This window comes from Gluconobacter albidus, assembly GCF_002005485.1.
Lineage (GTDB): Bacteria > Pseudomonadota > Alphaproteobacteria > Acetobacterales > Acetobacteraceae > Gluconobacter > Gluconobacter albidus.
Map to the genome: position 1 here is coordinate 1,312,983 of NZ_CP014689.1, position 57,507 is coordinate 1,370,489.

The window sequence follows — 57,507 nt, forward strand, 5'->3', positions numbered from 1 at the left end:
CCGGGATTGGTAAAGAGCAGTGTAAAACTGTCGCTCGGCCTCGGTTGGGGTTATATTGTCGATCAGTTCGAGGATACGATCCAGTCCAGCCATTCGTTGAGCGTATGCGCCGAAGAGCCGATCTGTTCAGAAACTATCGCGGCCTATCGTGATGGATGCTCTCTCATGTTCCGGGAGCAGTCGAACTGCCCTGGCAGGAATTTTAAGGGAAAACTTCTTCGCTGAATTGTTTATCAGACCTGCTTCTCAGGAGAAATAGTCTCCACCAATCCCGGTGCGGTTCAGTCAGTACCGCACATCCTATTATATTATTTTGGTACCAAAAAAAAGCGCGATCATCGTCCAGTAGAGTTCAAGAGAGGGGCGCGTTGTTTTTTTCTGAACCTTCTGTTTCTTTGGAAGAGCTGTAATCCAATCCACATTAGAGTACAGCATGTAGCCTGAAACCAAAAGCGCTGATGGATTTTTTGTTTTTTTGCAGATTAGGTCGAATAATTAGCTGATAATCGGGCTGGATGGAAATTCCGTCCCAGACATGAATACTGTAAGAGACCTCTAGCATTGTCAGGTGGCTCTGCGGAGATGTTGCATTTCCAGGAAATGGTTGATGAGCGGCATATCTTATTTTTTGGGTCGCAACGAGACTAGGGCTGGCTGTAGCACGGGTCATGATAATACCAAGCATGTCCTTAGGCCTTGAATTAAGGAATCCTCGATTCACGGCGCCAACATAATATTGGTAGAGATAGGGGGCCGTTTCTGGATCGTTACGGATAAGTCCTGCCATGATATAGAAACCATGAAGCGGACCATCGCCATTGCGGACGATCATCTGATCGCCTTCCAGCCAGACTTGCGTTTTTCCGTTTCTCTGTTGAGCCTTTTTCCCGGTTATTGCTAGGGCGTTTCCATTGATGTCTAGGAAGTTATCCGAATAATTGGCCGTGTCGTAAGCAACGCCAAATTTGTAATGACCTACAAGATTATGCTTTCCGAAAGATGGGATGAGACCGAGTTCTGCCGCAATATAAATACCCGTATAGCGATTAGTGCTGAAGTTGTATCCGGCCCGGTCATAAGCGTTACTTGCGAGATCGGGGTTCGTTCCATAAACGCCGGCCTGAAAATAGATGCCATGTAGCGGCCATACCCGGACACGGGTAGCGTATGTAGAGCCCGGATAAGTACCAAAACCCGGATCCCCTCGGGTAAGAGATTTGGGATTTCCACAAATTGATTTATTCATGAACGTGCAGAAAAGAGGAGACGTCGAAAAGTCTATATTGACTGGCATTTTCCCGACAGCGATCTGCAAGCGATCGTGCCATAAATCCTGCGTGCCATAGAGAAAGACTAGTTTGACGCCGACGTTTCCACCGCCGCCGTATATTTCCTGAAAACCGTTGAGGGATCGGTCACCAAAATCGGCCGCCAGATTATGGCCCGCCCGGTTGATGACAACTGTATGTGTTTTGAACCCCGTCCAACCAAGCAGTTTTTCCCAGTCCAGATCCAGTTCTGCTCCGATCTGATGAGCATACCCCGCACTGCCTCCGTGTCCTCCATTCAGGGCCATGGCGCTCTCGCTTGTGTAATCAATCACAATGCCAACACCGTACCTGTTCCACTTTTTCTGGAGCGCCTCCCATCTTGATACGACATGTTCAACAGGGGGCGTAAAAGGTGTGTTTTCGTAGGACGTGGGGGTATCAAGAGAAAAAGACGGCGCATTCTGCGAGATAGGGCCTCGGTACTGGGCGAATGCATATTGGGAAGGTGTTAGAAAAAAAAGGAGAATCATCCAGAAGACACGGCCTCTGATGCCGAAGTACTGGCACATCATCTTCACCATAAAAGGAAGGAGAAGAGGAATATTCTCTTCTCCTGAACGATATTTTAGGAAATGTGAGGGTATTCATTGCACAGGAAGTAACGACGTTCCTCGTCTTCCTCTATTTCTGGAAAACGGGCAGATGGCTCAAGGAAGAAATTGTCTTCATGGTCATCGCAAAGAGAAGAAACCTCACCGCTGGCAGTAAGGCCGGTTCCGTCTTCTCCCCAGAACTGGTGGATGGTTCGGGGGGGAATACAGACACTTTGGCCCGGTTCCACCCGGATGATGTCTCCTGGGTTGAGTTGACGTGCAATGCCGTCGACATGGATAGGAAAACTTTCCTGTGCAGGCTTGTTGTCTGCGCCAGCTTTTGTGAGCTGCACCAGAATGACGCCACCCGCTCGATTGATGATGTCTTCCATCTTTGTCCGATGAAAATGTGCTGGAGATCGCTGTCCTTCTGGGTCGAGAATAAGTTTCTCGGCATAGCTTTTTGTATAACCCGGACGACGAAGCGACCCATTTCTAAGGGTAAACAAAGTACGTCCGATCCGTGTAAAATCGCCTTGTCCGAAGTCCGTTACGTCCCAGCCAAGCATGCAGTCCCGGATTTCGTTCGTTTCCTGGCCTTTCGTCGTCCAGTCTTTTGCAGACCAGTAGGCAAACTCAGGAAGGCTGATGCCATATTTGCGAAAGGTATCAATTGCCAGATCGATGCTGGAATTAATCTGTGAGCGTTTGAGCAGCATGGTTTTTTCCTTGTAAGGAAGATGAAATGATGAGGTTTAGGAGGGGGAAATACCCGGATGTGCTCCAGAAAACTCTGGTGAACCCTGATTTTTCGGGGTGGGATGGCTTTTGAAAAATGCCATCAGAATGGCCGCTGCCAGAATGAACGCAGACATGAAGGCGAAGCTGAGGCTGACGCTATGGGTTCGTGCCTGGATATAACCAATGATCCAGGAGCCGAGAAAACCGCCCAGAGCCCCCGCGCTGTTAATGACGCCCATCGCAATTCCTGCAGCTTCACGGGGCAGAATATCTGGAGCAATGGCAAAAAATGGTCCCAAGGGGGCCTGCATTGTCGCACATCCAAACACCATGCAGAAATAGGCTAGCGTGAAACTATATTCGGCCAGCCAGTAGCTGCCAAAGAAGCAAAGTGCTGAAACGGCAAGAAGCGGCCAAACAATGTTCTTGCGGATCTGATAACGGTCTGAAACGTACGAGACGATAATCATCAAAACTACTGATGCAGCATAGGGACCGGCTGCGAGCAGCCCTGTACTTCCCATACTCGAGCCGCCGCTGTGGATGATATCGGGCAACCACATGATGAAACCGTAAGCTGTCACGCTCCATAAAAGAAGTTGAGCGCTCAAGTTGAGAACACGTCTATCGGTAAGGACTGACCATGTGCTTGCGTGACGATCTGGAATCTCCAGTTGCTCTTTTGCGAGTTGCTGTTCGAGAGCCTCCCGTTCTTCTACCTTCAGCCATTTGGCCTGCGCCGGATGATCCGACATTGTTGCGATCCAGACAAAAGCCCAGATGACAGAGGGCAAGCCTTCAATGATGAAGACATTTCGCCAGCCGTATTGTGAAATCAGATATCCAGTAATGGCTGACATCCACAACACCGTAACTGGATTGCCAAGGATGAGGTAGGTGTTAGCCCTTGAACGTTCGTTTCGGGTGAACCATTCGGTCAGCAGAATCAGCATGGCTGGAATAATCAGGCTTTCCATGCTGCCAAGCAGAAACCGGTCCAGCGCCAGCAGCCAGAAGTTGTTGATCAAGCCGGTTAATGAGGCCAGCACACCCCAACCGAGAATACAGAAAAAGATCATTCTCGTCGGGCTATGCCGACGCGCATAGGCGGCGGCAGGAATCTGAAACGAGAAATATCCCAAGAAGAAGAGCGATGCGAGCCAGGCCGCGCGGTTAGGCGAAATCTGCAAGGCTTCATTGAGGCCTGCTGCTGCTCCAAAGCCGTAATTTGTTCGATCAAGGTAAGCAAGACTGTAAGTCACGAACACGATCGGCATGATGCGCAACCAACGCCCGGATGCACGTGTCCTGGAAAGAGCAATGGACATGAGAAAACCTCGTCATACTTTTCTTTCCGGCTCGACTGAGCGGGTGATCACGAAGTTCTTTCTTGTCCGAGGGCAAACTTCCAATTCTATTTCGCGATGAAGCTGATCATAGGGCGTGATCAGGAACTCATACCGTGGAACTCAAACACCTTCGTTCGTTCTCTACACTTGGTGAAACGCTGCATTTTGGGCGTGCCGCCGCCAGGCTGAATATCGTCCAGCCTGCTTTAAGTGGTCACATCAAGCATCTGGAAGAAGAAATTGGCGTTCAACTCGTAGATCGATCACGGAATCACGTTTTTATTACTCTTGCCGGGCAGAATTTTTTATTGGAGGCTAGACGGGTCCTTTCAATTCTTGATGACGCACGGAAATCGACCAGACACATTTCGGCCGGAACTGTGGGAAGTATCCGTCTTGGCTTCGTATCATCTATCATTCCTATGTTTGGTGGAAAACTGTTCCAACATTTTGCAGAGCGGTACCCCTTTATCCAGTTTGATCTGATGGAAATGAATTCCGTACGTCAGGTTGAGGCGATTGCGGAGCATCGACTGGATATTGGTTTTGTGCGTTTGCCTCTACAGCATCCTGATGTCGATATTCGTCCCATTGGGAAAGAACCATTTTTTGCTGTTTTGCCCTCTCATCATCCTTTGGCGACGCATGCCTCTTTGCGGGCGTCTGACCTGAGCGCAGAGACACTTTTGATGCTCGAACGGGAAAATGCACCGGGTTTTCATGATGCACTGCTGAGCTGTTTTTACCAGAATGGTCTTGTACCACTGAGGATTAGGTATTTCCGAGAGTTTACGACGGCTATTCACCTAGCGTCTCTGGCGGGACTGGGTGTTGCAGTTGTCCCAGCCCACGCCACCTATGCTGCACCGTCTGGCATCGTCCGGATTCCATTGGACTTGGGAGATATATTCTCGGCAATTGGCATGGCAAGTCATGAGAAACAGAGCCCGTTAGCTCGAAATGTCTGTCTTCTCATTGAGCGGTTTGTGTTTGAGGTCATGTCCTGAGATCAAGCAGGGAAAGAATACCCAGCACATAATATCGTAATAATTATTGTTAATATCATACATGATACGTTTTTATATAATCATTGTGTGGGTCCAATCGCAGACATTGACATGGCGCGGTCGAAGAGCAGTTGTTTGTTGATTGATGGTTCCTTAGCCTGATTTCCGCATTCCGTCTGTCGCAGAGCGTTGGGCATTGGTTCTGGGTTGCTACGCGGTCGGGCTGATCCTCTCGATGAACGGAAAGCGGCGCATAATAATGTTAAGCGCTGTATCTCACCTCATGAAGGACTCTGGCCAAGGCCGTTCATGAACAGTCTGGAAACACCTAGAACCCAATAGTCGATGCATCAGATGATTCATCGACGGAACGGGTTGGACAAACTTCCCTTGGCCACTGCAAATTCTACGAGGACGGTTGGGGAGTGCCACAGGATATGCGTCGTACACGCGCTTATTGCCTAAAGTCTTCTCGGTGTAGCAACTTTTGTGGTTACTTTAATTTTGCGGATTTTCCTATAATGGTATGTGATCTAAAAAAAACCAAACGCCTTTTTCTGAACTGTATATTTTTGGTATATTCAGATCAAAAATTGAAAACTGGTGATTTATTTTATAATAGTATATATCATCATTTACTTTGATTTTTCCGCTCACCATCATTTTAATATAAATGTTGAACAATCATTTGAAATGAATTTAATCAACGATCGTCGTCCTCTATGCGCCGTCGCAGCCATGGGGGTAGCGAGGCACCTCCTTACGGAAAAAGGGCGCGGCTCTTTCATGGCGATTTGACGGATTGGGAATGGGCGATACTTGGTTCGCTTTTGTCGCCTGAGCGCGAACGTTGAGTTCGACTAGCCAGATATAACCGCCCGTTTCTCAATGGCATGCTACATTTAGTGTGCATGGAATACCGCTTAGCGGGACATACATGAGCGCTATGGCAAGTGGAACTCGGTTTATGTCGGGTTTTGCCGGATGGGCTGAACAGTGTGTCTGGGATCCTCTGCTGCAAACGCTGACAGATCTGGGGCTAATTGATAACTTGTTGCATTGAGCGACAGCGCCGTGGTTCGTGCCCATTCACAGGCTACGGGCGCAGAAGGGGGCTCATTCGGAGGCTTGTGATCGACCACGTAGCGGCTTTACGATCGAAATCCATGCTTAATGTTACAGTCAGGGACGCCCTGATGGGGGCCATGACTGTAACAGCTTCCGCCTGGATCTGATGATCCGTGGGATCCTGCCGGTTATTCCCTCCCGAAAAGGCCGAAGCCTTCCACAGAAAACAGGCTGGAGGAGTTACGGAGACTGCAACCGTATCGAGCGGATGTTCAACCACCTCAAGCAGATGCGCCGCATCGTAACCCGTTAAGACCAAAACACTTCATCTTTCGTTGGATCAAATCTTTTGTCAACGTGATCTAAGTCAATTGAGCATGATGAACGTGTGATCTCGCTTTTGCAGGCAGTCAGGAAGCTGTGCCTTTATAACAAGGCTTAAGATCGAAAGGGCTTTAGTGACTCTTCATTTTTTAACGCTGGAGTTCCAAATCGAGGCTCATTTTTTTCTGTGCCTGGGCGAGTCGCAATCATTGTGTTTTCCTCCTGGTCACCCGGCACTGCCAATCAGCTTTGCGTCGTGCAAGTTGATCATGGTGATCCAGCATTTCGTGCCCATGACTGCATCCCCATTGATATTGTCAGCCATGTGCAGAGCGTTGAGGGTGGTCAGCTTGATCCCCTTCCTTCGACATCCGCACCGGCGTCATAGAATTATCTTCTACCCAGATTGGAATGAATGCCGTTTTGGATCGTCTTCCGCGTCGAAAATTGGCGGATCGTCTCGCCGATTCCGGCAGAGGATTTTAGCGCTAATGGCATGCGTGAATCTTAGAACAGAAAGAGGGGACGGTACAAAGAGATGACCGCTATGCGCTCACATTCATGCCTGAAGAATACATCGCATTAAGAATCCTTTTCTCTCTCAAAAAATGCGTCCTGAGCCCAAGAGAAAAAGAAGCACATTTCCTATCAGGTGCGGTGCCTGTAAAAGTACGTTTCGTTTCGAACATATTGTTCAGAGATTGCCGATCTGAAAGTTTATGACCTTATCATTGTCTTCTGATATTTTACCCGCACCACGCCGAACGCAGGCCGATCGTAGTGCGGTGACGCGGAGCAAGGTCGTGCATGCGACCGTGATGCTGTTGCAGACGCAGGGCTACACCGCGACGACCATCCAGCGCATTGCCAAGACAGCAGGGGTCAGTCTGGGAGCGTTGCAGCACCAGTTCCCGACCAAGGCGCAGGTCATGGCGATGGTGCTGCGGCATTATGCCGTCAAGCGTGCGCGGCTTTACCGGCGGGCACTGAGCATGAAAGGTAGCCCCGAGGACCGGGTGGATGCCATGCTGGACACGATGTGGCGGCTGGTAACGGACGGACCGGAATTTCTGGCGACCGTGGAAATCGAACTGGCGCGGCGGAGCGATCCGGATCTGGAGGCGGCGACAGCGCCGGTTCTGAAGAGGATCGACCAGTTCATGACCCGTTGGCTTTCCGGGCGCAGGATGGCCCCACCGGACCCGTATTTCGTCGAGTTGCGACTGCTGAATTCGGCACTTCTGCGGGGGTTGGCGGTCGAGCGCGCGCGGGGCGTGCCGCTGGAGGATCTGGAGCGCTCTTTTGAAACATGGCGGCGCTTCTCGCGGGCGGAACTTCTCAGGATTGCGGATCGGCCCGCCTGATAAGGGTGCAACCTGCGGCGGCAAAGGCGAGGCAACCGGATCATTGCTATTTTAGAATAATTTTCTTGACGCCTATAAAACAAGTAGGTTGTATTGCTTTTATATTGGATTCACGAACGGTCTGCCTCCGGAGCGGGAAAGGCCTGTTCCGGACAGATAAAGGTCAAACATGACGATGCCCCCTCTGACTGCCGCACAGGTTTCCGCGCCCGAGATTGCCGAACGTCACCGCAGGGTTCGTGAGAAAATGGAGAAGGCCGGTCTGAGCGCCTATATCTCCTTTGATCCGAGCAATGTCTATTATCTGACGAATTTTGCGAATTTCGTGCATGAGCGGCCGTTTGTGCTCGTGCTGACGATGACCGAGACGTTCTTTGTCGTGCCGGTGCTTGAGGTGCCGCATGTGCTGCGTCACAAGGTCGGGGACTTCAAACTTCTGAGCTATGCGGAGTTCCCGGCGCTGGTGGGGTCGCGCTGGTCTGACCGGTTTGCCGATGCGCTGCCAAAGCAGGGAACGATCGGGATCGAGGGGGCCTGCCCGGCGTATCTGCAGACGCAGATTTCCAATCCGGTGAAGGTGCTGGACATCATTGACGAGGTTCGGGAAATCAAGTCGGCGCATGAGATTTCGCGGATCGCCTGGACCAGCGATGTGATGACGAAAGCGTTGCAGATGATGCTGGGCAAGGTGAAGCCCAGTGTGATGGTGGCGCACACCATTGGCGATGTGACGCCATATTTTTATCAGCGCTGTCTGACGGAATCCCCGCACTACAACGTCATGTCCACCCATGCGGCCGGGTTGATTCAGCCGCCGGCCTATACGGACGATCCGCATAATTTTTCGTGCCTGACCGCGACCTGTGAGCCGGGTGGTCCTTTCCTTGGGTTGATTGCCGGCAAGATCAACGGTTACGGCGCGGAAATCGAGCGTACGTTTTTTCTGGAGACTATTCCCGAAGAAGCGAAGCGGCCTTTCGATACGATGATGGAGATGCGTTACAAGGCATATGACATGCTCAAACCGGGCGCGATCGGTTCGGAGATTGATGCGGCATGTCAGGCGATTGCGCATGGAGCCGGGTATGAGACACCGCTGCACCGGACGGGACACAGCTTTGGCGTGACCAGCCATGAGGCGCCGTTCCTGGCGCTGGGCGAGGACAATGTCATCCAGCCGGGCATGATCTTCAGCATTGAGCCGGGGATCTACATCAAGGGCAAGGGCGGATACCGCCATTCCGACACGGTTCTGGTGACGGAGATCGGATATGAGATCCTCACGAAATATCCCGACAGGAAAGAAGATCTGATCGTCGGGTAAAGCCCTTCCCAAGACGAGGAAATCCGTAACCGCAGTTCTTCCGGACCGTGCCTCTCGCCGTGACTGTTCCGGGGTGAGAGGGCACGGAGAAGAAACTGCCTCTCTTTACTGCATGTCGTTCCGGGATAAAAACTTATGTCCATTGCAGATCGGCTGGAGCGTCTTCCGTTCTCCGCTTTTCACTACCAGCTCCTGTTCCTCGGGGGGGCGGGATACTGTTTCGATGGGCTTGATGGCGCCATTCTGGCGTTTGTGATGCCTGCCTTGCAGCATCTGTGGGGACTGTCGATGACCCAGCTTGGGCTGCTGGGAAGTGGGGCATTTTTCGGATATTTCATCGGAGCGCTTGGGGCGGGTCTGGTGGCGGATCGCTGGGGGCGGCGTTCGGTCATGATGTGGGCGCTTGCGTGTTACTGCATCGGCTCTTTCGTTTCGGCGCTGTGTGTGAGCTGGCATGGTTTTGTGTTGGCGCGCGTGGTGGCCGGAATTGGCACGGGCGCTGAGTCCGCGATTATTGCGCCGTATCTGTCAGAATTCGTGCCGCGACGGTATCGCGGGGTTTTTACAGGCGCGCTGGCGGGGTTCTTCTCGTTCGGGTTCGTGGGGGCGTCGCTGCTGGGTTACGCGCTGGTTCCGGGGTCGGAAAATGGCTGGCGCTGGGCGATCGGTCTGACGGCGTGTCCCGTGGTCATGCTGCTGTGGTGGCGTCGGGCGCTGCCGGAATCGCCGCGCTGGCTGGTGGGTTCGGGGCAGGGTGAGGCCGCTCATGCCGTTCTGTGCAAAATCGAAAAGAGCATGGGTGTGGCATCTCCCGCTTATGAAGCCGAGGCTGTTTCCGTCGCGTCCGTGCCGATGCGGGGGCAGTTCCTGCGGCTCTGGGGTGCGGGGCTGCGGCGGGTCACGGCGATGAGCTGGCTTCTGTGGCTGTCCGTCACCTTCAGCTATTACGCGTTCTTCTCCTGGTTGCCGACGCTTCTGATTGCGCGGGGATTTACCATCACGCACAGTTTCGGGTTTTCGATCGCCATCTGTGTGGCGCAGATTCCGGGTTATTTCAGCGCGGGTCTCTGTAACGAATATTTCGGCCGTAAGGCGACTATCGTGACGTATCTGGCGGCTGCCGTACTCAGTGCAGCCGGCATGGCGGGTGTGTCGTCATCCGGGGGAATTCTGGCGGCGGGGATGCTGCTGTCGTTCTTCATGAATGGCACGTTTGCCGGGGTTTATGCCTACACGCCCGAAATTTTTCCGACGGTTCTGCGAGCGACGGGCATGGGAAGTTCCTCGGCTATCGGGCGCACCGGAGCCATTGCGGCGCCGCTTCTGATCGGGGCGCTTTATCCGAAAGCCGGGTTTGCGGGAGTGTTTGGAATGACGGCGCTGATCCTTCTGGTCGGCGCGCTGTGCATTCTGATCCTGGGGCCGTCGACCGTGAACCGTTCCCTGGAAGAGATCGAACGCGCGTCCTGAGTTTTGCCGGCCCCTCCGGGCTTTGAGGCCCGGTTCCGGTCGTGAAATCCGTCATCTGTTTTGCATGGTTGCCACATCTTCTGAAAACCGGAGCTGCTCCGGGGAGGCCTTAAATGTTCCGATTCAACAATATTCTCCTGTGCACAACGGCGTTGTTCGTGACATTCCCTGCCGTTGCAGCGACACAGTCCGGCAAGGCGGTGCATGGGGCGAAGAACCATTCTGCGGTTGTGCGTCCGGTGGCATCCCACGATGGGGCTGCGCCTGCGGCCGTACGGGTTCGGCATGTGGCGCCGTCTTCCGATCCTGAATCGATCAGGGTTTACCGGACGAAAAACGCGCTGGGGCCAATGGCGACGCAGCGTCAGGGCATTTCTGTCACACATATCGATGCGACGGAACTGTCACGGCATCAGGTCACGGATGTGAAGGGGCTGATGAACCTTGCGCCCAATCTGACGGTTCAGCCGCAGGGCTCGAGTTCAGCGGTGAACTTTACGCTGCGTGGGGTGGGGCTGAATGATTTTACCGCGAACAACACGCCATCGGTCATGACCTATGTGGACGGCGTGGCGCTGCCGATCGGGTATATGGCAGGTGCGGCGATGTTCGATATGGCCGGGGTGGATGTGAACACCGGGCCGTCGGGCTTTACGCATGGCCAGACGGTTACGGCAGGCGAGATCAACATCAGGACTGCCGATCCAACGAAGGCGTTCCATTACGGGGCGTCGGAAGACATTGCGTCCTATGCCCGGAGCATTACGAACCTGTATGTGTCGGGGCCGCTGTCGTCGAACGTGCAGTACCGGATTGCTGGCTTTACGCAGCAGGGCGGGGGGTTTCAGAAGAACATCAATACCGGGCAGTCTCTGGGCAATGCCAACAAGGGCGGCCTTCGGGCCAAGGTGGCCTGGCAGCCGGATGACAAGACCAATATCGTGTTCAGCGGCAACTGGATGCAGGATGATTCCCAGGCGATGGGGGCCTACAACATCCAGGATCTGGCGCGGAACACGCCGGCCTATCAGAACAACCGCAACACGGGATGGGGCTTTACGCCGGAATTCCTGAAACTGACGGGAAATTCTGCCGGAACGAAGCCGTCTTATAACAACACGTTCTGGGGGGCGGGCATCAATTTCACGCGGAATCTGGGCTTTGCGGATCTGACCACAATCAGTGCGTTCCAGCAGATGTATGTGCACAATCTGATGGATCTGGATGGCACGCATTATGCGATTTATGACGATGACGTCAGCACGGATGCGAACATGTTCTCGCAGGAAGTGAAGCTCGCATCACGCAATCCGCATGACCGGCTGCAGTGGAATGTCGGCATATATTATGACCGCACGCAGATGCATTCGGTGATTTTCAACGATTATACCGGCTCCGGGACGCGGCCTTATATCCAGCGGACGAGCTATAATCAGGACCAGCAGGCGTTCAGCCAGTATGGGCATCTGCGTCTGACGGTCACGAAGCGGCTGCATCTGCTGGCGGGGATCACGCATGAATCCGATGACCGCGACCTCTATAATATGCAGACGATGCGCTATAATACGCCCATCTATCCGACGCCCTACAACAACCATTACAGCCGTCGCGGGGCGCTGACGAACCAGTTTTCCGGGATGGGTGGGATCGAGTATCAGGCGCTGGATAATCTGATGTTCTATGGCTCCATCCGCAAAGGCTTCAAGCCGGGAGGCTTTACGGCGAACAATACCGTTGTGGCGTCCCAGCTTACGCCGACCAAGCCGGAATCCCTGCTGGCCTATGAGGTGGGTTTCAAGTCCGACTACTGGAACCACAAGCTGCGCCTGAACGGTGGGGCGTTCTGGTATGAGTATCATGGCCAGCAGGTTGCCGGTCTGGCGGTCGTGCCGAATTATGGTGTGGTCGGGCAGTACGTCAACATTCCCAAGAGCCGGATCTGGGGTGTGGAAATGGGAATTGATGCCAACCCCATTCCCGGCCTGCTGCTGCATCAGCACTTCGGGTATGAGCGCGGAAATTACCAGGATTACAGTGCGATCGACACGACAGCGGTGGCCGCAACTTACATCAAGACCGGAAAGCTGATGGCGCTGTACCGGAGTTATGCCGGGGTTGATATGGGGATTCCGAAGCTGACGCTTGAGGGATCGGCTTCCTATAAGGCAAAGCTTGGGACGCAGTGGGCTCTTACGCCGTATATTGATTACAGCTATCGCGGATCGCAGCTCGATACTCCGGGGAACAACCTGTACCGGATGCCGGCGTATTTCCTGATGGATGTGGGTCTGACGTTTGCGCCCAAAAGCGGGAAATGGTCGGTTTCGGCTTATGCCAACAATGTTCTGGATCGTCGTTATGACGTGACACGCCAAACGGGACTGAACGGAATTTTCGGAATTCCGGGAACGCCACGGATGGTGGGCGGGCGGTTCCGGGTGGATCTGTAAGGCAGCTCCACATTAGGCTCAGGACTTATTCTTTGAGAGAGAAAATGAAGCTTGCCGCGATGGGGATTGCAGGCAGCAGCACGTCGGTAGTCCTTCAGTTTTGCGAACATGTTTTCGATCAGATAGCGCTTTTTATACAGGCTCCAGTCGCAAGATGCAGGCGAACAAGCCGACCTTGGCTATCACACACGCATGGGGTTTTTGAATTCAGGCCGCCTTTTGTCCTTCCGATAAGGCGTGGAAAAGCTCCTTTTTGAGCACAAACGCCACGTCCGGGGCGCCTTGAGATTGTATTGCATCGATCATCAGGGCTCTCTGAACGGCCTGATCCGTTCCATCTGGCTCTCAGATAGTAAAAACAGGTCATTCACAGGCTCACCCTCATCGCTAAGCCTGTGAGTCACCACACTCAACTCAGTTCAATTAATTAAAAAACATTAATTTTAGAGGAACTAAGACAGAAAAACTGCCCATAAAGAGCGGCTCTCTCGCTGAATGTAGAGGTAAAAATCTTAGCTTTGGCTGGAGGACGAGGCGGAGTGAGGGTGCCCGGATCCATAAACTACCTCGCACGTTTCGGGACACACATAAGAATAAGGCAGGATACGATCTATTCGGAGGGTTGAGAATATCGTTTGCATATGCATTTATCTGTACAGATATACCCGTCGTCGCCAGAGCAATAAAAACATCAGGAATGGAGTATATTTATTCGTAATTTCATAAAAATTATACTATAATGCGAATATTTATGATCATATGATAATTAATAATCAATTGTTTTCAAGAAATAATTTCTGGAGTTGAATGATCTTTCTTTTGCGACGCTCGTGCACTTTCAGGGCCGCCTTAGAGAACTTGATTCCCTGTTTAGATCACAGCTTCTTACCCCGGCATGCTTCAGAGCAATACCGCACCTGATTCCAGTCTTTCGCCCACTTCTTGCGCCAGGTAAAGGGTCGACCGCAGACGGGGCAGACCTTCGAGGGGAGATCCTGCTTGGCGGGCTTAGGAGTGGTCTTGCCGTTGCCGCGCGCCATTACGCCTCGTAAAGCTCCAACGGGAGATCGTCCGGATCTGAGAAGAATGTAAACAGACGCCCAGTATATGGATCCGTGCGAATAGGCTCACATTCGATGCCATGCCGGGCCAAGCGCTGCACCGTTGCTCTGATATCTTTCACGCAAAACGCCAGATGCCGCAAACCGCATGCTTCTGGCCTCGAAGTTCGAGCAGGTGCATTCAAAAAAGAGAATAACTCGATCTGAGAATTTCCAACGCGAAGGTCGCATTTCCACGAGTTACGCTCGGCACGAAAATTTTCAGCGATAACAACGAAACCCAGCACATCGACATAAAAGTGCATGGAGCGCTGATAATCGGACGCTATTATGGCGACGTGATGAACGCCTGTAATGTCGTCTGCGGCCTGCTCCATGTAGCTTTCTTTCCTGAACTCTAGTTCCAATGATGATAGTATCCAGCAGCGGCGGAGAATTACAAGCTGATCCCGGAAATGGACTTGTGACGGTTTTGTGCCGGTATGTTATCCTGTTAGGCGGCTTTAGCCTCGAAAGCGAGTGGGCTGATGCTGCCGAGATATGAATGGCGCCGTCGCGGGTTGTAGAAGCCGTTGACGTACTGGAAGATGGCGGCAGTTGCCTGCTGCCGTGTGGGCCATGTCTGTCGCCAGAGCATTTCGGCCTTCAGGCTCTTGAAGAAGGTCTCTACGGCTGCATTGTCGAAGCAGTTTCCCCTGCCGGACATGGATGGCATCATCCTGTATTCCGTCAGTTTCTTGTGGAAATCGTGTGAGCAATATTGACTTCCACGATCAGAGTGGAAAATACAGCCAGGCGATGGATCGCGCAGTCGCACAGCCATATCGAGCGCTTTGATTGCAAGGTCCTTCTTCATCCGGTCGCTCACGGCCCAGCCAATGACGCGTCGGCTGAACAGATCGATGACGACAGCCAGGTAAAGCCACCCCTCGTTTGTCCAGATGTAGCTAATATCGCCTGCCCATTTCCGGTTGGGAGCGTTGGCCACGAAATCGCCGTTTAGAACATTGGCTGCAACACCAAGGGAATGACGGCTGTCGGTTGTGACTTTGTGACGACGGGTGCGCACTGGACGGATCCCATTGAGTTTCATCAGACGCCCTACACGACGTTCGCCGATATCGAGCCCGGCCTCCTTGAGTTCCTTTGTCATCCGAGGGCGACCATAGGTGGAGTTACTCAGGACAAAATGCTCCCGGATATGCGCCAGGGCCTTCAAGTCGATGCGTTGGCGCAGGCACACCGGCCTTACCTTCCACGCCCGATAGCCACGCGTTGAGACCTGCAAAACCTGGCACAATCTTTCGATGGACCAGTCATGGCGGTGCTCACGGATAAAGGTGAACCTCACGTCTTTTGGCTCGCGAAGAACTGCGTAGCTTTTTTAGGATCTCCCTCTCCTCCCGAAGAACGCGGTTTTCCAGGCGAAGACGCTCGTTCTCCCGAGCCAGATCCGTCTGCAGTTCAGGCACTGGCAGTTCGACCGTCCGATACTGCGAAATCCAGTGTCCCAATGTCGATTTGCCAATCCCCAGATCCGCCGCCACGCGGGTCCGTGACAAACCGCTGTTCAAGGCAATCCTTACCGCCTCACGGCGAAATTCTTCTGTGTGCGTTACAGCCATGGTTCCGTGCCTCTCTTGATGCGAGCATAAAATGCTCAGTGCACCGGCACAAAACCGTCACAAGTCCAAGAAGGCCTTTTCAGGGACTGGACGCTTCCGTAAATCATCTCGGATCGTACTTGGTTCGGTTTTTGCAGGCCTAGCGGCAAGGTTGGTGTTTGCTGGTGAACGATAGAGGCAGCTTTAGCCACATTTAGTTCAAATGCCGACCTGCTATTTCCCCCTACGAGCTGTTTGTCTGCTCAGCGACACAAGAGCAGACAAACAGCAGTCGCCTCATGTCGGTCATAAACGGAGCCTTGTTGGTTTCTGGAAAGCAGACGGTCGACAATACTTCTCGTTATCCGTCGATATCGTGCGCCGCGCGATCGAACTGCGTGTTGGTCGCCCATATATTGCGGCGCTGGAAGCGTATCGGCGACGTCGGTTCGCGGCGCAATTTACCAAGGCGGCGAACGATGCGGAGAGGCTGGCTCCCTGGTCGGATCAGGACGCAGCGCCACTTCGCCATGGGCGCGGCAGCCGAAGTGGTGCCCCACATTCTGATAGTCGACCCCTGAATGATGTTGACGCGCCGCAACTGATTGCCGCTCTGGCGAAAAAGGGCGGCAGTGGCCTCATGCCTCTATCGTGATGAATGCGTGGCTGTTAATTTCCCGGTCCAGCAAAGGGGAGCAGGCCAGCGTAATGCAATCCAATATCGAAGCACTTGAAAAACGCCTGTGGACGGCGGCGGATCAACTGCGCGCCAACAGTGATTTTGCCAGTAACGAGTATTTCTTGCCCGTCATGGGCCTGATCTTCCTGCGGCACGCCTACAGCCGCTATCTGGCAGTGAAGCCGGAGATCGAGGCGGGCTTGCCGAGCCGTGGCGGCGTGACCCGGCCGCTGACCAAGGAAGACTTCACCAGCCAGGGCGCGATCTTCCTGCAACCCGAAGCGCAGTTCGATCATCTAGCCAGCCTGCCGGACGGTGCGGATCGCGCAAAGGCGATCATTGCTGCCATGGAGGCGGTGGAAGGTGACTATGCCGCGCTGGCGGGCGTGCTGCCCAAAAATGAATATCAGCAACTGGAAAACGACGTTCTGGGCGATGTACTGCGCATCTTCAACGATCCGGCGCTTCAGAATGCCAAGGGTGATGTGTTCGGCCGCATCTACGAATATTTCCTGACGCAGTTTGCCGATCAGAGCGCGCATGACGGCGGCGAGTTCTTCACGCCCCCATCCATTGTGCAGATGATCGTCAACGCGATCGAGCCGGATCATGGCAGCGTGCTGGACCCCGCCTGCGGTTCGGGCGGCATGTTTGTCCAGAGCGCGCATTTCATCGAGAAGATGCAGAAAGACCCGACCAAGGTCGCAACCTTCTACGGTCAAGAAAAGAACGCAACGACCATCCGGCTCGCCAAGATGAACCTCGCCGTCCACGGGCTGGAGGGGCGGATTGAACCCGGCATCACCTATTATACCGATGCGCATGAACTGGTGGGAAAAGCCGATTTCGTGATGGCCAATCCCCCGTTTAACGTGGACGAGGTGGACGCGGAGAAGATCAAGAAAGACCCCCGTCTGCCTTTCGGCCTGCCCGGCGTGAACAAGAGCAAGAAGGTTTCCAACGGCAATTATCTGTGGATCAGCTACTTCTACAGCTATTTGACGGAAACGGGGCGCGCGGGCTTTGTCATGTCGAGCCAGGCGTCGAGCGCAGGCGGCGAGGAAGCCAAGGTTCGGCAAAAGCTGATCGAAACTGGCCATGTCGATGCGATGATCGCGATCCGGGGCAATTTCTTTTACACCCGCACCGTTCCCTGCGAATTGTGGATGTTCGACAAGGCGAAGGCGGCGGAGCATGCCGACAAGGTTCTGATGCTCGATGCGCGGCAGGTGTTCCGCAAGGTGACGCGCAAGGTTTTCGACTTCTCCCCCGAACAATCGCAGAATTTGACGGCGATCTTCTGGCTCTATCGTGGGCAGGAGGAGCGGTTCCGGGAACTGGTCGCCGCCTATCTGAACCGGGCGATGGCAGAGGCGCTGGCGGGCGACGCGGCGATGGAGCCGTTTCTGGATGCGCTTGACGGACTGATCGAGACGCTGGACGAAAGCGCGCCCGACGAATTGACCAACGCCCGCGCGGTTTTTCAGGCGGATTGGGACGCCTATGTCGCAGCAACCAAATCACTGGGCGACGAATGGGCTGACGGCACGGCTGCCATTGCCGAACTACATGAAGGCCATGACGATCTGGAGCCACTGGCGGAGACCAGCCGAGATCTGATGAAGCAGGTCGACCAGTTGTTCAAGCTGGCAGAGAAGGCGCATCGCGATACGGGCGGCAAACGGGGCAAAACCAGCCCGATCAAGGTGCTGGAGGAGGCGCGGGCCGAGGCCGTCGATCAGTTGAAACTGGTGCGCTACTTCCACCGGCAGGCACACTGGCTGCTGAGCCGCTTTCCCGATGGGCGGCTGGTCGCGGTGCCGGGGTTGGTTAAGCTGGTGGAGCGTGAGGAACTGGCGGCGAACGACTGGTCGCTGACACCGGGGCGCTATGTCGGCGTGGCCCCGGAAGAAGAGGATGAAGATTTCGATTTTGAAGGGGTGATGCGCGATATTCATATCGAACTGGCCAGGTTAAATGAGGAAGCGGGGGTGCTGGCAGCGCAGATTCAGGGAAATTTCGAAGGGTTGGGGCTTTGAGTTGGGATTGGGTCGCTTTTGCAGACGCGCCTCTGCAAATCATTGATGGTGATCGTGGGAAGCAGTATCCAAAACAGAGCGATTTTTTGAGCGAAGGACCGTGCCTATTCCTGAACACAGGCAATGTCACCACAAACGGTTTCGCGTTTGCGGATACTATGTTCGTGAGCGAGCAAAAGGATGCTGCGCTACGCAAAGGAAAGCTAACACGCGACGATATTGTGATGACCACAAGAGGGACAATCGGGAACTGCGCATATTACCATGCGCAGGTGCCTTATGAATCTGTTCGTATCAATTCTGGCATGGTGATCTTTCGGGCGCAGCCGGAAAGGCTGGTGCCTGCATTTTTATATCACTATCTGCGTTCAGATGTTTTTGGAAGTAAGGCTCAAGCCATTCGAAGTGGGGCTGCACAGCCTCAACTACCTATCCGCGACATCAAGACAATAGATCTACCGTTACCCCCACTCCCCAATCAGAAACGCATCGCCGCCATCCTGTCCGCCTATGATGATCTGATCGAGAATAATCGCCGACGGATTGCCTTGTTAGAGGAGGCCGCGCGGCAGCTTTACAAGGAATGGTTCGTTCGTTTCCGCTTCCCCGGCCATGAACATGTCAAAATCATCGACGGTGTGCCTGATGGATGGGAACGAAAATTACTGGGTGAAATTGCGCGTGTGGTAATGGGGCAAAGTCCGCAATCGAAGTTTTATAACGATGCCGGTATTGGCCTTCCTTTTCACCAAGGGGTCACAAACTACGGTTTTCGGTTTGTGAGCCATCACACATATTCGAGTGCGGTCACCAAACTGGCTGAAGCTAACGACATTCTTGTTAGCGTGCGTGCACCCGTCGGTAGGATCAACATTACACTTGATCGGATTGTTCTCGGAAGAGGGCTTTCTGCCATTCGTTCAAAATCTGGTCACCAATCGTTTTTACTGTACGCGCTGAAAGAGCATTTCTACGCGGAAGACATAATTGGAACGGGTGCGATCTATGCGGCAACCAACAAGAAAGAGCTTGAGGCTCAACAGATGTTGATACCGGTAGGGCCATTGGTCACAGCGTTTGAGGACGCATCCTTGCCAATTGATCGACAAATCACAAATCTAACCAAATCGGTCGAGTATTTAACGAAAGCCCGCGACCTACTCCTTCCCAAACTGATGAGCGGAGCGATAGCCGTATGAAGCCGTTGAATGAAGACACGCTGGTTCAGGCGACCATGGCCGACTATCTGGCCGATGCGCTGGGCTGGGACAGCGTGTATGCGTTCAACACCGAAACACTAGGTGCGGAAGGCACGCTGGGCCGCGCGTCCGAACAAGATGTCATCCTCACCCGCCATTTGGGCGAAGCGCTTATTCGGTTGAATCCCGGCCTGCCGGACTCCGCCTATGCCGACGCGCTTCGCCAGATTACCGATGCGCCACTTGGGTCGAGCCTGATGGCGATCAACCGGGATGCCTATGCGCTAATCAAGGATGGCGTGCAGGCCATTTTCCGCAATGCGAAGGGCGAACTGGTCAAACAGCGGCTGCGTCTGATCGATTTCGACACGCCCGAGAACAACCATTTCCTGTGCGTGCGGGAATTGTGGGTCAAGGGTGACTTGTATCGCCGCCGCGCCGACATTGTCGGCTTCGTCAACGGCCTGCCGTTGCTGTTTGTCGAGTGCAAGGCGGTCCACAAGGACATCCGCCACGCCTATGAGCAAAATCTGTCCGACTATAAGGACACGATCCCGCACCTGTTCCACCACAACGCCTTCATCATCCTGACCAACGGTCATGCGGCGAAGATTGGCTCGCTCTCCAGCCGTTATGAGCATTTCAACGACTGGAAGCGGCTGGAAGAGGATGAGCCGGGCGTTGTCGATCTGGAGACGATGCTGAAGGGCGTCTGCGCGAAAGACAATTTCATCGACATCCTGGAAAACTTCATCCTGTTCGATGACGGCGGCGAACGTCTGGTTAAGATCGTGGCGCGTAATCACCAGTTTCTAGGCGTCAACCGGGCCATCGCGGCGGTGAAGGATCGCAAGGCGCGCGAGGGTAAGCTGGGCGTGTTCTGGCACACGCAGGGATCAGGCAAGAGCTATTCCATCGCCTTCCTGACGCAGAAAGTCCATCGGAAGATCGGGGCGAACTTCACCTTTCTGGTGTGCACCGACCGCATCGACCTGGACAGCCAGATTTACGGCACCTTTGCCGGATGCGGGCTGGTCAACAACGACAAGGCGCAGGTGCGGGCCGGAACGGGTGCGGAGCTGAAATCGCTGTTGGCGGTGCAGAAACCCTATGTCTTCACGCTGATCCATCGCTTCAATCAGGATGTAAATCCCAACAATCCCTATTCGGATCGCGACGACATCATTGTCATCACCGACGAAGCGCATCGGACGCAGAACGGCCTGCTATCGCTCAACATGCGCAACGCCTTACCCAATGCCAGCTTTCTGGGCTTTACCGGTACGCCGTTGATGACAGGCGACGAGACGACGAAGCAGACGTTCGGCGACTATATTTCCACCTATGATTTTCAGCGCGCGGTGGAGGATAATGCCACCGTGCCGCTTTATTATGACGCACGCGGGGACAAACTGGGCGTCGCCACCAACGACCTGAACGAGAGGATCGCAGCCAAGCTGGAAGAGCTGGAACTTGACGATCCCAATGTGACCGAACGGCTCGAAAATGAGCTGAAACGCGAATATCACATCATCACCGCCGAGACCCGGCTGGACACCGTCGCGGCGGATTTTGTGGAACATTACACGACCGGCTGGGAAAGTGGCAAAGCGATGCTGGTCTGCATCGACAAAGTGACGTGCGTCCGCATGCACGCGCTGATTGCGAAGCATTGGGATTTGCGGATCGCCAGCCTTGAAAAGGCACTGGCGCAAGCGACCGACGAACAAGATCTGGCCGACCGGCAGCGCCAACTTGCATGGGTCAAGGCCACCAGGACGGCGGTCGTGGTTTCGGAGGAACAGGGCGAAGTCGACAAATTCCGGAAATGGGATTTGGACATCGTGCCGCACCGGGCGCTGATCAAGAATGGCTTTGAAACGGACGACGGCAAGCGCATCGATCTGGAAACGGCCTTCAAGAAACAGGACCATCCATTCCGTATCGCCATCGTCTGCGCCATGTGGCTGACCGGTTTCGATGTGCCGAGCCTCTCGACCCTGTATCTGGATAAACCGCTGAAGGCGCACACGCTGATGCAGGCCATAGCGCGCGCCAACCGGGTAAGTGCTGGGAAGAACAACGGCCTGATTGTCGATTATTGCGGAATATTGAAGAACCTCCGCAAGGCGCTGGCCACCTATGCCGGGACGCCTGGGGGTGGGGTGGGCAATCCGGGCGATCCACCGCCAGAAATCGATCCGGTCCGACCACCCGAAGAACTGCTGGCTGATTTGGAGGAGGCGATCGAAGCGGCGGAAGGCTTCCTGTCCGCACGTGAGTTCCGGTTGCTCGACATATTGGAGAAGGTCGGATTTGATCGGAACAGGGCGATTATCGATGCCAAGGAAGCTGTCAACGAAAATGACGAAAGCCGCAAACGCTTCCAGATCATGGCGCGCGAGGTGTTCAAGAAATTCAAGGCATGCGTGAACTTCCGCGCCGTGAATACCTATCGCAAACGGTTTGCGGCGATCAAGGTCATCTACAACAGCCTGGATGAGGATGTGAAGAAGGCCGACATATCTGACATCATGCGTGAACTGCATGCTGTTGTGAATGCGAGCATCGAAACGCAGGTCGATCCCAACGATCAGGATGATCGGCTGTATGACATTAGCCGGATCGATTTCGAGAAGCTGAAGAAAGAATTTGAACGCAGCCCCCGCAAAAATACGACGGTGCAAAGCCTGAAGGATGCCATCCAGAAAAAGCTGGAAATGATGCTGCGCCAAAATCCACTACGCACGGATTTCCAGAAACATTATGAGCAACTGGTCTCGGAGTATAACAGCGAGAAGGATGCCGTGAACATCGAGCGGACCTTCGCCGCCCTGCTGGTGCTGGCGGAGGAACTGGATGGCGAACAGCGTCGTGCAGTGCGCGAGGGATTGGACGAAGAAACCTTGGCCCTATTCGATTTGCTGATGAAGCCTGACTTGGAAAAGAGCGATATTGCCAAGCTGAAAAAGGTCGCAGTCGGGCTATATGAAGTTCTGAAACAGCAATTGGATGCCGTGCAGGATTTTGCTGGGAAGCAGGCGACGCGGGATGCGGTTCGCGTGGCGATAACGAACTTCCTCTACGATGATCGAACCGGCCTTCCCCAAAGCTATAAGCTGAACGAAGTGGATTTAAAGGCGCAAGCGGTCTTTGCCCACCTGCTGACCAGGCGCAGTCTGGATCTTCATGCCGCGTGATGCTTCGACGTTGGAGGTAATTTGAAGGGGCACGCGGGCTCTGTCTAAATGGATCGACCAGTTCCGGTGAGAACTGATATTCGCAGCCCCTTGCTGGAACGGCTCATATTGGTCGGTAGGCGTCATGAGCATGGGCACAGGCGACGTCCGCTTTCGGTTATCGCTTGCCGATAACCGACATTCCGCTTCCCCCCCAAAGCGGTCAAAGCGCATTATTTTTGTAAAATCAGTTCCGCCATATCGTCCAGTCGTGCCTTATGGCGCCCCCAGTCCGGCATTACGCGTTCCAGAAGGGACCAGAACGCGGGACCATGATTGTGTTCCTCCAAATGACAAAGCTCATGCAGGATCACATAATCAATGCAGTCACGCGGGGCTTTCACCAAATGCGGGTTCAGCGTGATGGTGCCCCCTGGTGAGCAATTGCCCCATTGTGTCTGCATCACCTGAAGCTTCAGGGCAGGAGGTGTTCTGACCCACAACGTTGTGGGGAGGAGGGCAGACAGGCGATGGCGGAACACGTTCTGTGCCCGCGTAAAATACCAGAGTTCCAGAAGTTTCTGAATCCGTAAGGCGCTGCGTTCCTGAATGGACACTTCTAGTCGTCCCCGCAACATGCGAACGGTTTCAGGCGCATCAGGCTGATGATGCACCTTCAAAAGATGCCGCCGCCCCAGATAGCAATAACTTTCCCCACTGACATAGTCTCGCAGTGTGGCGTGTTCCTGCACCGCTTTGAAATCCCGCCGCTTCTGCCAGATCCAGCGGGTTCTCTGCTGAAGCGCCTTGTCCAGATCGGCGTCGGACGTCCCTTCGGGGACCACGGCCTGGACGGTCAGATCGGGATGAACCTTGATACGCAAAGTCGTGCCGGGGCGCGTCCGTGCTACGAGCTCTACGGTGATCTGCTCGCCGCCATAGGTAAGAAGCCGTTTGTCCGTCTCGGACATGCTTAACGCCCCGAGTGATCAGCCGGACCAGCCCGCATGATTTGAATGACCTGTTCGATGACCTCCTGAGCTTTGTCGATCCCAAAACCGACCTGTTTGCCGACATTGAACAGCAGCCCCAGAAGCTGTTGGCGAACGGCTTTTTCCATGTCCGGGCGACTGAGTGAGTTCTCCCGCACCGCCTTGTCCACGATTGTGTCAATCTGGAACGCGAGATCAATCCAGCGCTGGTTTTCCTCATCCGTCTGCTTATGGTTGAAAATGGCCGCGAGTGTTTTCAGGAATACGCCGTAATAGGCCTGTGCATGGCGGTGTCCGTCAAAAACAGACGGGATATTGTCCAGCTTGCGTTGGGCCACCTGTTCCTCAAACTCTTGAAACAGCATGAACTGCTTGAGCGGATGGTCGAACAGGCTCTCTGCCTCTTCAATCACCTTGCGTAGCAGGGCCGAGAAGGCTTCCTTCGCATAGGGATCATCCTGCATCTCGTGGTCGATCATTTTCGTCACACGGGTGCGGATCAGATCCGTCTCGTTGCGGGTTTTCTCCTCGCTCCAGGTCTCCGGCTGACCATTTTCCGGCTTCTGGCCCATCTTGCCGACCGCATACAGCCCCTGGGAGTCATGAACCTTCACCCCGGCCACATGCCGGTCCAGCAGCTTTTTCACCTGCTCGGCATACTGGTCGAAATCGACTTTTTCACCCGTATCCTGCAGCACCATTTGCCGCAGACTGGTCAGCTGCTTCAGCGTTTCCTTGTGGGTGGCGCGGTCCTTTTCCGTAAAGCTGGTGTCTTCAAAGAACGCCACGGATTGCAGCGCCACCTTCAGGCAGGCGGCAAACTTTGTCAGCGCCTCATAAAAATCATCCCGGCGCTTGAGGTTCACATCCACCATCTGACCGTGCTCTTCCACCATGCGCGGCATCAGCACGGCACGAAGCTGCTGGATGTCGCTTTTGTTCTTCACCCCATCAAAGATGGCCCACAGGGCTTTGTGCAGGGCAGGGAGTTCACGGTATTCCGTGCTCATCTGGCTATAGAGGCCAGCAATATCCTTCGGGTCATACCCGCCGACATTTTCGGCCGCCAGTTCATCATATTTGGCCAGTGTGGTGTCCAGCTCTGCCAGGATGCCGCGATAATCAATCAGCAGCCCATGCTTCTTCTGGTCATGCAGGCGGTTCACGCGGGCAATGGCCTGAAGTAGATTGTGCTGCTTGAGGGGTTTGTCGATATACAGCACCGCGTTCTTCGGTTCGTCAAAGCCGGTCAGCAGCTTGTCGACCACGATGATGAGCTTGAGATTGGGATCGTTCTCAAAGCGGTCAATCACATCTCGCGTGTAGTCTTCCTCGCTCTGGCTGTCGACATTTTCCTTCCACCAGCTCTGGATTTCCGGCTGCTTGCGCTCATCGACTTCCGTATGGCCTTCACGCGTATCGGGCGGGCTCATGACGATGGCACTTTCAAACAGACCGACCTCGTCCAGATACTGCTTGTAGCGGATGGCGGAGAGCTTGCTATCACAGGCCAGCATGCCCTTTAGGCCGCTGTCGATGTTGCTGTCGAAATGTGTGGCCAGATCCATGGCGATCAGCCGGATGCGGTCATCGGCCTTGTAGACCTGATTGGCGCGGGCAAAGCGCCTTTTGAGGTCGGTGACCTGTTCCTCGGTCAGCCCCTGTGTGATAGGTTCGAACCAGGCATCAATGGCCTCATCATTAACATTAAGATCAGGCTTGCGTTCTTCATAGAGCAGGGGCGTGACCGTCCCGTCCGAAACAGCCTGCTGCATGGTATAGGAGTGGATGATCCTGCCGAACCGGCTGGTGGTTTCGCTGCCCTTGAGCAGCGGGGTACCTGTAAAGGCAATGAAGGCGGCATTGGGGAGCGCGTGCTTCATGCGGGCATGGTTTTCACCGCCCTGACTGCGATGGCCTTCATCCACCAGCACGATGATGTCCGCACTGTCATTATGACATTCGGGCAGGGTGGTGGCGGTGTGAAACTTGTTGATGAGCGAGAAGATGATCCGTTCCTGCCCATGCCCGATCTGCTGCGCCAGACGGCGGCCAGAGGTCGCCAGCGCATCTTCCTTGTCCTTCTTGTCTGCCAGTTCGCCGCCGGTGGAGAAGGTGGTGCTCAACTGGCGTTCCAGATCCTTGCGGTCTGTGACCACCAGAATACGGCACTGTTTGAGGTCATCATCCAGAATGAGGGCGCGGCTGAGGAACACCATGGTGAAGGACTTTCCCGACCCTGTGGTGTGCCAGACCACGCCGCCTTCACGCCCGCCATCGCTGCGGCGGGACTTGATGCGTTCCAGCAGGCGCTTGATGCCGAAAACCTGCTGATAGCGGGCGACGATTTTGCCCGCCTTGCGGTCAACCAGCGTGAAGAACCGCGCCATGTCCAACAGGCGTTGGGGCGAGAGCAGGCCGATCAGCAGCCGGTCCTGATCCGTGACATGCAGCGGGCGGGAGGCCCAGTCCTCGAACCACGCGCGGTCTGACGGTTTTCGCTCGGCAAACAGCGCGTCTTTCTGGGCCGACGAGAGTGGCGTGTTCTTGAGCGCCTCCATCCGGCTTTCGGGAATGTCTTCTTCCTTCCAGCTTGCCCAGAATTTTTTGGGCGTGCCGCAGGTGCCATAGCGCCCCTCATGGCCGGTGATGGAGAGCAGAAGCTGGCTGTAGGCAAAAAGCTGCGGAATTTCGTCCTTGTTCTGGTTGCGGATGCTCTGGGAAATCCCGGCCTCCACGGTCGGGCCTTTGCCCGGCTGACCATCGGGGCGCTTGGCCTCGATCACCGCCAATGGAATACCGTTGACGAAGCACACGATGTCCGGCCTGCGGGTCTGCGTCAGATCCGTACGCAGAACGTTGTATTCCTCGGTAAAGGTGAAACTGTTGTTCTCCGGGTTTTGCCAGTCGATCAGCGCGATGGTCGGGGTGGCTTTGCGCCCGTTGATGAACTCGGTAATGGCGATGCCGAACAGCAGATGCGTCGTCATCTTTTCATTGGCGTCACGCAGGCCGGAGACAAAGTCCGGGTGCATGACGATGGAGACAAGCCGCTCAATGGCCTGATCGGACAGGGCGTGCTCCTGTCCTTCAAACGTAAAGTGCCGTTTTTTCAGTTCCGCCCGCAGGATTGTGTCCAGCACCACGGCACTCTGCTTGCCGCCCCGCAAGGCGAGTGCTTCGGATGTGGGCAGGAACCGCCAGCCGAGTGTGCTGAGCAGCGCCAGCGCCGGAAGCTTGGCGCTGAATTCTTCCTGAAATTTCGGGGCGGGAGCCATGGTGTCAAATATCCTGCGAACTGAAATGAGTTAATCGACCGTCACGCGGCGCTTGCCGGTCAGAAGCTGCTGCATCAGGGCTTTTTTCTCCTGACGCAGGCGTGCGAGGTCGGATTCAAGGGCGGTGATTTCTTCGTCCGCTGTGGTCAGGACAGTGGCGATGGCTTCCTGTTCGGGGATGGGGGGAGTTACAACAGAAAAGTCCTTTAATGTTCCAAGTTTGATATATGGCATTGCCCCATGTTGTTTTTCCTTTGAAATATCTAAAGGTAAGAAGAACTCTATGAAATGTAGAAGGAAAAATACTGATATATTCATGAAATCACTCAATATATAAGTTCTCTGATAAGCCTCGAATTTTCCGTTGTAATAATGTGTTTTGCCAACTTCTCCATTTCCTGCGATGAGTATGGCTTCACAGTCGTAAGAATAATTCTCGCTAAATGTATGTTGTTTCGCACAGGTGAAAAACGGATATTCCCCATTTTCACATCCTTCATTTACATCTTTTTTTCCTGTTTTTATCTGACAGACATTAGACAGTGTCTTTTTCTTCCACTCCCCCGTGAACCCCGGCAGGCGTTTTTTGCCTGTGAGGAGTTGCTGCATGAGGGCTTTTTTCTGCTGCTGGCTGTTGGCCAGAAGCTTTTCAGTTCCCTAAATCGCACGATCCCACGTCGAGAGGATCGCCGCGATCTTCTTCTGTTCGGGGAGAGGGGGGAAACTGCAATTCAAACACAAAACATTATTTCTATTTAAAGTAGGAACAGAAGATGCCTCGTCAAATTTTTTTAAGTTCACATAATCAAGAAAATATTTAATATAATTTATATTGTTTGATTTAAAGTCTGACACCCATAAAGCAGTGTCATGGGGCCAGAAGTTTTCATTAATAATATGTACGTCCCCGATATTGCCTTTTCTACCAGTTACAATTCCGGGGCCAATTACCTTATAGGTATCATGATAATACGAGACACCTGACGAGGAAATTACTGGGACATTCCCCGAACGAGCTTGCGCTTTGGTTAAATCAAAACCACGTTGCAACATGAAAAAATCTTTAATTTTTCCACTTTTCCACCCATCAGGAAGCATAACCCAGCTCCTTCAGATAAACGTCCATCTGGGCTTCCAGCTTCGCCAGCTCCGCCTTGATCTCCGCCCGCTCTTTGCGCACGGCGTTGATGTCAATCTCTTCTTCTTCCTCAAACGTATCAACATAACGCGGAATGTTCAGGTTGTAGTCGTTCTCCCTGATCTCGTCCGGCGTGGCGAGGTGGGCGTATTTGTCCACGTCCCTGCGGGCGCGGTAGGTGTCCACAATCTTGGTGATGTTCTCTTCGGTCAGCGCGTTCTGGTTCTTGCCCGCCCTGAACTCTCGGCTGGCATCAATGAACAGCACGTCCTTCGTCTTGCGGTCCTTACGGAAGATCAGAATGGCCGCCGGAATCCCCGTGCCGAAGAACAGCTTTTCCGGCAGGCCGATCACCGCGTCCAGCAGGTTTTCCTCAATCAGCTTCTGGCGGATCTTCCCTTCCGAACTGCCCCGGAACAGCACCCCATGCGGCACGACCACGCCCATGCGGCCCGTACGGTCTTTCAGGGTGCTGATCATGTGCAGAATAAAGGCGTAATCGCCCTTGGTCTTGGGCGGCACACCGCGGGCAAAGCGGTGATGCACGTCCTGCTCCGCCTCGTCATGCCCCCATTTGTCGAGGCTGAAGGGCGGATTGGCCGTCACCACGTCAAAGCGCATCAGGTGGTTCTTGTCATCCAGCAGCTTGGGGTTGCGGATGGTGTCACCCCATTCAATGCGATGGTTGTCCTCGCCATGCAGGAACATGTTCATCTTGGCAAAGGACCAAGTGGAGCCAATAGCCTCCTGTCCATACAGGGCGTAGTCCTTGCTGCCGTTGTGGTTCTGCGTCACCTGCCGCCCGCATTTCATCAGTAGGGACGCCGAGCCGCAGGCCGGATCACAGATGGTCTCACCCGGCTGGGGGCTCAGAATACGGGCCAGCAGTTCACTGACTTCCGGCGGGGTGTAGAACTCTCCGGCTTTCTGTCCACCGCTGGCGGCGAAGTTCTTGATCAGGAACTCGTAGCCATTGCCGATCACGTCCAGATTGCCGACGCGGGAAGGACGGAGATTCAGGTCCGGCTTGTGAAAATCTTCCAGCAGATGGCGCAGAATGGTGTTCTTCTGCTTCTCATCACCCAGCCTGTCAGAGTTGAAACTGATGTCCTGGAAGACGCTCTTGCCTGCGTCCTTGAGCTTGGTGCCGTTGGCTTCTTCAATGGCATGCAGCGCCTTGTCGATCCGCTCGCCATTACCGGGGGCATTGCGCTCTTTATAGAGCGTATAGAAATCCGAGCCCCTGGGCAGAACGAAGCGCTCCTGCTGGAGCATGGCTTCGATCAGCTCCGGATTATCGCCATATTGCTTCTTGTAGCCGTCATAATGGTCCTGCCACACATCGGAGATGTATTTCAGGAACAGCATGGTCAGCACGTAATCGCGGTAAGTGTCAGGGCTGACAGTGCCGCGAAAGGTGTCACAGGCGTTCCAGAGCGCCTTGTTGATGGTGTCTTGTGAAATTTGCTCGGTCACGAACTTAAATCCTGTTTCAAAACGTAAAGGGAGTGTCAGCCCGCCAGAATATCTCTGGCAAGTCCGGTCATGATCTGCTGGTTGGTCCGGCGCAGGCGGTGAAGCAACTCTTCCTCGCGCTGCATGGCATTTGCCAGGCCCACAATCTGTTCCTGTCGAGGCAGGGGAGGCAGCACAACAGGTGTGGCTTCCAGCACCGGTCGGGCGATGTTGCGCACAAGGGTGGAACTCTGGGCCTGCTGCTCCAGATGACGTTGCGCTGGCTCCTGATTGAGCCACCAGGCCAGATAAGCGGGCAGCGCGCCGGAACGTGTCACACGCAGAAGAAAGAAGTGCGGAGCGGCGACGGCCTGAAGGCTACCAATACGCTCATCGATCAGAACAGCCAGTGACACATTGCCTCTCGCGGGGAAGAGAATATCACCCGGACGCAGCCAGTCGGGCTCGCGACGTCCGGAAACTTCAGACCGCAGGCAGGACGGCCAATTCACGCCAGAAGGTGAGGTGTCCCGCATCTGCACGACAACCGTCTTCGCCCCTTCGATTGGCGCGATTTTTCCTCGGAATGGATGACCCGCCACGATTGAGGTGATGTTCGAAAGGGTTTCTTTTTGTGCGCGAAAGAAGTTCATGCGTCTTTATAAAAATAGGAGCGGTCGCTTGTGAATGATAATATGCACGAAAGACATTCACGCATACAGGGAGAGGAGGTAATTTAGAGGCCTCCCGGATTATGGTAAAAGGGTGATCGCGCCACATGTTACGCAAAGGGAGGGGGTCATGTGGGACGAAATCGGGATCGCTGGCTTGAGGGAATAGCCGCATCTGTTGCGGCGATTGACGTTGCACCCTGCGGCGATTAGATGGCACATTCTCTGCAAAGGACGCGGGGAATATGGTGCGATATATCTATCAGCGCCCGGAATGGCCGGATTTTCAATGGGACAAGGAGATCATTTCCCATGAACTGGCGGCGGTGCGTCACCGGCAGAGTCGGCTTCTGGGACGCATGGAAAGTCTGGGGTTCGATTTCAGATCGGAAGCCCTGCTCCAGATCCTGACGGAAGATGTCCTTAAATCGAGCGAGATAGAGGGGGAAAACCTCGATCGCGAGCAGGTGCGCTCGTCCATCGCCCGACGGCTGGGCATGGATATTGGGGCATTGGCACCGGTGGATCGGGACGTTGAAGGTGTTGTGGAGATGATGCTGGACGCGACCCGGCATTATGCCGATCCATTGACCGCAGAGAGGCTGTTCGCATGGCATGCGGCTTTGTTTCCGACTGGCCGAAACGGCATGTCGCGCATTCTGGTTGGAGAATGGCATGATGACAGAACCGGTCCGATGCAGGTCGTGTCAGGGCCTGTCGGACGCGAGAAAGTCCACTATGAAGCTCCGTCCGCCAGCAGCGTGCCCGCGGAGATGCAGGTCTTCCTCGACTGGTGCAATGCCGGGCATGCGCTGGACCCTGTGCTCAAGGCGGCCATTGCACATCTGTGGTTTGTTACCCTTCATCCATTCGAGGACGGGAACGGGCGCATGGCTCGGGCCATCGGTGATCTCATGCTGGCGCGTTCGGAGCAGACAGACCAGCGTTTCTACAGCCTGTCAGCCCAGATCCGTCAGGAGCGGAAAGAGTATTACGCCGTTCTTGAGGCCACTCAAAAAGGGGATAGGGACATCACGGTCTGGCTGCACTGGTTTCTGGCGGTTCTGGATCGTGCTTTTGATCGTGCCGAGCAGGTTCTGGGAAAGGTCATTCAGAAGGCCCGCTTCTGGGATACTCTGGCCGGTCAGTCAATCAATGACCGGCAGCGCCTCATGCTGAACCGTCTGCTGGACGGGTTTGAGGGTAAGCTGACCTCATCCAAATGGGCGAAGCTGGCAAAGACGTCACCGGATACCGCCCTAAGGGATATCAATGATCTCGTAGAGCGCAGTATCCTGAATAAGGAGGCGGCGGGTGGCAGGAGTACGAGTTATGTTCTGGTTCTTCCCGAGATGTAAAATGCCTGTCGAAGATGATGATCATGGCAGTGGAATTTATCGGAATAGCCCCTTCGACGAATATATTGATTTATCAATGTGTTGAGGGAACTTTAGAGGCGATCAATCAATCCGCTTGTCAGTAGCAGTTTTCTTGGGTTGTGGGCCCCTGCAACTACTTCCATCATAATTCCCTACAAATCGACGTCTGATCGCCATGAAATACTGGCTTATCAGACAGTTACACACGCTTCGACCTTCGAAAGAGGGCCGGGCGATAACGTGCGTCTACGCATCGCCATGGCCTACAGGGCCGCCTCAAACGGTTTTCTCCGATCGTTTAACATTCATCGAAGGAAATCAGACAATGTCTGAAGATCAGGAAATGCGGGACGTCATCCGTGCCCGAATGAAAGGCCGGATCCGGTTCAATTTCGTCATCGATAGGATCGAGATGATCGTCGGGGAGCCAGACGAACTTCTTCGGTGGGAGCAGATTAACAGGCTCACCATGCTCCAGCATCTTCCACCATCGGTGGTAGAGAGGCTTTAGGACATGTTTACCGATGCGGCAGGGTCAGGCTTCTATGCCGAAGATCGGTTGGCCGGGGTGAAATTTATCGGACTACACAAGGTTGCGGGGTACCTTGAGGAAGAGGAAGGCACCCGGATCGACGAAATCCCACGGCTTTCGTTCTCAGCACTGCCACCAGCTGTGAGTCTCAATACCTATCTTGCTGGGCGATACCGGACAACAATCGCCGAAGTCCTGAGGGCCGTTCGAGGCACATCGGAAAAAGACCTTCCGAACAGGCTTAGGCTTAGGGCCATTGATTTGATTATGGAAATTTGATTCAGGCTCTGTGAGGAGACTGGAGATGAGCGACTTGTTTTGGCTGACGGACGAACAAATGAAGCGTTTGCAGCCCTTTTTCCCAAAGAGCCATGGTAGAGCCCGCGTTGATGACCGCCGCGTGCTGAGCGGCATTATTTTTGTCAATCGGAACGGCTTGCGCTGGCGCGATGCGCTCCGGGAATACGGTCTACACAAGACGCTCTACAACCGCTGGAAACGCTGGGGCGCCAAGGGCATTTTCATGAGGATGATGGATGGTCTGTCTGCCGCGAAGGCTGAGCCGCGGACCATCATGATTGATGCAACCTATCTCAAGGCACACCGCACGGCTTCAGGCCTGCGGTTAAAAAAGGGGATCCAGGCCGCCTGATCGGTCATACCAAAGGCGGTATGAATACCAGGTTGCATGCGGTTGCCGATCAGAACGGACGACCGCTGAGCTTTTTCATGACTGCAGGGCAGATCAGTGATTACACCGGAGCCTCTGCTCTGCTGGACAGCCTGCCCATGGCACAATGGATGCTGGCGGACCGGGGTTATGATGCTGACTGGTTCAGGGATGCCCCGGAGGAAAAAGGAATCAGGCCCTGCATTCCGGGACGGAGAAACCGCGGAAAACCCGTCAAATACGACAGGCGGAAATACAAACGTCGCAACCGCATCAAGATCATGTTCGGACGGCTCAAGGACTGGCGGGGGGTCGCAACACGCTATGACAGATGCCCGAATGTCTTCTTCTCAGCCATCCGCCTCGCCGCAACCATCACGTTCTGGCTATGAGTCCTGAGCCTAGCTCATAAATCTGCCATCTAGATAAACCTTTGGAAGACCTCGATTTTCCGACACCTGTTAGAAAAACTAACGCGATTTCAGAGGGTTTTGGCCCATTTCAGAGCCAAGATCGAAAAACCAGACCATTCAAATCGCTGTCTATCAACAAAAACGCAAAATTTCAAACAGTGAACTCAAAAACAAACGCGAGTTTTCTGCCGCTTGCAGAAAAATGGGGTATGGTTTCGAGGCGAAACCCGTAGCGTATTTTTCGGCCCTAACCCTAGAGCGTCCACGATTCTAGGATAAGCAAATCGTATTGCTTATCGAGTTTTCTGCGGCTCGCAGAAAAATGGGGTATGGTTTCGAGGCGAAATCCGTAGCGTATTTTTCGGCCCTAGCCTTAGAGCGTCCACGATTCGCACTTCGGATCCGTGTAGACAAAACCTCATGGACGGCGAAAAACCCGCGCCAATAAGACCTTTCGATCCACTTCCGAACGGATGAAGGCTCAGGAGCCTCATATTTACCCGCTGGGCACGGTCTGGGATGTCCGGGCTCGGATGCCCGGACCTATAGGAAGACCCTTATCAGCACTCCTAGAGAGCCTTGTGAGATGCGAAAGGGGAAACAATCACACCCCACAGAATATAAGGAGAGACCTAAATCGTTCTCCGCAAGAAATTAAGGCACGATACTGCATTTTGGTATGCGGGGCATACGCAAAATGCGAAAAAAATAGCGGATAACCGCCATTTTTTATGAGATGGATGTGATGGCCTCGATCGGTTGAACGATGCGCGCTGAGCAGCGCGATTTTGACAGGGCAAAATCTGCATCGTTCAAAACAGAGGGTCCAAAAGAGATAGGGCAGGGCGGGTCAGGGTGCCGATGCTTTCATGGGTTCTGATGAGGGCAATTCTCCCCTCAATCCCACTGAGTAAAGAGACAGTTTTTCTATCACGCATTTTCCTCTCTTTAGCTTGGTCTTTTCAGGACAGGCATCATGACATTGCTTTCTTCCGTATCTCAGGCCGAACGGCTTGAGCGTTTTCGTGCGCGCACTGGCTTTATGCAGGTGTCGTCACTTCGGATCCGGCTCGTGAGCTGGCGCCCCCACAAACCGATCCTGGCTTTCGGGGATGGCAGCATTTTTGATTTCATCATTCAGGACTTCCGCTGGACGCCGTTGACCCTCTCCGCGATCCAGACCCGCTATCGGACCCTGGATCTCCATCACAGCGGTTCGGGACGACTTTGCTTTGAGGAGCCTCTGGTGTTTCCCCAAGAGGGCATGGACGCCCCTCAGGCGGTTGCGGGCTTCAACCTGCACTTTCTGCGTCACTGGCTCATACCGGGCGATACAGCCCTCGCTTTGCCGAGCCTGTGTCTTTACCGCAGCGCAAAAGAAGTCTGGCCTGATCTGATGTTCCATACACCGATGAGCCTCGTGCTGCATGCGGCTCTGAAGAACTTGTACAGAGGACTGGAACCCGAGGATCTCGTCGGCCTGTCGGCTTCGGCTCAGGACCGGATGCTGCTTGACGCATTGCTGCAGATCCTCAACCCGGTCGATCTTCTGGGTCTGTCCTCTTCGACCGATGTCGAGCCTGCGCCTGTCATCAATGGTCTGGCCGTCGACCCTCACTGGTTCGCGACCGATTGCGCCCCTGGCTACAACCTGCGGGCCAGCCTCGATCAGCTGGGACTTCCGGATGATCCCGATCATCCGTCCCGGAAAGGCTGAAATTCGGCATTCAGACGCCGCTTTCCAAAATCTTTCATTCCTTCCGTTCCTGAACACTCAATTGGTCACCGGACGCTTCAAGGCGGACCGGTGTCGATCTGCGTCTTGAAGGAGCGGGACAGACAGGGTTCCCGCCTCATGACATCCAAACATTTCTCTCCCTCCGATCCCGGCCTGGACCGGCTGGTCGATGTCTGGCTGCAGATGCACGACGTGTTGCTGCCAGCCCTTCTGGCCGCACGCGATCATGGTCTTGCCGACACCATGCCCTTTGGCTGTCCGCTGGACGGCCATGTGCTGCTGCTCCGCCAGCTTTTGCGGGGCTTTGAAAAAGGACTTCAGGAGGTGGCTGACCGGTCGCCCCTGTCCTGAACCTGACCAGACAAACACATTTTTCCATCAATACTCAGCCCCGATCTGCCCTCAGGCGATCGGGGCCCAAAGGATCTTTGACAATGAGACAGTTTTCTTCACGCGCCTGGATGCGCGGACAGACATCCCGCCAGACCCGTCGCATTTCTGTGTGGGACGCGACCTCGCAGGATCTGCGGATCATGGCGGAGCTGACCGAGGAACTGGGCGCGCCCCCGGTCTCGCCGATGATGCGGTATTGCGGACCGCAGGCGCACCATCTGGTCGAACTTGCCGGGAATGCCGGAGACTGGGGGCGGTTACTGGGGGCTCTCGCACGTCGGTATCCCCACCTGCCAGAGGGCAGCCACGTCGCTTCTGACGGCACCGAGCTGGAGTCCAACCCGGAACGCATCGTCTGGGAAACCCTGCGGCGTCTGCAGCCTGACGATCTGGATCTGTGCTGTCACCCTCTGTTGGAAAAAGGGCGGTTTCTGCGCAGTGATTTCGGCATCTGCGCTCCGGATGACGACACGCCTCTGGTTTATCTCGAAGTCATGGGCATGCTGGGATCAGATCGCGAATGCCAGACGGATGTCGAAGAGCATTCCCTTAAGCGTCTGGCAATCAAGGAGCGCTGGTTCAGTGAACCGGATCGGCCTCTGCTACGCATCATCTGGCTCGACATGATGGCGCATCCCGAATGGCTGGTCGCCATCTGCGAAGAGGCGTTCCAGGCGGCCTATGCCCGGATGACAATGAAACAGCGCTCGCGACGATAGAGGCACTTCGCGGTCACCTCATGACAGGGGGTGTCAGAGCAGGTTTTTCGCCGCCGCAACTACCCCTGCGCGCGGGCGCACGTGCATGACAGAAAGGAAGAACACGTTGGAAATATTTGAAAGGTTTTGGGTTAGGGATCTTCCCTTCTCCCCAGAGAAATCCTTTCGGATTGTACTGTCGAGCCTAATGCCGACAGCTTTGGTGTCAAGTCCGGACTAGCAAGGACGCACTTTCATGACTTACTCAAATGTCTTAACCGACCAGGATCGCGACGCCATCATGTTCGAGATGGTTCTGCCACAACTGGTGGCCTATCGTGACAGTCTGCCACAGGACGTTCCGGCGATCAGCGCCGTGATCGCTCTGTTGCGCATGCTGCAGAGCAATCGACAGGAAGACTGAGTGCCGCGTGCCAGCTCCGGTTTGGGGTTGGCACGTTTTCACAGCGTTTCATCATCCTGTAAAGAAAGATGATCCGGTTTCGAACCGTCTGGCATGTCATTCAGGACAGTTTTCTCAACCCGTGTTGCCCGCCACAGCAGGCAGGGGGCTGCCACCATGAACACGATACCGAAGCCGGGTGTGAAGTAGAGATGAAACGTGGAAAAGAAAAAGAAGAAATTCTGCGTCTGGGTCTGATATGACTGCAGAAAGACATAGGTTTTGATCAGGCAGAACAGCGCCAGTGCATAAGCGGCCCGATCACAATACAGCCGTGGAACATTAAACGAAGCGCGTCTGCGGCTCAGACAGGCTGCCCCGAAAGCGGCAATCGCCAGCCACAGCGCAAAACCCATGACATGAAATCCACTGAAACCCGTTTTCTGGACCCAGGACATGTCCCGTTCGACGTGCCGGTAGGCGCAGGAAAAGATGCCGCTAAGCAGAACGCTGAGCCAGGCTCCCAGAGTCAGTTCGTCCGGAGCTTGCCAGAACCGGTGCAGTCGCGCCCGGATCTGTTCGAAATCAATGTCTTTCCTGTGCATACCGGGGGCGCTCACTGTGTCTCGACAGTCTTGCGGAATACAAAACTGTGTTTTCCCGCATTCCAACTCCAGATCGGAACACTCATGCCCGGCCCGGCAAAGGTCAGGTCCTGGACGCCATCGTGACGACTGCTGAGCGTTGCAATGCCAGCGGCAGAATTCTGCCACAGGACATGCCGGTCTTTGTCGAGGATCGTATAGTCTGCACCGGCGCCTCCAAAGCAGGCAGAGTCCTCTTCAATGACGACATTCACCCTCCCCAGAGAGCCGCTGACATCGAGAGACAGGATTTTGGGCGTGACAGGGGTGTCGCACATATCCTGATAGCCTCCCTTTGTCTTCTTGAGGTTAGGGACCGCTTTGAGGAGTAGGGTGTCAGAAGGCGTGACCGGGTGGGCTTGATCACTATTGAGCCAGTGGGCCTGGGCAATGGCCTGCCTGTCGCTCTGTGCGTGAGCCGAAGGCAGCAAAAGGAGGGCCGTTATCAGTGGTGTAAGAAAGAGGTGTCTCACGGAATTACCTTTTTGATCATTGGCAAGACATGAAGTCGTTCGAGATAGTCGCAGGCTGGAGAAGCCGTCTGAGAGATGGGGCATTCTCAGTTTCAGAAGAGGCCACTGCCCGTTTTAACGGCAGATGAGTTCATGGTGTGGTGCCAGACGACGTCACCGTTGAAGAGGACGGTCAGGGTCTTCTCTGTGCCATGAGTTCCCTGATGCAGGTCCCCGTATAATGGAATGAAGTTGGAGGCATCCGACGAGGCGTTGGAGAACGAGTAGCGCCATTGTTCGTGGCCGCTGTCGGTAAAAGTGCTTTCGCGGGGATCGCCAAACTGCGCGCGGATCTGCTCTTTGGTTGTCACACCATCCTGGATCTTCTGATCGATAGAGGCGGTCGTTTCATTTTTGAGGGCTTCATTGCCCTCCGAGGCACAGCCCGTCAGGGCGATCAGCCCGGTCAGAGACAGAGTGGCGACAAGTGTTTTGAGCATGCGTTTGGACATGGAAAATCCTTTCCGTTCTCCGATGAGAACAGTTTTGTTGAAAGAAAGTATCTGTAAGCCGACTTCAGACGAGGGACGGCTGTCTGTTTAGTCCAGACCGTATTGCTGTCGCCGCAGCCGGGCGGCCTTGCGCTGCTTGCGGAATTCCATCCGAAGACAAATCCAGCTTCCCATTCCGACACAGAACATGATGAGCGAATGCCATAACAGGCCCATGATCACGCCGCAGACGACGCAGATGCCCGCGCCCATCCACGTCGCGTATCGCAGCATCTGAAGCGTCTCGGCTTCCTCTTCACCATATGTTTCCAGATAGGCCGCCCGATAGGCTGCCTTCTGCGTATCATCACCGTGCCCGTTTTCAGAGGCGTTACCAGGAGGTGCCATGATCAGTTTCTTTCGCCTCTCATCAAGGGTTGAACAGCATCATTGTGATCGTAGCCACAAGGAGCATGATGATCATTGGCGGGAAGACGTCGTTCTCACAGAGCCAGTCCACAGCCTGAAACCAGACCCTGACTCCCACGATGACAAGAGCGGCGCCGACGAAGAGGAGAGCTCCCATAAGCAGCATGTCAGGCGTGTCCTGGCGTGCGCCGGACACCGGTCGCCCGAACAACAGGGTCCTGACATTTTGCATGGAAGGGATCAGACAGAGAGATCATTGCCAGCTCCTCGAAACCAGGATGCAGACAATTCTGCAGCGCCTGTTCGCCGTGACTGCAAGCAGTAATCTACGGTTCCCCGCCTTCTGTCAATACGGTTTTGCGCCTAATATAATAGTCGGCGTTTCGTCGAGTATGCTGAACCTTACGAATGCGGCACACCGCCAATCCAGACGACCTCGCCGAGCAGGCGGAAGCAGTCCAGACGATCAGCTGCAATATCCTGTGGCGGATAGCGGTGATTGTCGGCAATGACCCGCACACCTCCGCCCAGTCGCGGGTCGAGGCGGCGGACCATCAGGGTGCCAGCACTCTCAAGCGCATAAAGCGCACTGCCTGACACAGCAGTGACGCCGCGATCCACGATCACCAGATCGCCTGACGACAGGGTCGGCTCCATGGCATCGCCTTCATTGGTGATGAGGCAGAGTGTGGACAGATCTCTGGGAACGGCCTGCTGTAACCAGTCACGTCCAATGCGAAGACCGTCTTCACGATTGTCATACCAAGGGACAACGATTTGCCGCGTCGACGTCGTTTGGACTTCTGCCGCGCCGGAGGGCGAACCGCCTGCCGTGCCAAAAGCGATCCAGTCCAGGGACACGCCGCAAACCCGGGCCAGGGACGCCAGAGCGGAGAATTTCATCTCACCGCCATTCATGTAATCACGCAGCGTCGTGTAGGGCACACCAGCCGCCTTGGCGGCGTGAGTGATGCCGATGGTCTGGGCCGCTTCACGGAGGCGCTCGCCGCGCTCGCGCATCAGGCGGATCTGGTCGTCCATAAGTCTACGCTTTCGCCTGCGCTGTCGGGCCACGCTGATTGTCCTCATTCAGAAATGAGGCATCAATACGATATTCCGCTTGATATGTAAGTCGGTAACTCGTATTTTGTGAACTTGAAATGTTGCGGGGCCCGTGACTCGTCATGGTCAGATCCTCGCATGAAATCGACATTCTGTCGAAGGGATTGTCATGCCTGAAGATCCACTCCTGCCGCCCCCAGCTCGTTCTCCCGGCCTCGAGGACCTGCATGCCGGTTTGCATGACGTACTGCGTCTGATCGAAATCGAGCATGCCCTTTTGAAAGGCCGCTTGGAAAGCCTGAGGGCGGACAGTGACGGAGCCCGTCTGCTCGAAGGTGTGATGGTGCTCGGGACCGTATTGCAGCAGCGGATGGGTGGTCTTCTTCAGATATGTCGAGATGTGGGCAGACTGTGATTCAAACGCTGTCTTAGGCATGACGCGACGATAAAAATGCATATGCTCAATGAGTACTTTAACTGTGACAAATAAAAAATGTGCTCGCAGACATGTCCGCGATGGGGGGGGAGCTGAATGTCGGTTATCGGGAAGAAATGACTGAATGCTGCCATTCACAGCTTTCATGTTCGTGACGGCTATCGAGCAAAATAGGCCGTTCCGCAGTTACCAGTTGAAAGTCGGCTTACACCATTACCGGCCACTCGAGAGCTCGTTTGCTAGGGATTGGGATGCACTAATCGGGGCCGCCCACCTGCCGAACACGCCCGCCACAAAGGCCCCATGGTCCTACATGAAAACGGTATCCTCCACCCCGTCGAAGTAGCGACGCGATAGATTAACGTGTTGCCTCTAACCGTGACACATGGCACGATAAGTACCGCAGGATCTGCCCGTTAAATCCGTTCCTGCAGCCAGTGTTCATTGAACACGCCCTTGCGGGGGCGCTACGCTCCTACATTACAATGGCATTATCTTCCCGCGCCGAGGCAGCGTTGCGGGAAGTGTCTATTTTCTCCCTTACGGCTTTAAATGCCTTTATGCGGGCAGGGATAGCCTGCCGCTGATTGCGTTCGAGCCCGCCCATGACGTCCGTAAAAGTCGTGTTGTCGCCGATCTCGATCAGGCGTTGACGGACCACGCTGTCATCGCCATCTAGTTCAACCGAACGGGATGGAGACATGGTGCGTTCCATAGCGAGCGTCATCCGGACGGGCACATGGAGATCGCCGATACGCCGGCCAACAACATAAATCGCATGATCCCTGAATGGCTGCCGCTGATCGCCGATGCTTCGGTTCCTGAACTTGACGATTTCTCTGTCCGAATACAGCCAGTAACGCCCTGGCTCCAACCACAGTCCGTACTGCGTGACTGCTTCTATTTTGAACGAGCCCATCGCGTCCGACGCCTCGCGCTCCAGCCAAGCGACCACGCTGTCACGATGAATGGTCGGAAGCGAGAAGTGGATGGAGTCGATGTTAGTGTAGCAGATCTGCACATCCGGGGCGCAGGCAAGAATCATTTCCATCATCTCCAGCAGCATGGTGCGGCCGCGTGCCACGATCCGTTGCCCCAGAAGATGGCATGCGGAACCGGTCTGAAGGGCTGGGCCGCGAACAATGACGCCATTGTCTCCGTGATGAACTGTCACGCCTTTACGGCCGTCCAGCCAAATGTCAGTAGCGGCTTCCGGCTCATCGGCCGGTACGTCGATTCCATAGTGAGATCGAACGTGGACCATTGCCGCTTTCCGGGTTTCGAAAGTTCGCCGCGGTCTTGATGAACGGCTCGCACATGACGTCATTAGCGTGGCGAGGCATTTTTCCCTGTCTGCAAGGGTCTTGTTGCCCTGATGCCGATAGTTTTTCCTTCGGGCAAATGACCGTCTCACTTCTCTGGCGAGCGGGTGCAAGGTGGTCTCGTTCGAGACAATGGCTTCGACGAGATGGATACGGCGAAAATGCCTACTAAAGAAGGCTAGTTCGAATTCATTAAGGTCGATCTCTATCGGCTCATTTAGTTGTGCACGCAGATGCCGCCCGGAATGGAAGCTACGAAGCGGATTGTGTCGCGCGATGAAGTCCGTCGCAGGCTCATGGAGCACGCAGCGGTACAGACCGGTAGTGAGCATTTCGCTCGGATCTAGATCTCGGTTCAAGTGTACCAGGTGCAGAGCAGACGGCTTGGGGAAATCGTGCTGCATGCAACTGGGATACATGCCATTGAAATCGATCGCGATGACGCTTCTGTCGGGGTTTACCTCCTCAAGTACGTACGCTTCCTGGATCGGCAGATGCCAGGCCAAATAGAAGCGCACGTCATGGATACTGCCTTGACGCAGCGCGTTGCAGATGGTGTTCCATTTCTCGTCGCAGAACGACGCTGCGGAGAAAAAATGCTGACCAAAGCGCCGGACAATGGCCTCGGCTGCTCGAAGGCTGGCCACAGAATTATTCAGGAAACGACACTCTGGAAGCCACGGGTGGAGATCCTCCAGCGCGGCTGGAGGATCCATTCCGGGGTTCGCTAGTGTGATCAGATCCACCTCGCGCCTTGTCAGCGTGACGGCGCGTCCATCGACTGCGGCATATGTCTCGATCGGCCGCGTCCCATTGTGATCGCTGATCGACAATGCGTCAGCTCCGACGAGGTGAAGTCTTTCCAGTGCCTGCTTCTTGCGTTTGCGTAATAGCACAGGCCGATCCGGTACGGACACATTGGGTGGACCGTGGAAGCGATAGGACCGGCTCATCGGGAGCGAATGCGATTTCGACCTGCCCGACGCATACGTAAGATGCCACAATGCGCAAGAGCTAGTTCGTTCACGACTGCAACGCGATCAAACTGGTCAGAGCGCGCGGCGCGAGCAAGGCCGTTTCGGATAGAGTAAGGATAGAAATCCAGCAGTGAGCGTATGTGCCTGAGGCGCCAGTTCTTGATGGATCGCCTGTTTGATGTAAGCAATTGTGGCTTAGCCCCTAGCGTTTCTCGATCGGCGGTATAGGCCTCCGCGAGTTCCCCAAGTTCTTTCACCGACGACAGTCGAAGTTCCCGTGCGGAGAAGTGAAGGCGCGCTAGGGCGAGAATTGCCCTTGTCCTTTCACGATCAAGAGCCTCACCCCCTGGATGTGAAGCCGTTTCATCGGCAATATCATGTAGAGAGGCCTGTAATACTCCGGCGCGTCGGTATGCGGTCATTGCGCTGGCCGGGTCATAGGTCAGTACAGATCGGATGCGTTCCTCCGTGCCAGCGGAACGTGGAATGGCCTCAGCGGCGAGAAACTGATTGATGAGCGCCCTTATGCCGTGCGGTAGCGTAGCGGTGATCGCTGACGGATAGTCGAGGCGTTCCCACTGAGCATATCGCGCTACAGCATAGGAATGACCGAGCCTCAGCATGTCACGAATGAAGTGTTCTTCCGCGCCATCCCGCCCTTGTGGACTATGGCCAATGATGGTCTCAGGCTCCGAACCAATTGCCATTTCGGCCTGATGCACGGCATGACGCCAATCAGACGGCGTGATGTCCTTGTAGTTCAGTTGTCTAGCCGACGTCGATTTACCCGCCAGTAGCCGCAGTTCCCCGATCTCGTCGAATTCAAGCTCAAGCGCCGCCTGCTCGGCTTCACGCTCGTTCGCCGCGCTGATAGCGTCTATGTTAAGGCACCTGTCAAGGTCACCGACCCAGACGCTCAGTCCGCTATCATTGCTCATCGAATAAGCCCACGTGGCACACTCAGTTCACAAAAAATCATGTGATTTATCTAGCCTGACGTGTAGTTCCTAATCTTGTGTAGCAGGTTCGAACGCCTGGCTGCCTCTCTTTCTTAAACCTAGAATTGATGGTTCTCAAAATGTCGGCTGCTGATTAAAGACGCCCTTTCGACGCCCGTGCCGAGACGGCGGCAAAGTCCCAAACTCTGTCTATCGCGGTTCGCCCGACAATGTCGGCTTTCGTGCAACCATCATGACCGCTTGGGTGCCTGAGATGAAGGCGTAAACAGTCTGCCAGAAAGGAAGCTTTTTTGATTCGGATTCTTATCTGCAATCAAGATAATAGCGGCACAATGTTCGATTGAATAAAACAAGGGCATGCCCCCTTGAATTGCAAGGGGAACGATAAAACATAAAGATCTCAACAATTGTGGACATGAGAAAATGAAGCAGCCTGGTTTAGATCAACGCCATCGTGATAAAAACGGTGCTATTAGCCGAAAGCATGGGAATACTTTGATTCGCACGCTACGCGTGACGTATGGCTCCAACTTCGCTCCGGGTTTTTCCGGTGAGGTAACACTTGCCTCTGTTCTGCAGAAACTAGATGAACCCTCGCTGAGCAAGTTAATCGCTAGTTTGCCGGCGCACGAGCGATAAGCATCACAAATGAGCCCTGAAATGTCAGGGCTCATTGACCTATGCCTTCAGACAAACAATCTCATTTTGAGCAGATTATTGGGTTAGTAACGAGATTTCTACTGAGTGGAATGTATCGTGCAGAGTAATCAGACCATGGTCTGATGTCCGCTATCCAAAAATGAACGAATCTCGTCTAGTTACCGACATGAGGGCGACTGCTGTTTGCCTGCTCCTGTATCGCTGAGGAGACAAACAGCTCGTAGGGGGGAAATAGCAGGTCGGCCTTTGAGCTGAATGTGGCTAAAGCTGCCTCTATCGTTCACCAACAAACACCAACCTTGCCGCTAGGCCTGCAAAAACCGAACCAAGTACGATCCGAGATGATTTACGGAATCGTCCAGTCCCTGAAAAGGCCTTCTTGATCCTTGAGGCCAGCAGGATAACGGCGCCGTCAACTCCTAGCCCAACGAGGTTGAGGACAGTGGCCAACACCATGATCTGGCCGACTATGGACCCGTTTTCTTGCCTTACAAACTGCGGAAAAAGAGCGAGCACAAACAGCGCCATTTTTGGGGTTAAGCAGGTTCGTCAACCATCCCTGTCGGAAGATAGCGATGAGCGGGGTATATGCCGCCGATTCACGAGGGGTTGACTGCTCAGTGCCTGACCGCAATGTCTGCCACGCTAGATACAAGAGATATGCCGCTCCAGCATATCGAACAATCTCGTAGGCTAATGGCACGGCCAGGAGAAGCTGCGACAATCCAAGCGCGGCCGCCAAAGCATGACAATAAGTTCCAGCTTGAATACCAGCAAGGGAAGCAAAACCAGCCGCCCTGCCTTGGCTTGCGCTTCGGGAGGCAATGAGCAGCATATCGGGGCCGGGCGTCATCGTAAGCGCGAGACAAGCAAGGGTAAATAGTGTGAGAGTTGAAATGTCCGGCATGAGCAATTTCCTTATAGCCGGAATTTCTATGTATCCCAAAGATGTCACGTAGGAAGAAAGGATCGCGCCTCAACGTAGACTACGGCCCGACAATGTCAGCTTCTCAGATGAGGAACGGCAGCTCGCGACGTCCAGAATGAGACGATAGTTGCCGCTACATTTCTATGCCAAACTCGAAACATATGCCTCTCCTTCGCCTCGCCGTCGAATTTGCTGCCCTCTATCTCGGTGGCCCCCTTATAATCCTCGAACTCCGCCGCCCCGGCATCCTGTTCGGGCTCATCTGGGTGACGGCTATCGCGGCGTTTCTCGCGATCAGGGGCGAAAAGCCACAACCTCATGACGTGCGTTGCGAGCTGCGAGTCATCTTCCTGCGTTTCGCGATCCTCGCGCCAGTTATCGTGGCGCTGACGGCATGGTTCTGGCCCGAGACATTCCTCAGCCTGCCGCTTCAGAAACCGCGCTTGTGGCTGCTGATCATGGCGCTCTATCCGGTGCTGTCGGTGTGGCCGCAGGAAGTGCTCTACCGCGCATTCCTGTTTGCCCGGTATCGCCCGCTGTTCCGCAGCGACAAAGGCATCATCACCGCAAGCGCACTCGCTTTTGGCTTCGCCCATGTGATCTTCCTGAACTGGATCGCAATCGCCATGACCGCCATTGGCGGCCTACTCTTCGCCCGCGACTACGCACGCCACCGGTCGCTGCGCCTGACTTGCCTAGAACACAGTCTCTATGGTTGCCTGATCTTCACCGTAGGCCTCGGCCGCTTCTTCTACACAGGCGCCGCCTGGCACCACTGAGCGCTAGCCGACCGGGCCGGAGCGCCACGTCAGCGTTATGGAAGATGTTCAATTCCGGCGTCTTGCGCGGGCAGTTCGGGCAGGGTCAGGGCGACGACCGACACCTTGGCGTACCGCGGGTTAAACGGCGCCGGGATCGGCCGAGATCAATCCTTGCACGCTCTGAGACACGTCTGCTTCGAGAAAAGGTCGTGCCGCGCTCTGACGTCCGACAAGAGGGCGAGAGCTGCCCGTCTACTTAATTCCCGAAGCCGATGTAGTCTGTTGACGACACATCACGCTGTCTCCCACGACAATCGTGAGTCCGCTTACAATGGCACCCCCTGAAAACTGCTGACGTCGATCATGAAACTGCCATCGGCCTCAATCCCGAAATAGCGTGTGACATCATCCGGCGCGGCCTGTTGCAGGGAGCGGATGGCCGCGACCCGTTCAGAGGGTGTTTTCGTCCGCGCCACCCAGCTTTCGAAATCCATGCGCAGACGATGTATTCCGACGCTCTGAAGAACAAACCCCGCCTGTCCCAGCAGGGTCGTCCATTCGGCCACAGTATAATCCCGGACATGCGAGATATCACGCAGCAGTTCCATCGACTGCAACCAGCTGTCCAGCAGACCGGACGGCGGGGCTGTCACATCAATGAATAAAGCCATCCCCGACGGAGCCAGCACACGTCGCGCTTCCCGCAGGCCTGCTACTGCGTCCGACCAGTGATGGGTCGTAAAGCGGCAGAAGACGGCGTCAAAGCTCCCGTCCTTAAAAGGGAGATTCTCTGCGGGAGCCTGCACGGTCGTGACGTTGGACAGTCCCTGTCGTGCTGCTTCCTGCGCTACGGCATCCAGCATTGGACCAGTCACATCGCAGGCGACAACCTCTCTGACATGGGGGGCGAGCCGATAGGTGACGTGACCTCCACCGCAACCAATATCCAGAACGCGTCGAATTTCCCTGCCAGCTACTAGGTTTTCGACCCTGTCCAGATCGCTGCCCTGACTGTGTACCGTGCTGGCCACATAATCATGCGCCCGTGCGGCATAGTGCTTTGCCGCATAAGGTTCCGTCATCTTTTCTGTCTCCGCCGTTCCATGACTCGTTGCGGTCCAGGCTGCCAGATGCAAAAAACAGGAATAAGGTCTTTCTTTATACTGGTATAAAAACGACCATCATGAGTTTTTCCTCCGAACAGCACCGCGCCCTTGGGACGTTCCTTCGTGCGCGTCGTGATACCCTTTCACCGGGGGATGTTGGTCTGCACCCGTTACCAGGACGCCGCCGGGCAAAAGGGTTGCGGAGGGAAGAAGCCGCCCAGATCTGCGGTATCAGCACGACCTGGTATACGTGGCTCGAACAGGGCCGCGATGTTTCCTGCTCAGCGGCGACACTGGCGCGCATTGCCACGGCCCTGCATCTGTCCTCTGCTGAACGCCTGTACCTGTTCGAACTCGCGCAAATGAAAGACCCCGATGCGTCGCGGCCTTCTATGGCATCAGTCCTTCCCGAGGAGGTCCGGATCTTTCCCGAGCAGATGGCAGTGCCCTGTTATGTGCTCGATCCCCTGTGGAATGCACGCGCCGCCAATGATGCGGCCCGACATCTTTTTGCCGGTTGGCTGAACGGTAAAGAACGCAATCTGCTGCGCTACGTCTTTCTTGCTCCGGACGCCCGCACGTTCCTTGATAATTGGGAAAACAGCGCACGACGGGTGCTGGCGGAATTCCGGGCTGTCAGCATTCGTGGCGATAAACAGCAGGTGGACGCACTGGCACAAGAGCTTCGATCTCGAAGCCCCGATTTTGAGCGTCTCTGGCACAATCAGAGTGTGTTACTGCGGGAAGGTGGCCCCCGCAAATTCCATCATCCCATTGATGGCCCGGTTGATTTTGACCAGACCACTCTCACTTTTACGACATGGCCGCAGTATCAGTTGGTAGCATTGAAACCACGATAACTATTTTGGAGTCAGACCGGACATGTCGGTTTTTCAATAATTACCCGGCATGCGACCGGAACGACGGCAGTTTCTGCTTCACGAACAGCGTATTCGCTTAATGGGGTAATGATCCATTTGTCCGTCTTCCGAAAGGAATGTGGCGTGTTCAGCGCGCGCCTGCGCCATCAGGAGATGGTCAAACGGATCACGATGATGCAGAGGCAAAGACATCAGGATCTGCAGGTGCTCGGGCTGTATTCCCAGCAGAGAGAAACCTTCTTCAGGAATGGCTGCCAGAATATCGTTCATATCCGCATCCAGCTTTCCGATACGGATTTTGATCGCAATCTCCCATAATGACACGATACTCACCAGAATATCGTGGACTGGATCTGCAATAATCTCCCGTGCATTCTCACCCAGTCGGTCGGAGTCCGAAAGCCACCAGAGCAACGCATGCGTATCGAGCAGAACCTTCACAGGTCGCGTTCCATGCTCTCAAGAATATCCGGTGGTGTCTCATCAAAATCTTCGCTCATTCTGATTCGTCCTCGAAGAGCTCCTGGCTGTCGGCGAGGGCGATAGGAAGGAGCTGGTGGCCGCAGTTCAGCCACAACCTCATCATGAGACGTCACGAGGATCGTACTGCCCTGTCTGACCTGACGCAGATAAGCTGTCAGGTTTCCCCGGAACTCCCGAACACCGATTTTCTGTGGGGATGCTGCGTTATCTGAAAGATGCTCGCTCATGGTCTCCTCCTTATGTGTCATCATATCATGTACACAGAAGGAGGAGGTAGAGAATTCCTGAGGCATATTCGATTTCAGAGATCAGTGGCTTCCGACAGTGCCAGAGCGTCTTCTACATCCACCCCAAGGTATCGAACCGTACTATCCAGTTTTGAATGACCCAGCAGGATCTGCACGGCTCGAATATTACCGGTTCGTTTGTAAATCATGGCAACCTTAGTCCGGCGGAGCGAATGAGTTCCATATTCCCCGGGGATCAGTCCCACCGCCTGAACCCATTGATCCAGAAGCCGAGCGTATTGCCTTGTGCTCAGATGAGCTTTGGCGCTTAGGCAACTTGGAAAAACATACTCATTCAGGCCACCACCGCGATGCTCCAGCCACGTTCGCACACTTTCCCGCGTCGTTTCCGTAATCTCAAACTGCACAGGTCGCCGGGTTTTTTGCTGGACAACCATAGCCCGGTGACGCACCTGACCGCTGGTCACGAGGGCGCCGATACGAAGGCTGACAAGATCGCAGCCTCTGAGTTTGCTATCGAGAGCAAGATCAAACAAAGCCTTGTCTCTGATACGCTGTTCGCTCCCCAGCCAAAATCGAATAGCCCAGACGTGCTTTTCTTTGAGCGCCCGCTTGGCGCCAACCATTTTTCCTGCATTCCAGGGCACGGACGCCTTCAGCGTAGGCGATGGAAAACGTGTTTTCTTTTCCATGATACTTTCTCCTGATCAGCTGCAAATGCAGCAATCAGAAGTCTGGACGAGGATATCAGCGGATAACGAGGACTATTGCAGACCGTCCGCTTTCCGGAAAACTTGAACGGGTCTGCTTATGACCGAGATGAGCGGTGAGCGGTCGTACTCTCGCCGATCTCGTCTACGCTGGTTTAGACGATGAAGCGACGCGGAACCTTTGTGAGACAGCGAGACTTCTGCATTCAGCTTCACTACTACAGCAAGAAGAAATGCGATCTTTGAAAAGCTGGTTTGCTGACTTACTCGAACCGTCCTCGCACAGCGCAGGATGGCTGAAGAACTGCGCCAGCCAGGCCCAAAGGTTGTTAAGTGATCCACAAGAGCAGCTCGCCTTGCACGGAGACCTCCATCACGGCAACGTTCTGGATTTTGGGGCGCGAGGCTGGCGTGCGATTGACCCGAAGGGCCTTTACGGGGAACGGGCTGCTGATTTTGCGGCCTTATTTCTGAATCCTGATCTTGCGGATTCAGAACGGCCCTACGCTATTTCTCCACAAAGGTTCGGGCACAGGATCAGGCTTGTCAGCTCACATGCGGGGATCGAGCCTGTCAGGCTCCTGAGATGGATTCATGCCTGGAGCGGACTGTCGGCGGTCTGGTTTATCAAAGATGGGATTGCTCCGGAAACTCAACGGACAGTAGCGCATCTGGCATCTGAGGCGCTCGGTTAAGAAGGGGCATAAGCGCCGCTTAAGCCTCATTCCGGACATATTGCGAAGTTAAAATTTCACATACGAAATCATCATTTGCAAATCTCAATATACTCGATCACCACAAAACGGAATTTCTAAATTGCGGTCCATTATAGCATGTTCAATCGTAATCTTTCTTGTGAAACCCGCTTTTTCCAGCCCAATACCTGGTTCTGGTTTCGAGGTAACAAACTACAAACTGAAATTGAAACCCGACCTAACAAATGGAACCATTTCAGGTTCTGAGACAATTCTTCTTCATATTACTGAGAGCTATCCCGATAGCATCGCATTCTCAGGCAACGCGCTGGTCATAGATAGGGCTAATCTAGACGGCTTACCTGTCACACCAGTTTCAGATGCTGATCGCATCGTTTTTCCTATGCCGAGGAAGCTCGCAAAGAATAGCCCTGTCACGATCGAACTTACTTATCATGGGCGCCCCGAGCGAGGCTTCTCACGCTCGGTTACCACGCTTTATACAAGCTATTTTGCCTGCGACTGGATGGTCTGCCTGCAGGACAAGTTCAGCAATAAGGCAGCGTTTTCCCTCGAACTTCAGGTTCCGGCCGGAATGCAGACCGCATCAATTGGGAAGCTCGTTTCAAAAAGACCAGGGCCAGGCGGAAGCGAAATACAGAGTTGGGAGGCGCCACGACCGTACTCATCCTATTTGTATGGCTTTGCAGTTGGCCACTTCGCCAGCGTCAGCGAAAACGTCGGAACCGTAAAGTTAACCTATCTCAGTGATGCGGTCGATAAAGCCGTATTAAAGCAGCATTTTGCAACAACACCTGAAATGGTCCGCTTCTTATCGGACAAGGCAGGTCTGCCACTTCCAGTTACGGAATATACGCAGATACTGGTCAGTGGAAACGAAGCGCAGGAAGCGGCAACCTATTCAGTTATCGGGGCAGACGAGCTCCCAAAAAATCACAATGATCCTGCCGACGACTGGGTTATCGTTCATGAACTGACCCATGAGTGGTGGGGAAACCTCATTACATGTGAAACCTTAAACGATTTCTGGCTCAATGAAGGAATTACGACCTTCATGACTGCGGCATGGAAAGAGTATCGCTACGGTCACGCGGCTTATGATGCAGAACTCGCAGTTTCGCAGCGTCGATGGGATAAAATAAAATCTCAAGGCTTTGATGAGCCTCTTACATGGAGCGGACCTTATCCAAGTTTAAGCATCCGTCGCGCAATACAGTACAACAAGGGAGCCATCTTCATGGCGTACCTGAGAGATACCCTAGGGGACGCTGCTTTCTGGAAAGGTCTGCGGGATTACACTCGGGCTCATGCCGGTGGAACCGTTACCAGTATCGACCTGGAACGGGCGATGGAAGCTGCGAGCGGCAAAAACCTGCATAATATTTTCGTTCAATGGGTTTTTGGAAACGGAGGCAATACCGCCCGACAGTCAATTTACCAAAAAACCAAATAGAACACCCGCGGATAGGACTCCTATCAAGTTAAAGCAGATTATTCGCTTCCCAGTCCTCTATTTTTACTGAGCAGACAGGCAGCATTCGCCTCATTTCGGGCATCAAAGCAGCTCTGATAATTGCCCGAAAGCCGACATTGCTAAACGGCCTCTGATAGACCGACTGTGGGACGAACCCGTCGTTCGCGGGCGAGCGTGGGAATGGCGGGTTCCTATCCAACCTTTATCATCCCAAAGTTTAGCCGATCGTTTCCGGAATGTCCGAGACTGGGCAGTCCTTAACGGCCATTGTTCATCCATCTATGAATTTTTGCGAGTAGTCGACCTGTCTGAATATAAAAATTTTTAAATGGCTGAACATGATAATAACTCGACTAGTCGAATTATATCTGTATCGATTAGCAATCGAATTTGTACAATTTTGGGGTGTGCGGCATGTCAGGTGAGCCAATAGTTTTAGATGAAGACGAATCCAACATCCCCGAGACGGAAGCAGAGGCCAGCGCACTTTCCGAAAAACTGACCCTTATCAAAGAGCGATGCAAAAAAGCAAATATTGAATTTTCTGAAGAGATAGATCCTTATGGAGATAAATTCGGGATTGTATTTTTGCAATCTGGGAGATCAAAAAGAAGAATAAATATATTTGGTGAAGATAAAGCTGACAGATTGCTTTCTATTGATTTCGAAAATCAACGATTTCTCTCGGGTTACGAAGCCATTTGCTGTTATAAAGATAGAACAATTGAGGCCGGCATTCGCGCAACAAGGATAATTCCTTCATCTATTATTCGTAGATTGCTGAATATTGAAATATTTTCTGAATCTGAACTTCAAACTGTCGAATTGAAACCAAATGAAACAAGTAACGACAGGCCAACAATTGAAATAGGACCGTCTTCAAATCAGTTTAACATACTTTCTGGCATTCGCGGGTCACGATTTAGTATTAAAATGCGTAATATTCGCGCATCTCAGCACGATGCTGCATTGTCCGAACTAAGATCTTACTCAAGCAGTTTATTTTTTCAAATTGACGGTTTGATCGGTTCAACATTTATTCTGGAAAGAGAAAGGCAGCGGCAAAGATTGCCACTTCCACGGAAAAAGCAAGGCATTGAACTCATCTATCCGAAATCTTGCTACAATGAAGATTCTATGTCGCTTTTTATGTATGCAAAAAGCGCACGAGACATGCCCCTTCTTCAGTTTCTAGGCTTCTATCAATCGATAGAATTCTATTTCCCGCGGTATTCCCAGAATGAAGCGCGACGGAGAGTGGGAAGCATCGTCAAAAATCCGACATTTCGTTCCCATAATGATGATGATCTAGATCAGCTCATTTCTGCAATTCGGATTTCAAAAGCTAATGGATTAGGTAGCGAGAGATCGCAATTGCGGGCAGTAATCAACGAGTGCCTTGCGACAGAAGAAGTTCGATCTTTTTTTGAAGAAGGTTCTGACAGGGCAAAATATTTTGCAAGCAAATCCTCTGGATATCACAATATTCCCGTTTCTAATAAGCAAACAGATCTTAGGAACGACGTAGCAGATCGAATCTATGACATCCGATGTAAAATTGTTCATACAAAGAATGAGCATTCCGAAGAAGAATCAGTGAAAATGATCTTACCATTTTCAGATGATGCCGAAAGCCTTCTGCACGATATTGATCTCGTACAATTTGTTGCAAGAAAAGTTTTAATAGCTGGAAGTACAGATTTTGTTTGATTTATGAATCTGACTAGTAATTTGGCTTGTATGTTTTGGGAAACTAAAATTATGGTGGCTTCTTTGGATTTTTAATGCATGGATAAAGCGTTTGTAGGAGGCCGGTTCCGGCATTAGCCGACATTCCATCGGCCGCACCGGAACGGCTTGAGTTGGTCGGTAGGTGCCACGAATCTAAATGTTGCGAATGGCTACTTTCGGTTATCGTTTCCCGATAACTGACCTTCCGCTTACCCCCCAAATCAGCCGCGACACCGAGAAATGGTTACAGGCCTAGGTGAGCTAAAATGTCTCTCGCAGAGAGCGCCAGAGACGATCGGACTGTCTTTCCAGAGGCCGCCTTTGCCGTAAACGAGCGTCTGTGGACCATGCCTCGAAAAGATTTTTGCGGATCTCAGGGAAAAACCGCCTAGACATTTGCCTGTTCAGAGAACCTGAAGGGATGCCTCTTGTAACGGTCTCTGGAGCTGCAGAGCGACCGGTGTGGGGGCCGTCAGCCAGGTTGTGGACTTGTGACGGTTTTGTGCCGGTGCACTGAGCATTTTATGCTCGCATCAAGAGAGGCACGGAACCATGGCTGTAACGCACACAGAAGAATTTCGCCGTGAGGCGGTAAGGATTGCCTTGAACAGCGGTTTGTCACGGACCCGCGTGGCGGCGGATCTGGGGATTGGCAAATCGACATTGGGACACTGGATTTCGCAGTATCGGACGGTCGAACTGCCAGTGCCTGAACTGCAGACGGATCTGGCTCGGGAGAACGAGCGTCTTCGCCTGGAAAACCGCGTTCTTCGGGAGGAGAGGGAGATCCTAAAAAAGCTACGCAGTTCTTCGCGAGCCAAAAGACGTGAGGTTCACCTTTATCCGTGAGCACCGCCATGACTGGTCCATCGAAAGATTGTGCCAGGTTTTGCAGGTCTCAACGCGTGGCTATCGGGCGTGGAAGGTAAGGCCGGTGTGCCTGCGCCAACGCATCGACTTGAAGGCCCTGGCGCATATCCGGGAGCATTTTGTCCTGAGTAACTCCACCTATGGTCGCCCTCGGATGACAAAGGAACTCAAGGAGGCCGGGCTCGATATCGGCGAACGTCGTGTAGGGCGTCTGATGAAACTCAATGGGATCCGTCCAGTGCGCACCCGTCGTCACAAAGTCACAACCGACAGCCGTCATTCCCTTGGTGTTGCAGCCAATGTTCTAAACGGCGATTTCGTGGCCAACGCTCCCAACCGGAAATGGGCAGGCGATATTAGCTACATCTGGACAAACGAGGGGTGGCTTTACCTGGCTGTCGTCATCGATCTGTTCAGCCGACGCGTCATTGGCTGGGCCGTGAGCGACCGGATGAAGAAGGACCTTGCAATCAAAGCGCTCGATATGGCTGTGCGACTGCGCGATCCATCGCCTGGCTGTATTTTCCACTCTGATCGTGGAAGTCAATATTGCTCACACGATTTCCACAAGAAACTGACGGAATACAGGATGATGCCATCCATGTCCGGCAGGGGAAACTGCTTCGACAATGCAGCCGTAGAGACCTTCTTCAAGAGCCTGAAGGCCGAAATGCTCTGGCGACAGACATGGCCCACACGGCAGCAGGCAACTGCCGCCATCTTCCAGTACGTCAACGGCTTCTACAACCCGCGACGGCGCCATTCATATCTCGGCAGCATCAGCCCACTCGCTTTCGAGGCTAAAGCCGCCTAACAGGATAACATACCGGCACAAAACCGTCACAAGTCCACGCGGTGTTGGGCACGATTATAGGCCGCCTCGACAGCATTTTGAGGTAGATGAGCAAGCATCAAGTCGATGATTGCACGATCTGCCGGACATCGTTCGTTCATAATGGATGAGAAAGATGCCCGAAACCCGTGAGGAACCTGTCGCCCAGCGTATCCAGCGCGCTGTAATAGATAACTGAGCGCATTTTCAGACATGGGTTTATGGGCCCAACGGGCATTGGGGAAAACCATAGTGCCGCGCCCCGTCAGAACTTGAACTGCTTGAAGAATTTCCTGCGCCTGCCGAGACAGAGGAACTTCATGCTGCCGGCGCATTTTCATTCGTTCTGGCGGCACGATCCATGTCTGCCCATCACTACTGATTTCATGCCAGGCAAGAGCATGAACTTCTCCAGGGCGCGCGCAAGTCAGTGCGAGGAAGCGCAACGCGAGCAGTGTGACGGGGTGAGCTGGAAGTGCTTCGACACTCCGAAACAATTTACGCAAATCGTCAAGATCTGTGATTGCTGGCTGGTGTCCCTTTTTTAGCGGTGCAAGGGCGCCCTTTATCACCGCGGCCGGGTCCATGCTTCCCAGACCATGGGCTATACCGAACAGAAAGATTGCACTCAACCGTTGTCGTACCGGACGCGCCGTTTCTTTAGCTCGTGCGGCCTCAATCTTGCGAACAATCTCTAACACCATCGGAGGCGTAATGTCGTCAAGATTGACCTTTCCCAGCGCAGGCCAAACAAAACGCTCTAGGCTCGTAGCGACGTCTTCATAATGGCGATCCGTCCAGCGGTCGCGTTGTGAAGCAAGCCAGGCCTCACCAACAACCTTGAGCTGGCGATCACAGTTTTGCGCCTCGGCTTGCCGTTGCTTTTTACTGAGAGAAGGATCCCGACCGGCTTGCAATTCAAGGCGGGCTGCATCACGCGCCTTGCGGGCCGCTGCAAGGGTTACCTCAGGATAAATACCGAAAGAGAGAAGCTTTTCACGTCCACCAAAGCGGTATTTCATCCGCCATAAACGAGAACCGTTTGGTTGAACAAGAACAAACAAGCCTCGGGAATCTGAGACCTTATATGCCTTATCTCTAATATCGAGTCGCTTGAGTTGGACATCGGTTAGCATCGATACCCCCAGCGCTGATTTAATACCCCCATATCTACCCCCTCGTACGACGAGCTTAAAGGTTCGCCATGGATCGGCATGGATAGCATCAAATGGCATAAAACTGCCATTCCAATGCTAAAAAGACCGCTATGGATAGGTATGGAATATATATGCTGGCGGAGAGAGTGGGATTCGAACCCACGGTACGCTATTAACGTACACACGCTTTCCAAGCGTGCGCCTTAAGCCGCTCGGCCATCTCTCCTGTCGAGCGAGGCGGTGTTTACGAAAGGTTTGACGTCAGATCAAGTCCCTTTCGGGCATTTGCGACAAATTTTTCAATCAGTTCAGCAGATTTGCAGCCGGGGGACGATTCAACCCCTGAAGAAACGTCTACTGCCGGGGACTGACTTTCCTGAATCGCGTTCTGGACATTCCGGGGGGTCAGGCCGCCGGCGAGCATCCAGAATGAAGGAGGCGTCCAATTCTGTGTCAACGACCAGTCAAAGGTACGGCCGAGCCCGCCCGGACGGCAATCCTGTGGCTGTTTCGGGGCTTCAATAACATATCCTGACAGTTTCGGATCTGTCGGCAGGTCAGAACGTGAGGCAATACCGCAGGCCCGCCAGACAGGACGTCCGAAGCGGGACTGGATTTCGAGCGCGCGGTCAGCAGTATCGTAAATCTGAAGGATATCGAGTGGAACCGCTTGGAGAACTTGTTCGATCAACCCGTCGTCTGCCTTGACGAAAAGGCCCACCCGCAGCGGACCGTTTTCCTTCGTAGATGGTACACTTTGATGCAATCGTGATGCCTGATCGGCAGTCACAATTCTGGGGGAGGTTTCGCAGAACACGAATCCGACCCAGTCCACTTTCAGACGGGTACAGAGTTCCATCGTCTGGACATCACGGATGCCACAGATCTTGACGCCCGTCATGCGCTGGCGAGGTCTGCCATGATGGCTCTGGCGGCCAGAACGGGATCGGCGGCTTTCGTGATGGGCCTGCCTACGACAATCCAGTCAGCTCCTGCTTTGGCGGCCTGAACGGGCGTCATGATCCGTTTCTGATCGTCCGCTGCGCTACCCGCAGGACGAATGCCGGGGACAACGAGGATGGGGTCATCACCCAGGGCATCGCGCAGAGGGGCTATTTCGTGTGCGGAGCAGATCAGGCCATCTGCTCCGGCCTGAATAGCCAGTTTACCGAGCCTGAGCACCTGTTCCTGAGGCGTCGCATCTACGCCGGTCTCAAGCAGACCTGCGGCATTCATGCTGGTCAGGACGGTGACCGCGAGCAGTCTGGGGCGCTGTGCCTGTTCGGGAAAGGCGGCTTCCAGAGCGTCTCTGGAACGCGAAATCATTTCCACCCCACCACTGGCATGGATGGTCGTCAGGGTCGGTTTCAATGGAGCAAGTGCGGAAAGGCCTGACGCGACCGTATGAGGAATATCGTGCAGCTTCAGGTCCAGAAACAGCCGATGTCCCTCGGACACTGCCTTTACGGCGTCCAGCCCGCAGGCATAGGTGAATTCGAGACCGAGCTTGATGGCGTCGACGTCATTTTTCAGGGTATCTGCCCAGTGCTGGGCCTGAGTGCGCGAGGCGGTATCGAGGGCTGCGATCAGTCGTGTGCGGCGTGACATGCTGGAGATCAGACCTTTGGCTCTGAAGAAACGGCAGAAGCGCCGGAAGAGGAGAGGGGGGCTGTCGGGTTCTGCAGACGGTCGAGAC

General features: G+C 54.1%; 53 protein-coding genes and 1 tRNA gene (1 of these 54 cut by a window edge). 23 read left to right on the plus strand and 31 right to left on the minus strand.

Translation table 11 applies throughout. The features are described 5' to 3' along the window. Positions 1 to 421: 421 nt before the first annotated feature. The 3 genes from A0U94_RS05840 to A0U94_RS05850 form a co-directional block, all read right to left on the minus strand. Positions 422 to 1,801, minus strand: a complete 1,380-nt coding sequence (locus A0U94_RS05840) for a carbohydrate porin (protein WP_077803873.1) — start codon at positions 1,799 to 1,801, stop codon at positions 422 to 424. Positions 1,802 to 1,896: 95 nt separating this feature from the next. Then, on the minus strand, positions 1,897 to 2,583 hold the full coding sequence (locus A0U94_RS05845) for a D-lyxose/D-mannose family sugar isomerase (protein ID WP_077802764.1): 687 nt from the start codon (positions 2,581 to 2,583) through the stop codon (positions 1,897 to 1,899). A gap of 36 nt (positions 2,584 to 2,619) precedes the next feature. Further along, on the minus strand, positions 2,620 to 3,933 hold the full coding sequence (locus A0U94_RS05850) for an MFS transporter (protein WP_077802765.1): 1,314 nt from the start codon (positions 3,931 to 3,933) through the stop codon (positions 2,620 to 2,622). Between the two features lie 134 nt (positions 3,934 to 4,067). On the opposite strand from A0U94_RS05850, the gene A0U94_RS05855 reads away from it, so the two are divergent. The 5 genes from A0U94_RS05855 (at position 4,068) to A0U94_RS05880 (ending at position 12,961) form a co-directional block, all read left to right on the plus strand. Next, positions 4,068 to 4,961 carry a LysR family transcriptional regulator gene (locus A0U94_RS05855; protein WP_077802766.1) on the plus strand — a complete coding sequence of 298 codons (894 nt, stop codon included), beginning with the start codon at positions 4,068 to 4,070 and terminating at the stop codon, positions 4,959 to 4,961. Between the two features lie 2,123 nt (positions 4,962 to 7,084). Beyond that, a complete protein-coding gene (locus A0U94_RS05865; protein ID WP_244178092.1) occupies positions 7,085 to 7,717 on the plus strand; it encodes a TetR/AcrR family transcriptional regulator in 633 nt (210 codons plus the stop codon). Positions 7,718 to 7,886: 169 nt separating this feature from the next. Then, positions 7,887 to 9,041, plus strand: coding sequence for a M24 family metallopeptidase (locus tag A0U94_RS05870; protein WP_077802768.1), 1,155 nt, complete (start codon positions 7,887 to 7,889; stop codon positions 9,039 to 9,041). Positions 9,042 to 9,176: 135 nt separating this feature from the next. After that, the gene (locus tag A0U94_RS05875) at positions 9,177 to 10,511 is read left to right on the plus strand and encodes an MFS transporter (RefSeq protein WP_077802769.1); all 1,335 of its coding nucleotides are present in this window, start codon (positions 9,177 to 9,179) and stop codon (positions 10,509 to 10,511) included. A gap of 113 nt (positions 10,512 to 10,624) precedes the next feature. Then, the gene (locus A0U94_RS05880; RefSeq protein WP_077802770.1) at positions 10,625 to 12,961 is read left to right on the plus strand and encodes a TonB-dependent receptor; all 2,337 of its coding nucleotides are present in this window, start codon (positions 10,625 to 10,627) and stop codon (positions 12,959 to 12,961) included. A gap of 875 nt (positions 12,962 to 13,836) precedes the next feature. Here the strand turns inward: A0U94_RS05880 and A0U94_RS05885 are convergent. The 3 genes from A0U94_RS05885 to A0U94_RS05895 form a co-directional block, all read right to left on the minus strand. Beyond that, positions 13,837 to 14,001, minus strand: coding sequence for a DUF2256 domain-containing protein (locus A0U94_RS05885; RefSeq protein WP_077802771.1), 165 nt, complete (start codon positions 13,999 to 14,001; stop codon positions 13,837 to 13,839). After that, positions 14,001 to 14,399 (minus strand): SMU1112c/YaeR family gloxylase I-like metalloprotein, encoded by a 399-nt coding sequence (gloA2, locus tag A0U94_RS05890; protein WP_077802772.1) that lies wholly within the window; start codon positions 14,397 to 14,399, stop codon positions 14,001 to 14,003. Before gloA2 ends, A0U94_RS05885 begins: the two co-directional genes overlap by 1 nt. Positions 14,400 to 14,515: 116 nt before the next feature. Continuing rightward, a protein-coding gene (locus tag A0U94_RS05895) for an IS3 family transposase (protein ID WP_149026621.1) occupies positions 14,516 to 15,647 on the minus strand; the annotation gives its coding sequence in 2 pieces (ribosomal slippage) (positions 14,516 to 15,401 and positions 15,400 to 15,647; 1,134 coding nt in all). 687 nt (positions 15,648 to 16,334) lie between these two features. Here A0U94_RS05895 and A0U94_RS05900 point away from each other — a divergent pair. From A0U94_RS05900 to A0U94_RS05910, 3 genes are read left to right on the plus strand one after another with little or no spacing between them, the layout of a single operon-like run. Then, on the plus strand, positions 16,335 to 18,344 hold the full coding sequence (locus tag A0U94_RS05900) for a class I SAM-dependent DNA methyltransferase (protein WP_077803874.1): 2,010 nt from the start codon (positions 16,335 to 16,337) through the stop codon (positions 18,342 to 18,344). Then, complete coding sequence (locus tag A0U94_RS05905; RefSeq protein WP_077802773.1) at positions 18,341 to 19,543, plus strand: restriction endonuclease subunit S; 1,203 nt, start codon at positions 18,341 to 18,343, stop codon at positions 19,541 to 19,543. The genes A0U94_RS05900 and A0U94_RS05905 overlap by 4 nt, the downstream gene beginning before the upstream one ends. Further along, a complete protein-coding gene (locus A0U94_RS05910) occupies positions 19,540 to 22,743 on the plus strand; it encodes a type I restriction endonuclease subunit R (protein WP_077802774.1) in 3,204 nt (1,067 codons plus the stop codon). Before A0U94_RS05905 ends, A0U94_RS05910 begins: the two co-directional genes overlap by 4 nt. A 212-nt stretch (positions 22,744 to 22,955) precedes the next feature. Here A0U94_RS05910 and A0U94_RS05915 read toward each other — a convergent pair whose 3' ends face one another. From A0U94_RS05915 to A0U94_RS05940, 6 genes are read right to left on the minus strand one after another with little or no spacing between them, the layout of a single operon-like run. Then, entirely contained in the window at positions 22,956 to 23,693 is a 738-nt protein-coding gene (locus tag A0U94_RS05915; protein WP_077802775.1) for a M48 family metallopeptidase, read from the minus strand. A 2-nt stretch (positions 23,694 to 23,695) separates the two neighbouring features. Further along, complete coding sequence (locus A0U94_RS05920) at positions 23,696 to 26,992, minus strand: type I restriction endonuclease subunit R (protein ID WP_077802776.1); 3,297 nt, start codon at positions 26,990 to 26,992, stop codon at positions 23,696 to 23,698. A 30-nt stretch (positions 26,993 to 27,022) separates the two neighbouring features. Further along, positions 27,023 to 27,601 (minus strand): restriction endonuclease subunit S, encoded by a 579-nt coding sequence (locus A0U94_RS05925; RefSeq protein ID WP_077802777.1) that lies wholly within the window; start codon positions 27,599 to 27,601, stop codon positions 27,023 to 27,025. A 48-nt stretch (positions 27,602 to 27,649) separates the two neighbouring features. Continuing rightward, entirely contained in the window at positions 27,650 to 28,090 is a 441-nt protein-coding gene (locus tag A0U94_RS05930; RefSeq protein ID WP_077802778.1) for a restriction endonuclease subunit S, read from the minus strand. Further along, positions 28,080 to 29,606: a type I restriction-modification system subunit M gene (locus A0U94_RS05935; protein ID WP_077802779.1), complete on the minus strand. Its 1,527-nt coding sequence runs from the start codon at positions 29,604 to 29,606 to the stop codon at positions 28,080 to 28,082. Before A0U94_RS05935 ends, A0U94_RS05930 begins: the two co-directional genes overlap by 11 nt. Positions 29,607 to 29,641: 35 nt before the next feature. Further along, a complete protein-coding gene (locus tag A0U94_RS05940) occupies positions 29,642 to 30,238 on the minus strand; it encodes a restriction endonuclease subunit S domain-containing protein (RefSeq protein WP_077802780.1) in 597 nt (198 codons plus the stop codon). A gap of 263 nt (positions 30,239 to 30,501) precedes the next feature. On the opposite strand from A0U94_RS05940, the gene A0U94_RS05945 reads away from it, so the two are divergent. From A0U94_RS05945 to A0U94_RS15885, 8 genes are all read left to right on the plus strand, one after another. Further along, positions 30,502 to 31,614 carry a Fic family protein gene (locus A0U94_RS05945; RefSeq protein WP_077802781.1) on the plus strand — a complete coding sequence of 371 codons (1,113 nt, stop codon included), beginning with the start codon at positions 30,502 to 30,504 and terminating at the stop codon, positions 31,612 to 31,614. Positions 31,615 to 31,960: 346 nt separating this feature from the next. Continuing rightward, positions 31,961 to 32,146, plus strand: coding sequence for a hypothetical protein (locus tag A0U94_RS16085; RefSeq protein ID WP_244178093.1), 186 nt, complete (start codon positions 31,961 to 31,963; stop codon positions 32,144 to 32,146). A gap of 3 nt (positions 32,147 to 32,149) precedes the next feature. Next, positions 32,150 to 32,446: a hypothetical protein gene (locus tag A0U94_RS16090; protein WP_244178094.1), complete on the plus strand. Its 297-nt coding sequence runs from the start codon at positions 32,150 to 32,152 to the stop codon at positions 32,444 to 32,446. Between the two features lie 25 nt (positions 32,447 to 32,471). After that, positions 32,472 to 33,229 (plus strand): IS5 family transposase gene (locus A0U94_RS05955; RefSeq protein ID WP_149026696.1). Its coding sequence is split into 2 segments (ribosomal slippage): positions 32,472 to 32,805 and positions 32,805 to 33,229, totalling 759 coding nucleotides; the frame shifts between segments, so codons are not numbered across the junction. Positions 33,230 to 34,226: 997 nt separating this feature from the next. Then, a complete protein-coding gene (locus tag A0U94_RS05960) occupies positions 34,227 to 34,967 on the plus strand; it encodes a hypothetical protein (protein WP_077802782.1) in 741 nt (246 codons plus the stop codon). Positions 34,968 to 35,105: 138 nt separating this feature from the next. Continuing rightward, complete coding sequence (locus A0U94_RS05965) at positions 35,106 to 35,339, plus strand: hypothetical protein (protein ID WP_077802783.1); 234 nt, start codon at positions 35,106 to 35,108, stop codon at positions 35,337 to 35,339. Between the two features lie 83 nt (positions 35,340 to 35,422). Continuing rightward, positions 35,423 to 36,100: a hypothetical protein gene (locus A0U94_RS05970; protein WP_077802784.1), complete on the plus strand. Its 678-nt coding sequence runs from the start codon at positions 35,423 to 35,425 to the stop codon at positions 36,098 to 36,100. 235 nt (positions 36,101 to 36,335) lie between these two features. Continuing rightward, positions 36,336 to 36,503, plus strand: a complete 168-nt coding sequence (locus A0U94_RS15885) for a hypothetical protein (protein ID WP_167369359.1) — start codon at positions 36,336 to 36,338, stop codon at positions 36,501 to 36,503. A gap of 38 nt (positions 36,504 to 36,541) precedes the next feature. Here the strand turns inward: A0U94_RS15885 and A0U94_RS05975 are convergent, their stop codons facing one another. From A0U94_RS05975 to A0U94_RS06000, 6 genes are all read right to left on the minus strand, one after another. After that, the gene (locus A0U94_RS05975; RefSeq protein WP_244178095.1) at positions 36,542 to 37,102 is read right to left on the minus strand and encodes a hypothetical protein; all 561 of its coding nucleotides are present in this window, start codon (positions 37,100 to 37,102) and stop codon (positions 36,542 to 36,544) included. Next, positions 37,099 to 37,404, minus strand: a complete 306-nt coding sequence (locus A0U94_RS16095) for a hypothetical protein (protein WP_244178096.1) — start codon at positions 37,402 to 37,404, stop codon at positions 37,099 to 37,101. Before A0U94_RS16095 ends, A0U94_RS05975 begins: the two co-directional genes overlap by 4 nt. 287 nt (positions 37,405 to 37,691) lie before the next feature. Beyond that, the gene (locus A0U94_RS05985) at positions 37,692 to 38,090 is read right to left on the minus strand and encodes a hypothetical protein (RefSeq protein WP_077802787.1); all 399 of its coding nucleotides are present in this window, start codon (positions 38,088 to 38,090) and stop codon (positions 37,692 to 37,694) included. Between the two features lie 87 nt (positions 38,091 to 38,177). Continuing rightward, positions 38,178 to 38,477, minus strand: coding sequence for a hypothetical protein (locus A0U94_RS05990; RefSeq protein ID WP_077802788.1), 300 nt, complete (start codon positions 38,475 to 38,477; stop codon positions 38,178 to 38,180). 22 nt (positions 38,478 to 38,499) lie between these two features. Then, entirely contained in the window at positions 38,500 to 38,664 is a 165-nt protein-coding gene (locus tag A0U94_RS15890; protein WP_167369360.1) for a hypothetical protein, read from the minus strand. A 236-nt stretch (positions 38,665 to 38,900) separates the two neighbouring features. Next, entirely contained in the window at positions 38,901 to 39,539 is a 639-nt protein-coding gene (locus A0U94_RS06000; RefSeq protein WP_208611679.1) for a LexA family transcriptional regulator, read from the minus strand. A gap of 190 nt (positions 39,540 to 39,729) precedes the next feature. On the opposite strand from A0U94_RS06000, the gene A0U94_RS06005 reads away from it, so the two are divergent. After that, complete coding sequence (locus tag A0U94_RS06005; protein WP_077802791.1) at positions 39,730 to 39,975, plus strand: hypothetical protein; 246 nt, start codon at positions 39,730 to 39,732, stop codon at positions 39,973 to 39,975. A 496-nt stretch (positions 39,976 to 40,471) separates the two neighbouring features. Here the strand turns inward: A0U94_RS06005 and A0U94_RS06015 are convergent, their stop codons facing one another. The 4 genes from A0U94_RS06015 to A0U94_RS16330 form a co-directional block, all read right to left on the minus strand. Then, a complete protein-coding gene (locus A0U94_RS06015; RefSeq protein WP_149026698.1) occupies positions 40,472 to 42,271 on the minus strand; it encodes a hypothetical protein in 1,800 nt (599 codons plus the stop codon). After that, positions 42,268 to 43,233 (minus strand): hypothetical protein, encoded by a 966-nt coding sequence (locus A0U94_RS06020; protein ID WP_077802794.1) that lies wholly within the window; start codon positions 43,231 to 43,233, stop codon positions 42,268 to 42,270. The genes A0U94_RS06015 and A0U94_RS06020 overlap by 4 nt, the downstream gene beginning before the upstream one ends. Before the next feature lie 954 nt (positions 43,234 to 44,187). Continuing rightward, a complete protein-coding gene (locus A0U94_RS16325) occupies positions 44,188 to 44,442 on the minus strand; it encodes a hypothetical protein (protein WP_408735616.1) in 255 nt (84 codons plus the stop codon). Continuing rightward, positions 44,327 to 44,821: a LysE family translocator gene (locus tag A0U94_RS16330; protein WP_208611680.1), complete on the minus strand. Its 495-nt coding sequence runs from the start codon at positions 44,819 to 44,821 to the stop codon at positions 44,327 to 44,329. Before A0U94_RS16330 ends, A0U94_RS16325 begins: the two co-directional genes overlap by 116 nt. Positions 44,822 to 45,003: 182 nt before the next feature. Between A0U94_RS16330 and A0U94_RS06035 the strand changes: the two genes are divergently transcribed. After that, positions 45,004 to 45,621, plus strand: coding sequence for a CPBP family intramembrane glutamic endopeptidase (locus tag A0U94_RS06035; protein ID WP_244178097.1), 618 nt, complete (start codon positions 45,004 to 45,006; stop codon positions 45,619 to 45,621). A 308-nt stretch (positions 45,622 to 45,929) separates the two neighbouring features. Here the strand turns inward: A0U94_RS06035 and A0U94_RS06040 are convergent, their stop codons facing one another. Next, positions 45,930 to 46,685: a class I SAM-dependent methyltransferase gene (locus A0U94_RS06040; RefSeq protein ID WP_077803875.1), complete on the minus strand. Its 756-nt coding sequence runs from the start codon at positions 46,683 to 46,685 to the stop codon at positions 45,930 to 45,932. Positions 46,686 to 46,786: 101 nt separating this feature from the next. On the opposite strand from A0U94_RS06040, the gene A0U94_RS06045 reads away from it, so the two are divergent. Further along, complete coding sequence (locus A0U94_RS06045; RefSeq protein WP_077802797.1) at positions 46,787 to 47,569, plus strand: helix-turn-helix transcriptional regulator; 783 nt, start codon at positions 46,787 to 46,789, stop codon at positions 47,567 to 47,569. Between the two features lie 78 nt (positions 47,570 to 47,647). On the opposite strand, the gene A0U94_RS06050 is transcribed toward A0U94_RS06045, so the two are convergent. From A0U94_RS06050 to A0U94_RS06060, 3 genes are read right to left on the minus strand one after another with little or no spacing between them, the layout of a single operon-like run. Further along, a complete protein-coding gene (locus A0U94_RS06050; protein ID WP_077802798.1) occupies positions 47,648 to 48,031 on the minus strand; it encodes a type II toxin-antitoxin system VapC family toxin in 384 nt (127 codons plus the stop codon). Continuing rightward, positions 48,028 to 48,366, minus strand: coding sequence for a type II toxin-antitoxin system Phd/YefM family antitoxin (locus A0U94_RS06055; RefSeq protein WP_181015904.1), 339 nt, complete (start codon positions 48,364 to 48,366; stop codon positions 48,028 to 48,030). Before A0U94_RS06055 ends, A0U94_RS06050 begins: the two co-directional genes overlap by 4 nt. Positions 48,367 to 48,374: 8 nt before the next feature. Then, entirely contained in the window at positions 48,375 to 49,013 is a 639-nt protein-coding gene (locus tag A0U94_RS06060) for a tyrosine-type recombinase/integrase (protein ID WP_077802799.1), read from the minus strand. Between the two features lie 134 nt (positions 49,014 to 49,147). Here A0U94_RS06060 and A0U94_RS06065 point away from each other — a divergent pair, with 134 nt between their 5' ends. The 4 genes from A0U94_RS06065 (at position 49,148) to A0U94_RS06075 (ending at position 54,636) form a co-directional block, all read left to right on the plus strand. Continuing rightward, positions 49,148 to 49,726 carry an aminoglycoside phosphotransferase family protein gene (locus A0U94_RS06065; protein ID WP_077802800.1) on the plus strand — a complete coding sequence of 193 codons (579 nt, stop codon included), beginning with the start codon at positions 49,148 to 49,150 and terminating at the stop codon, positions 49,724 to 49,726. A 160-nt stretch (positions 49,727 to 49,886) separates the two neighbouring features. Then, a complete protein-coding gene (locus tag A0U94_RS06070; protein WP_208611681.1) occupies positions 49,887 to 51,200 on the plus strand; it encodes a M1 family metallopeptidase in 1,314 nt (437 codons plus the stop codon). A gap of 435 nt (positions 51,201 to 51,635) precedes the next feature. Next, entirely contained in the window at positions 51,636 to 52,931 is a 1,296-nt protein-coding gene (locus A0U94_RS15675) for a hypothetical protein (RefSeq protein ID WP_149026703.1), read from the plus strand. A 573-nt stretch (positions 52,932 to 53,504) separates the two neighbouring features. Then, a protein-coding gene (locus tag A0U94_RS06075; RefSeq protein WP_149026621.1) for an IS3 family transposase occupies positions 53,505 to 54,636 on the plus strand; the annotation gives its coding sequence in 2 pieces (ribosomal slippage) (positions 53,505 to 53,752 and positions 53,751 to 54,636; 1,134 coding nt in all). 26 nt (positions 54,637 to 54,662) lie between these two features. On the opposite strand, the gene A0U94_RS06080 is transcribed toward A0U94_RS06075, so the two are convergent. The 5 genes from A0U94_RS06080 to A0U94_RS06100 form a co-directional block, all read right to left on the minus strand. Next, positions 54,663 to 55,790, minus strand: a complete 1,128-nt coding sequence (locus tag A0U94_RS06080; RefSeq protein WP_077803876.1) for a tyrosine-type recombinase/integrase — start codon at positions 55,788 to 55,790, stop codon at positions 54,663 to 54,665. A gap of 156 nt (positions 55,791 to 55,946) precedes the next feature. Then, positions 55,947 to 56,037, minus strand: a tRNA-Ser gene (locus A0U94_RS06085). 18 nt (positions 56,038 to 56,055) lie between these two features. Beyond that, on the minus strand, positions 56,056 to 56,712 hold the full coding sequence (locus A0U94_RS06090; RefSeq protein WP_077802802.1) for a phosphoribosylanthranilate isomerase: 657 nt from the start codon (positions 56,710 to 56,712) through the stop codon (positions 56,056 to 56,058). Beyond that, positions 56,709 to 57,419, minus strand: coding sequence for an orotidine-5'-phosphate decarboxylase (gene pyrF, locus A0U94_RS06095; protein WP_077802803.1), 711 nt, complete (start codon positions 57,417 to 57,419; stop codon positions 56,709 to 56,711). The genes A0U94_RS06090 and pyrF overlap by 4 nt, the downstream gene beginning before the upstream one ends. Before the next feature lie 8 nt (positions 57,420 to 57,427). Next, a protein-coding gene (locus tag A0U94_RS06100) for a LapA family protein (RefSeq protein ID WP_062032194.1) crosses the window boundary here: on the minus strand, positions 57,428 to 57,507 show its final stretch. Its footprint extends 262 nt past the window's final position; the window shows 80 of its 342 coding nt (coding positions 263-342); its start codon lies beyond the right edge, outside the window — the gene reads right to left on this strand; its stop codon occupies positions 57,428 to 57,430.

Excerpts from the sequence above, each read along its gene's own strand:
- A0U94_RS05875 (WP_077802769.1), top strand. The coding sequence starts at position 9,177 with ATGTCCATTGCAGATCGGCTGGAGCGTCTTCCGTTCTCCGCTTTTCAC.
- A0U94_RS05970 (WP_077802784.1), top strand. The coding sequence starts at position 35,423 with ATGAGACAGTTTTCTTCACGCGCCTGGATGCGCGGACAGACATCCCGC.
- A0U94_RS05965 (WP_077802783.1), top strand. The coding sequence starts at position 35,106 with ATGACATCCAAACATTTCTCTCCCTCCGATCCCGGCCTGGACCGGCTG.
- A0U94_RS06090 (WP_077802802.1), bottom strand. The coding sequence starts at position 56,712 with ATGACGGGCGTCAAGATCTGTGGCATCCGTGATGTCCAGACGATGGAA.
- A0U94_RS06015 (WP_149026698.1), bottom strand. The coding sequence starts at position 42,271 with ATGAGCCGGTCCTATCGCTTCCACGGTCCACCCAATGTGTCCGTACCG.
- A0U94_RS05930 (WP_077802778.1), bottom strand. The coding sequence starts at position 28,090 with ATGCTTCCTGATGGGTGGAAAAGTGGAAAAATTAAAGATTTTTTCATG.
- A0U94_RS05990 (WP_077802788.1), bottom strand. The coding sequence starts at position 38,477 with ATGGCACCTCCTGGTAACGCCTCTGAAAACGGGCACGGTGATGATACG.
- A0U94_RS16095 (WP_244178096.1), bottom strand. The coding sequence starts at position 37,404 with ATGTGCGACACCCCTGTCACGCCCAAAATCCTGTCTCTCGATGTCAGC.
- A0U94_RS05945 (WP_077802781.1), top strand. The coding sequence starts at position 30,502 with ATGGTGCGATATATCTATCAGCGCCCGGAATGGCCGGATTTTCAATGG.
- A0U94_RS06000 (WP_208611679.1), bottom strand. The coding sequence starts at position 39,539 with ATGGACGACCAGATCCGCCTGATGCGCGAGCGCGGCGAGCGCCTCCGT.
- A0U94_RS05985 (WP_077802787.1), bottom strand. The coding sequence starts at position 38,090 with ATGTCCAAACGCATGCTCAAAACACTTGTCGCCACTCTGTCTCTGACC.
- A0U94_RS15890 (WP_167369360.1), bottom strand. The coding sequence starts at position 38,664 with ATGCTGCTTATGGGAGCTCTCCTCTTCGTCGGCGCCGCTCTTGTCATC.
- A0U94_RS05940 (WP_077802780.1), bottom strand. The coding sequence starts at position 30,238 with ATGAACTTCTTTCGCGCACAAAAAGAAACCCTTTCGAACATCACCTCA.
- A0U94_RS06080 (WP_077803876.1), bottom strand. The coding sequence starts at position 55,790 with ATGCTAACCGATGTCCAACTCAAGCGACTCGATATTAGAGATAAGGCA.
- A0U94_RS06055 (WP_181015904.1), bottom strand. The coding sequence starts at position 48,366 with ATGCCTCAGGAATTCTCTACCTCCTCCTTCTGTGTACATGATATGATG.
- A0U94_RS16330 (WP_208611680.1), bottom strand. The coding sequence starts at position 44,821 with ATGCCGGACATTTCAACTCTCACACTATTTACCCTTGCTTGTCTCGCG.
- A0U94_RS15885 (WP_167369359.1), top strand. The coding sequence starts at position 36,336 with ATGACTTACTCAAATGTCTTAACCGACCAGGATCGCGACGCCATCATG.
- A0U94_RS16090 (WP_244178094.1), top strand. The coding sequence starts at position 32,150 with ATGTTTACCGATGCGGCAGGGTCAGGCTTCTATGCCGAAGATCGGTTG.
- A0U94_RS05870 (WP_077802768.1), top strand. The coding sequence starts at position 7,887 with ATGACGATGCCCCCTCTGACTGCCGCACAGGTTTCCGCGCCCGAGATT.
- A0U94_RS05915 (WP_077802775.1), bottom strand. The coding sequence starts at position 23,693 with ATGTCCGAGACGGACAAACGGCTTCTTACCTATGGCGGCGAGCAGATC.
- A0U94_RS05845 (WP_077802764.1), bottom strand. The coding sequence starts at position 2,583 with ATGCTGCTCAAACGCTCACAGATTAATTCCAGCATCGATCTGGCAATT.
- A0U94_RS05840 (WP_077803873.1), bottom strand. The coding sequence starts at position 1,801 with ATGATTCTCCTTTTTTTTCTAACACCTTCCCAATATGCATTCGCCCAG.
- A0U94_RS05960 (WP_077802782.1), top strand. The coding sequence starts at position 34,227 with ATGACATTGCTTTCTTCCGTATCTCAGGCCGAACGGCTTGAGCGTTTT.
- A0U94_RS16325 (WP_408735616.1), bottom strand. The coding sequence starts at position 44,442 with ATGGCGCTGTTTGTGCTCGCTCTTTTTCCGCAGTTTGTAAGGCAAGAA.
- A0U94_RS06020 (WP_077802794.1), bottom strand. The coding sequence starts at position 43,233 with ATGAGCAATGATAGCGGACTGAGCGTCTGGGTCGGTGACCTTGACAGG.
- A0U94_RS06060 (WP_077802799.1), bottom strand. The coding sequence starts at position 49,013 with ATGGAAAAGAAAACACGTTTTCCATCGCCTACGCTGAAGGCGTCCGTG.
- A0U94_RS05850 (WP_077802765.1), bottom strand. The coding sequence starts at position 3,933 with ATGTCCATTGCTCTTTCCAGGACACGTGCATCCGGGCGTTGGTTGCGC.
- A0U94_RS16085 (WP_244178093.1), top strand. The coding sequence starts at position 31,961 with ATGTCTGAAGATCAGGAAATGCGGGACGTCATCCGTGCCCGAATGAAA.
- A0U94_RS06035 (WP_244178097.1), top strand. The coding sequence starts at position 45,004 with ATGCCTCTCCTTCGCCTCGCCGTCGAATTTGCTGCCCTCTATCTCGGT.
- pyrF (WP_077802803.1), bottom strand. The coding sequence starts at position 57,419 with ATGTCACGCCGCACACGACTGATCGCAGCCCTCGATACCGCCTCGCGC.
- A0U94_RS06005 (WP_077802791.1), top strand. The coding sequence starts at position 39,730 with ATGCCTGAAGATCCACTCCTGCCGCCCCCAGCTCGTTCTCCCGGCCTC.
- A0U94_RS06040 (WP_077803875.1), bottom strand. The coding sequence starts at position 46,685 with ATGACGGAACCTTATGCGGCAAAGCACTATGCCGCACGGGCGCATGAT.
- A0U94_RS05910 (WP_077802774.1), top strand. The coding sequence starts at position 19,540 with ATGAAGCCGTTGAATGAAGACACGCTGGTTCAGGCGACCATGGCCGAC.
- A0U94_RS05885 (WP_077802771.1), bottom strand. The coding sequence starts at position 14,001 with ATGGCGCGCGGCAACGGCAAGACCACTCCTAAGCCCGCCAAGCAGGAT.
- gloA2 (WP_077802772.1), bottom strand. The coding sequence starts at position 14,399 with ATGGAGCAGGCCGCAGACGACATTACAGGCGTTCATCACGTCGCCATA.
- A0U94_RS15675 (WP_149026703.1), top strand. The coding sequence starts at position 51,636 with ATGTCAGGTGAGCCAATAGTTTTAGATGAAGACGAATCCAACATCCCC.
- A0U94_RS05880 (WP_077802770.1), top strand. The coding sequence starts at position 10,625 with ATGTTCCGATTCAACAATATTCTCCTGTGCACAACGGCGTTGTTCGTG.
- A0U94_RS06045 (WP_077802797.1), top strand. The coding sequence starts at position 46,787 with ATGAGTTTTTCCTCCGAACAGCACCGCGCCCTTGGGACGTTCCTTCGT.
- A0U94_RS05900 (WP_077803874.1), top strand. The coding sequence starts at position 16,335 with ATGCAATCCAATATCGAAGCACTTGAAAAACGCCTGTGGACGGCGGCG.
- A0U94_RS05925 (WP_077802777.1), bottom strand. The coding sequence starts at position 27,601 with ATGCAGCAACTCCTCACAGGCAAAAAACGCCTGCCGGGGTTCACGGGG.
- A0U94_RS05920 (WP_077802776.1), bottom strand. The coding sequence starts at position 26,992 with ATGGCTCCCGCCCCGAAATTTCAGGAAGAATTCAGCGCCAAGCTTCCG.